The sequence below is a fragment of the Pseudomonas sp. FW305-96 genome, from assembly GCF_058783825.1.
In genome coordinates this window covers 1-56,315 of sequence record NZ_JBYSYW010000024.1, presented here as the reverse complement: position 1 = coordinate 56,315, position 56,315 = coordinate 1, and the positions used below count along the sequence as shown (strand labels likewise).

The following is a 56,315-nucleotide window of genomic DNA, read 5'->3' as shown; positions in this document are numbered from 1 at the left end:
CTGGTCGAGGAAGAGCTTTTGCTTGCCCTGCCAATCGTGCCTGCTCATCATCCGGAAGAATGCCAGCAGCCGGCGGGACTCGATGAGCCCGAGCCGAGCAAGGACGAGGTATCGCGGTCCAACCCGTTCAGTGTATTGGCGCAGTTAAAGCGTGACCCAAACGTTTAGGAGTTAATCAATTATGGCTGTTCAGCAGAACAAAAAATCCCGCTCTGCCCGTGACATGCGCCGTTCGCACGACGCCCTGTCGGCAGAAGCTCTGTCGGTAGAGAAGAGCACCGGTGAAGTACACCTGCGTCACCACGTTTCGCCAGAAGGCGTATACCGTGGTCGCAAAGTGATCGACAAGGGCGCTGACGAGTAATCCTTGTCCGCTCAGATCATCGCGATCGACGCAATGGGCGGGGACTTCGGTCCCCGCAGCATTGTCCAGGCTAGCATTGCCTGCCTATCGGCTACCCCCTCGCTGCACCTGACCCTCGTCGGTCAACCCTCCCTCCTTGAAGATCTTGTCGGCGGCCTCGCGGCTGCGGATCGCGCACGCCTGCAGATTGTCGCGGCCAGCGAAGTGATCGGCATGGACGAGCGGCCATCGCAGGCGTTGCGGGGCAAGCCGGACTCGTCGATGCGCATCGCCCTCGAACTGGTGCGTGATGGCAAGGCCCAGGCCTGCGTAAGTGCCGGCAATACCGGCGCGCTCATGGCCTTGTCGCGCTTTGTGCTCAAGACCCTGCCCGGAATAGATCGCCCGGCGATGGTGGCGGCGATCCCGACCCAGGCCGGCTACTGCCAGCTGCTTGACCTCGGCGCCAACGTCGATTGCAGCGCGGAAAACCTCTACCAGTTCGCCGTGATGGGCTCGGTGGCCGCCCAGGCTCTGGGCGTGCATCGGCCGCGGGTGGCGCTGCTCAATATCGGTACCGAGGACATCAAGGGCAACCAGCAGGTCAAGCTGGCCGCCAGCCTGTTGCAGAACGCCCGGGGGCTGAACTACATCGGCTTCGTCGAGGGTGACGGGTTGTACCGGGGCGAGGCGGACGTGGTGGTGTGCGATGGTTTCGTCGGCAATATCCTGCTCAAGTCCAGCGAGGGTCTGGCGACCATGATCGGTGCCCGCATCGAGGCGCTGTTCCGTGGCGGGGTGTTGGCGCGAGCCGCAGGTGCCCTGGCCATGCCGCTGCTCAAGCGCCTGCAGGCCGACCTTGCGCCTGCGCGGCACAATGGTGCGAGTTTCCTGGGGTTGCAGGGCATCGTCATCAAGAGCCATGGCTCGGCGGGCGTGCAGGGTTTGCAGAGCGCGATCCAGCGAGCGCTGATCGAGATCCAGGAAAACCTGCCGCAGCGCCTGCACGGGCGTCTTGAAGACTTGTTGCCCTGAGCTGTGCGATGAGGTCATTACTGGAAATGCAAAGCTTTTGGGCATACCGCCCATGAAGTGCTTAAATGTGACCGCTTGGTCCGCCGCTCCATCCAAGCTTTCAGATTGCGCGTCTGGCCCGCGGCCTGGCGCACCCTATCCGACGACAAGATCATAAGGGCTTGTTCAATGTCTGCATCCCTCGCATTCGTCTTTCCTGGTCAAGGTTCCCAGTCGCTGGGCATGCTCAAAGAGCTGGGCGCCGAAAAACCGGTAATCGTCGAGACCTTCAAGGAAGCGTCCGAGGCCCTGGGCTACGACCTGTGGAAACTGGTCCAGGAAGGCCCGGAAGAACAACTCAACCAGACCGACAAGACCCAGCCGGCCATTCTGACCGCCTCCATCGCCTTGTGGCGCCTGTGGCTGGATGAGGGCGGTGCGCAGCCGGCCTTCGTCGCCGGGCACAGCCTGGGTGAATACAGCGCCCTGGTCGCCGCTGGCAGCCTGTCGCTGAAAGATGCCGTGCGCCTGGTCGAGCGCCGTGGCCAACTGATGCAGGAGGCCGTACCTGCCGGCCATGGTGCCATGGCCGCCATCCTTGGCCTGGACGACGCCGTGGTGGTCGAGATTTGCGCCGAAGCCGCCGAAGACGAAGTGGTCAGCGCGGTGAACTTCAACTCGCCGGGCCAGGTGGTCATCGCCGGCAACAAGGCTGCGGTCGATCGTGCCATCGAGCTGTGCAAGGCCAAGGGCGCCAAGCGTGCCCTGCCATTGGCGGTCAGCGTGCCATCGCACTGCGCCCTGATGAAGCCGGCCGCCGAGCGTTTCGCCGAGGCCGTCAACGCCATCGAATGGAAAGCGCCGCAGATCCCGGTGGTGCAGAACGTCACCGCAGCCATCGCCGCCGACCTCGATGCCCTCAAACAGGACCTGCTGGCGCAGCTGTACCAGCCGGTACGCTGGGTCGAGTGCGTGCAGGCGCTGGCCGAGCGCGGTGCGGTGAACCTGGTCGAATGCGGCCCGGGCAAGGTCCTGGCTGGCCTGAACAAGCGTTGCGCCGACGGCGTGACCACCTACAACCTCAATACCCCAGACGCCGTCGCCGCCACCCGTGCGGCGCTGGCCTGAATTCGGAGAAGCTTGCATGAGCCTGCAAGGTAAAGTTGCACTGGTCACCGGCGCCAGCCGTGGTATCGGCCAGGCCATCGCCCTCGAGCTGGGCCGCCAGGGCGCAACCGTGATCGGTACCGCCACCACCGCTTCCGGTGCCGAGCGTATCGCCGCCACCCTGAAGGAGCACGGCATCAACGGCACCGGCCTTGAGCTGAACGTCACCAGCGCCGAGTCCGTGGACGCAGTGCTGGGCGCCATCGGCGAGCAGTTCGGCGCGCCGGCCATCCTGGTCAACAACGCCGGTATCACCCGCGACAACCTCATGCTGCGCATGAAGGATGATGAGTGGTTCGATGTGATCGACACCAACCTCAACAGCCTCTACCGTCTGTCCAAGGGCGTGCTGCGCGGCATGACCAAGGCGCGTTGGGGTCGTATCATCAGCATCGGTTCGGTGGTGGGTGCCATGGGCAACGCCGGCCAGGCCAACTACGCCGCCGCCAAGGCCGGCCTGGAAGGCTTCAGCCGGGCCCTGGCTCGTGAAGTGGGCTCGCGTGGCATCACCGTCAACTCGGTGACCCCGGGCTTCATCGACACCGACATGACCCGTGAGCTGCCAGAAGCGCAGCGCGAGGCCCTGCAGAAGGAAATTCCGCTGGGCCGCCTGGGCCAGGCCGAGGAGATCGCGAAAGTGGTTTCCTTCCTGGCTTCCGACGGCGCAGCCTATGTCACCGGCGCCACCGTGCCGGTGAACGGCGGGATGTACATGTAAAACCGCAACTCAATGTGACGGATTGCTTCAAAAAAGAGTCATACTCCGAGCCTAAAATCCGTTATAAAGCTGCAACCAGATTCCGGGCAGAGGGCCCGGTGACTTGGTGGAAGGCGCGTTACGCTTGAAAAGCAGGCATCTTCCTATAAACTTGGTCACCGGCCAGCTGCCTGACATATGTCCATTAGGAGTGAAAACTAGGTATGAGCACCATCGAAGAACGCGTCAAGAAAATCGTCGCCGAGCAACTGGGCGTCAAGGCTGAGGAAGTCAAGAACGAATCTTCCTTCGTTGAGGACCTGGGTGCCGATTCGCTTGACACTGTTGAGCTGGTGATGGCTCTGGAAGAGGAATTCGAGACCGAAATCCCTGACGAAGAAGCCGAGAAGATCACTACCGTTCAAGCTGCTATCGACTACGTCAACGCCCACCAGGCCTAAGACGCTGTAGTCGACGCTTCTTGTCGGGAAAAACCGCACTGCCTTTGCCGGCGTGCGGTTTTTTCTTTGCGAGAGCCGGGGTTTGCTGCCATTCCATTCGCCATGGCAAGTGCACTGGCAAGAGACTCTGTTATTTGGAAATGAGGAGAGTACTGTGTCGCGTAGACGCGTCGTGGTCACTGGTATGGGTATGCTGTCGCCACTGGGTACCGATGTACCGAGCACCTGGCAGGGCATTCTGGCTGGCCGCAGTGGCATTGGTCCGATCGAGCATACGGATCTGTCTGCCTACTCCACCCGTTTTGGCGGCTCGGTGAAGGGCTTCGAAGTCGAGCAGTACCTGTCGGCCAAAGAGGCCCGCAAGCTCGACCTGTTCATTCAGTACGGCCTGGCGGCCGGCTTCCAGGCGGTGCGCAATGCCGGGCTGGAAGTCACCGATGCCAACCGTGAGCGCATCGGCGTGGCCATGGGTTCGGGGATCGGCGGGCTGACCAACATCGAGGAAACCAGCCGTACCCTGCATGAGCAGGGGCCGCGGCGGATTTCGCCGTTCTTCGTGCCGGGCTCGATCATCAACATGATCTCCGGCTTCCTGTCGATCCACCTGGGTCTGCAGGGGCCGAACTATGCAATCGCCACGGCCTGCACCACGGGCACCCACTGCATCGGCATGGCCGCGCGCAACATCGCCTACGGCGAAGCCGACGTGATGATCGCCGGTGGCGCCGAGATGGCCGCCTGCGGCCTGGGCATGGGCGGCTTCGGTGCTTCCCGTGCGCTGTCCACCCGCAACGACGAGCCGGCCCGTGCCAGCCGTCCCTGGGACAAGGGGCGTGACGGCTTTGTGCTGTCCGATGGTGCCGGCGCCCTGGTGCTCGAAGAGCTGGAGCATGCCAAGGCTCGTGGCGCGACCATCTACGCCGAGCTGGTCGGTTTCGGCATGAGCGGTGACGCCTACCACATGACCTCGCCGCCCGATTCCGGCGAAGGCGCCGCTCGCTGCATGGCCAACGCCCTGCGTGATGCTGGCATCCAGCCTGAGGACGTCAGCTACATCAACGCCCACGGCACCTCGACGCCGGCTGGCGACGTGGCCGAAGTGGCCGCGATCAAGCGGGTGTTCGGCGAGCATGCCTACAAGCTGGCAGTGAGTTCGACCAAGTCGATGACTGGCCACCTGCTCGGCGCTGCCGGTGCGGTGGAGGCGATCTTCAGCGTCCTGGCGATCAACAGCCAGATGGCGCCGCCGACCATCAACCTGGACGAACCGGACGAAGGTTGCGACCTGGACTTCGTGCCGCACCAGGCGCGCAGCATGCCGATCGATGTGGTGCTGTCCAACTCCTTCGGCTTTGGCGGGACCAACGGTTCGCTGGTGTTCCGCCGGTTCGCCGGCTGATGCTCAGCTGGGTCGATGGCCAGGACGCGACTGCGGTCAATCTGCAGAACCGTGGCCTGGCCTACGGTGATGGTCTGTTCGAGACCATCGCCGTGCGCGGCGGCAGGCCCAGTCTGCTCGCGCAGCATGTCGACCGCCTGGCGCTGGGTTGCCAGCGCCTGGCGATCGAGGCCGACCTGACGCTGGTTCGCAATGAACTGTTGCAATTCGCCCGGCAACTGAGCGAAGGCGTCGCCAAGCTGATCCTGACCCGCGGCGACAGCCAGCGCGGCTATGCCCCGCTGGCTGGTGCGCAGGCGCGGCGTATCCTGCAAGGCGGCCCCTTGCCGGCCTATCCGACGCAGCATGCCGAGTTCGGCGTGCGGCTGTTCCCCTGTGAGACGCGCCTTGCGGAACAACCGCTGCTGGCCGGGCTCAAACACCTCAACCGCCTCGAGCAGGTGCTGGCCCGTGCCGAATGGCAGGACAGCGCGTTTGCCGAAGGCTTGATGCGTGACGCCCAAGGGCGGGTGATCGAAGGGGTGTACAGCAACCTGTTCCTGGTGCGTGATGGCGTACTGTTCACCGCCGACCTGAGCCGTTGTGGCGTGGCCGGGGTGATGCGTGCGGCATTGCTGGAACAGGCCGCGCTGCTGGGGATTCCCACGCAGGTGCGCGACCTTCCGTTCGAGGCGCTGCAGCAGGCTGACGAAGTATTCCTCTGCAACAGTGTCTATGGCGTCTGGCCCGTGCGTGAATTCGCCGCGCTGAACTGGCCGGCAGGGCCGCTCACCCGTAAACTGCAGGCCGTTGCCCGTACGTTACTGGATACCTGATTCGTGAGACGCAAATTCCTGCTGCTGCTGGAAATGAGCTTGATCCTCGCCGGCCTGGCACTTGGCTGGGCTGCCTGGAAGGTCAACTCGGTCCTGGAGCAGCCGCTGCAAGTGGCACAGGAGCGCATGCTCGATGTGCCCAATGGCACGACGCCAAACCGTATGTTCTACCGGATGCAGGGCGAAGGCCTGCTCGACGATCCGTTGTGGCTGCGCCTGTACTGGCGTTTCAACATGGCCGGCACGGCGTTGCACACCGGTGAATACCGCCTGACCCCGGGCATGACCGTGGGACAGTTGTTCGATGCCTGGAAGCGTGGCGATGTGGTGCAGTACAACCTCACCCTGGTCGAGGGCTGGACGTTCCGCCAGGTGCGCGCCGCGGTGGCGAAGCATGAAAAGCTCAAGCACACTCTTGAAGGCCTGTCCGATACCGAGGTGATGGACAAGCTTGGCCATACCGGCGTGTTCCCCGAGGGCCGTTTCTTCCCCGACACCTATCGCTTCGTGCGCGGCATGAGCGATGTCGAGTTGTTGCAGCAGGCCTACATGCGCCTGGACGAAGTGCTGGCCAAGGAGTGGGCCGAGCGCAGCACCGACCTGCCGTATCGCGACCCGTACCAGGCGCTGATCATGGCCTCGCTGGTGGAGAAGGAAACCGGCATTCCCCAGGAGCGTGGGCAGATCGCCGGCGTGTTCGTGCGGCGCATGCGTCTGGGCATGATGCTGCAGACCGACCCCACCGTGATCTACGGCATGGGCGAGCGCTACAACGGCAAGATCACCCGCGCCGACCTGCGTGAGCCGACGCCCTACAACACCTACACCATGACCGGCCTGCCGCCGACGCCGATCGCCATGGTCGGGCGCGAGGCAATCCACGCCGCGCTGAACCCAAGCGATGGCTCGAGCTTGTACTTCGTCGCCCGTGGCGACGGCAGCCATGTGTTCTCCGATGACCTGGACGATCACAACAGCGCGGTGCGCGAGTTCCAGATCAAGCGGCGGGCGGATTATCGTTCGAGCCCCGCGCCTGCGCTCAAGGAGTCCACGGACGAACCATCATCCGTGCCACCTCCGGTCAATTCCGAGGAGGTGCCGGAAGTGCCAGTGGAACCTGCGCAGCAGGAGGCTCAGCCGAGGGACCAGTCTGTGCCCCAATGAGTCGTTGGGCAGAGGCCGCCGTCAGGTAGGCGGTGGGGGCGGGAGAGGTTTCTGGTTGCCCGGCCCCAGTGTTCTTTGCCTCGGCAATCGAGGCCAGTAGCATTTCCGCTTTGGCCAGGGCAGGGACGCCATTCTTCTGGGACGCAACTTGGCGAAAAAGTGCAAGCAGTTCATTCGCTAGCTGCTCAGCAATGTCAAATGCCAGAACAAGTGCCTGCTTCGCACTGTCAGCGCTGAGCATGTTCAGCTCTACCGTAGTGGCCATGTGCATGACGGCCGTCTTGAGGTCATTCGTTTGCCTGGCCCGTATGAGCGCGCGAGCCGAGTACCGTTGAGTGAGGCTTTCCACCTGATCGAGCTTGCAGGTTCGGATGACGGCGTCACCTTCATCGGTCCGTTTGCTGTACAGCCATTTGTCGCTCAGTTCGATGTGGTCTGAGTAGCGTTCGCTATAGGGGTAGAACCATAACAGGTCGGCTTGGCTGGGGTAGCTGCCGGAGGTCCAGCCGCTTGAACGGTTGCGTAGCGGGTCAAAGTTTTTCTTGTAGGAATTGCATATCTTGCAGGTCACGATGAGGTTGTAAGGCTCGTAGGTGAACTGGGGGTAACCGAACGTGTGTTGGCGGTCCTCGAACACGTTACTGCTGCCTTTTGGCTGCTCGCATTTCTTCGATGGAGACTTCGGCAGGATATGGTCTAGTTCACGATGGCCGACCATGTCCTGCTCGATGACGTTCTGGCAGTAGGCGCAACGGTAGTTCTGCAGTTCCAGAAGCCGTGCCCTGTAGTCTCTTACTGCTTCGGTAATTTTCCAGTCGTTTCCTTGATGCAGCCTGATCGGAGCGAGTAAGGCGTTGTCATTGACGGTGAAAATGATGGTGTCGAACCACGTCATTGCCGTTCGCCTCGCAATTTCAACTCGTCGGTGATATCAAGCAGAACATTTCGCAGCGGATCATGTATGGGCAGCGTGCCGACATCCTTGAACAGGTCATTGGCGATTATCTTGCATGCATTGTCGTCGAGGCTTTGATTGGAGCGAATAAGCGATAGTGCGTACTCGGCAGTCTTGGTGAATGCCGGTGCCCGAGCCGAGTCGAGTTGGAATACCTCTTGATAGACGTCGGATGCCGTCCAGCCAAAGGTTGAAGCTATTGGTCGAGTGCTGAGTCGGTGAGTGCCATTCTTGTCCGCCTCGGTGTATTCCAGAGTCTGTACGTTCCCCCATTCAGGCGCTACGCCAGAAGCGATCAAGGGCGAGTGCGTTGCGATCACCGCCTGGGTTCCCTGAAATTCTCTCAGAATGCTGTTCAGCATGGGGATGTATTGCAGTTGCCAGGCTGGGTGCAGGCTGTTCTCGGGTTCATCTACGAGCACAAGGCTATGCGGCTTCACGGTGGCACAAAGGCCAGCAAAGCCACAGAGCCAGCTCCATTGTCCAGAGCTCAGGTCTTCGCCCTCCAGGCATTCTTCGGATAGGGTCCGAGGATCGTCAGTTTTTGAGGAGCGGGTGAAAAACGTTTTATCGATTTCGAGAAAGCCCGCATGGAGCAGAAGTTCGAGTTCGGCTGTACCCCACTCCTGCGACGGTCCATTTTCCATTTGAAAGGTGCCGTGCTCAAATTTCAGCGAGGCAGGTGATTTCGACGTGTCGAATCGGTTTGCCAGCTTGAACACACTGAAATGTTCATTGCTGTCGAGCTTCTCAAAAGCTGCGTGCAGGCGAGTATGAAGGTGTGTGAGCCTAGTAGTGCCCAAATATTGCGTTTTGAGTTTCTTCGCGACCTCTTCGAGGATGTCAGAAGCGAAATAGGTAGCCGTATGGTAGCTCTTGACCGCTTTGGCGAATTCTTTTGACAGCTTTAGCTGAATGATGATTTGCGGTTTCAACCCAAGGTGCGAGAAGACACCTTCAAGCAAGTGTTGGCGTTCTGGCAGCAGATCGGCATTTTCCAGCAGTGCGGTGATCAGTGCTCTTTCGCTTTGCCCGGTGCCAGCCATGCCATTGGATGCACGTTGTCCCAGGTACCAGAATTGCCGGGGGGTGTGAGCGCCGAGCAGCGGGCTGCCGACACGAGAGAAGCGGTCGAGTGGTGTTCCGGATATGCAGATAGTGCCACCTGACGGCTTGTCTTGTGGCCACCCTGTGGTCTCGGTCACCACCTTGCGTCTTTTCAGATCTGTGTAAGAGCGCTTGCCCAGCGAGGACTCCATTAGCTGCCTGAGTACGTAGCTCTTTCGGCTGCCGTTCTGACCAATCAACACGGAAATCCAGGCGCGTTGTTCCAAGCGTTGTTCATCACCAAGCGAAATGGAGGCGTGGAGTTTGGAGGACTTGATTTGGAAGTTTGTCAGCATTGTGTGCGATCCATCGTCACTGGGTGTAGGTGAGCAAGCAGTGGCCCATCAAGTGTCTTGAGCTGGCAGGACACCTTATCCGCTCTGCTGAGTAGTCCAGGCCTTGGCCACCTTGCGTTCAAGGTCTGCGATCGTTCCATCATTGATGATCAGGGTATCTTGCTCGTTCAGTTCTATGCCTGACTCGGAGCTATGCGCGTTGACTCGCAGGGCGTCAGGTCGCCGAACATGCCAAATGACACCGTTGTGACTACGCAGGAAACGGGCTTCGTTTTCGAAACGAATGTCCTTGATTATGATGGTATTGATCTGCGCTGGCAGGAAAGGCAGCGGCTTTGGTCGAGTCACTGGCCGCAGCGCCCGCTTGAACAGATAATCCTGGTCCAGTTCAACCGCCTTTTGCGCGATGAACGCAAACGTATCCTGGGGCGCGACTTGCCAGAATGGGTCGATTTGCCTTGAGCAATGCGGGTCCCATGTCTGTTGATCGGTAAAACCAAAAAATGCCTGGGCGGCAAGCCTGATTGGGGCATCCGCCTCGGAAAGCACCGCCAGGGGCGATGGTTGCGCAGATTGTGGTTGTGGCTCGATTGCCCGTTCAGCTCGCATCAGCCAGTGGTCCGAGTTGAAGGCTCGCATCCATTCGGTGCCTACCTGCTGGAAAAACTCGCGTGGGGAGCGTGCCCAGTCATCGAGTTTCTGTTCCTTGAGCGCGTCGGCCCAGGCTTCTTCGTCGGTCAGGCCAAACAATGCCTGGCAGCCCATCTTCAAGGGGTCGGCGAGTGCGTAGGCAGCAACGCCGGGGTATGCGAGCAGCATCGCGGCGACGGTGTCCTTTCCCGATCTGGCAGGGGCGGCCAGGCCGATAATTTTCCTCACGTAGGCTCCGGTGTCTTCAGTGTGATTGCGCAGGTACAATAGAAGGCTTCGGCCCGATTTTAATTTGTCATAGACGATGTTTGCAAAGATCCAGCGCGGCACATTCATATGTGCAAAACATTTCAGGCGTACCGACCATGAGTAAGCAGTACCCCTGGCAGCAAGCGCTCTGGCAGCAACTGGCCGGGCGTGCCCGGCACGCCCACGCCTACCTGCTGCACGGCCCCCAGGGCATCGGCAAGCGGGCCCTGGCCGAACGCCTGATGGCGCGGCTGTTGTGCCAGCAGCCACAGGGCCTGGATGCCTGCGGCCAGTGCAAGTCGTGCCTGTTGCTCAAGGCCGGCAGCCACCCGGACAACTTCGTGCTGGAGCCGGAGGAGGCCGACAAGCCGATCAAGATCGACCAGGTGCGTGAACTGGTGTCGTTCGTGGTGCAGACCGCCCAGCAGGGCGGGCGCAAGGTGGTGCTGATCGAGCCGGTGGAGGCAATGAACATCAATGCCTCCAACGCCTTGCTCAAAAGCCTGGAGGAGCCCTCCGGCGACACCGTGCTGTTGCTGGTCAGCCATCAGCCCAGCCGCCTGCTGCCAACCATCAAGAGTCGCTGCCAGCAGGTCGCCTGCCCGCAGCCAAGCCTGGAACAGAGCCGTGCCTGGCTGGCCGGCGCGCTCGAAGGCAGCGACGAACAGGAGCGCGAAGAGCTGCTGACCTTGGCCGCGGGTTCGCCGCTGATGGCGGTCAGCCTGCAGGCCCAGGGCGTGCGTGAGCAACGGGCGCTGGTTACCGAGGGGGTGAAGAAGCTGCTCAAGCAGCAGCAGTCGCCTACCCAACTGGCCGAAGCCTGGAACGCGGTGCCCCTGTTGCTGCTGTTCGACTGGTTCTGCGACTGGTCGCACTTGATCCTGCGTTATCAGTTGACCCAGGACGAAGAGGGTTTAGGCTTGCCCGACATGCGCAAGGTGTTGCAATACCTGGCGCAGAAGAGCCGGCAGGCCAAGGTGCTGGAGGTCCAGGCGTGGATTCTCGAACAGCGCCAGAAGGTGCTGGGCAAGGCCAACCTCAATCGTGTACTGCTGCTCGAAGCGTTGCTCGCCCACTGGGTGCAGCTGCCGGGCATGCGTTGATTTCCACCGCTTCCCTAATGTGTGTCGTGTTCCCATGCTCGTAGATTCCCATTGCCACCTCGACCGTCTCGATCTCAGTGCCCACCAGGGTTCCCTCGACGCCGCCCTGCAGGCGGCCCGCGAGCGTGGGGTGGGGCATTTCCTGTGCATTGGCGTCAGTGCCGAGAATGCCGGTGCGGTCAAGGCGTTGAGCGAGCGTTACGCCGATGTCGACTGCTCGGTGGGCGTGCACCCGCTCGACCTGGCGCCCGGTGAGACGCCGGCCCTGGAGTGGCTGTTGCGTGAACTGGCCCACCCGCACGTGGTGGCCATTGGCGAAACGGGCCTGGACTACCACTACGAGCCGGAAGCCGCCGAATTGCAGCAGGCTTCGTTCCGCCTGCACCTGGAAGCCTCCCGGCAGACTGGCAAGCCGGTCATCGTGCACACCCGTGCGGCGCGTGAGGACACCCTGGCGCTGCTGCGCGAGGCCAGCCTGCCCCAGGCCGGCGTGCTGCACTGCTTCACCGAGGACTGGCCGATGGCCAAGGCCGCGCTGGACCTGGGCTATTACATCTCGTTGTCCGGCATCGTCACCTTCCGCAATGCCGATGCCCTGCGCGAGGTGGCCCGGCAGGTGCCGGTGGACCGCCTGCTGGTGGAGACCGACTCGCCGTACCTGGCGCCGATCCCGCACCGCGGCAAACCGAACCTGCCGCAGTACGTGCGGGAAGTGGCCGAGTACGTGGCGTCGTTGCGCGGTGTGAGCTACGAGCAATTGGCCGCGCAGACCACGGGGAATTTCAAGCGCTTGTTCCCGCTGGCGCGGGTAGCCTGAGGCTTCTGCGCAGCGCCCCCAAGCTTGAGGCCCGGACAAAAAAAACCCGGGTTCTGGGGGGGGAATCCGGGTTAAGACCATTAGGAGTAAAACAAAGGTACACGGTCCCTGGGCACCTTTATCGGCGCGCCACTTGGGGGGGATGTGCCGCGCCAACACTTCAAGTATTGGCCAGGATTGGCGTGCTGCCAGCGGCTGCTGATCGTTTTTTAAACAGATTTGGAATACGTAGGCAGCGCCTTGCGCGATCAATGCATTGCCAATTGGCGGATCTGGCGCAGTACTTCGTCGATCAGGCGCTGGTCAGTGTAGAAATGTGGGGAAAATCGCACGCCAGGGCCTCGCAGGGCGCACATTACCCCGTTATTGCTCAGGGCTCGATAAATGTCGACGTTGGCCTGGCCGTCAATGCTGAAGTTGACTATCCCTGCCCGTCGTGAAGGATCAGCAGGGCTGTGCACCTGCACGCCGGGGATCGCCAGTAAACCTTGATGCAGTTGCTCGACCCGCAGCTCCAACTGTTCGGCGACCAGCGCCATGCCCACGTCTTCCAGCAGTGACAGGCTCGCTTCCAGCGCGCAGGCGCCGAGCATGTTCGGGCTGCCGCATTCGAAGCGCCGCGCGCTGCGTGCCGGTTGCCACTCGCGGCGCTCGAAGTCGCCGAGGTGTTCCAGCATGTGCCAGCCATAGGCGTGCAGTTTCAACTGCCTGCGCAGTTCGCTACGGCAATAGAACACGCCCAGCCCCTCTGGGCCGAGCATCCACTTGTGGCCGTCGGCCATGGCGAAGTCGCACTGATAACGCTGTACATCGAAGGGCAGGGCGCCCACCTGCTGGATCGCGTCTATGCACAACAGCACGCCGCGCTGACGGCAGGCGACGCCGAGGCGCGCCAGGTCCAGGCGCAGGCCGCTGGCAAACTGCACGGCGCTGACCGAGAGCAGCCGCGCCCGTGGACCGCAGGCGGCGAGCAACGCCGCTTCCGGATCGGCGCCGGCCAGACTCGCCTCAACGACCTCGACGCCATGGTTGGCCAGCGCTTGCCAGACCACGCGGTTGGAGGGGAACTCCTCGTCGCTGATGACGACCTGGTCGCCGGGCTGCCAGTCCAGGCCGAAGGCCACCAGCGACAGTGCCTGGGAGGTATTGCCCACCAGGGCGATATCGCCGGTGGTGGGGGCATTGAGCAGGCGTGCCAGGCGTTCGCGCAGGCGTCGTTCGGTGGCCAGCCAGGCCGGATAAGCGCTGGCACCCAGGCGTACATTGTCACGGGCGAAGCTTGCCACGGCCTCGGCGGCCCGGCGTGGCCAGGGGCCGATTGCCGCGTGGTTCAGGTAACACAGGCCCGGGGCCTGCTCGAACTCATCAAGAAACACAGACATGGTTGGAAGATCCGTGCATTTTGCCGCCAGTTAGGCATAATAATCCGCTTCGATTGTCATCCCAGTCCTTCTTATGCAGAAAGAACCTCGCAAGGTCCGTGAGTTTCGCCGTCGCGAACAAGAGATCCTCGACACGGCGCTCAAGCTGTTTCTCGAACAAGGTGAAGACAGCGTCACCGTCGAGATGATCGCCGACGCCGTGGGCATCGGCAAAGGCACGATCTACAAGCACTTCAAGTCCAAGGCGGAGATCTACCTGCGCCTGATGCTCGACTACGAGCGCGACCTGAACGCGCTGCTGCACTCGGCTGACGTCGACCGCGACAAGGAAGCCCTGTCGCGCGCCTACTTCGAGTTCCGCATGCGCGACCCGCAGCGTTACCGGCTGTTCGACCGCCTGGAAGAAAAGGTGGTCAAGGGCAACCAGGTGCCGGAAATGGTCGAGCAGTTGCACAGCATCCGTGCCTCCAACTTCGACCGCCTCACGCAATTGATCAAGGGGCGCATCAGCGAGGGCAAGCTCGAGGACGTACCGCCTTACTTCCATTATTGCGCGGCCTGGGCCTTGGTCCATGGCGCCGTGGCGCTGTATCACTCGCCGTTCTGGAGCAATGTGCTCGAGGACCAGGAAGGCTTCTTCCAGTTCCTCATGGACATCGGCGTGCGCATGGGCAACAAGCGCAAGCGCGATCCGGAAGGCGCGAACTAAAGCCGTTCCCCCGATGCCTGCCGACCTTCGCCAGGCATCCTCGCTTCAAGGCTTCGACAGGAAGGCTTGCAAAAACCTGATTTTTGAGTCAGGTTTTGCCGGCCCGATTCATCCATGCCGGAGTCATCCATGATCGTCGATCGTCAAGGCAGGCGCTTTCGCAACCTGCGCGTCAGCCTGACTGCTGCCTGCAACTATGCCTGCACCTACTGCGTGCCTGACGGCAAGCGCCTGGTGGCGGCGCAGGACGAGCTCACGGCGGATGCCCTGGCCCGGGGCGTGGCGTACCTGGTCGAGGCGGCCGGGGTGGAGCGGCTGCGCATCACCGGTGGCGAGCCGCTGGTGAGCCCACGTCTGGAGGCCTTCCTCGGCGCGGTGGCCGGGCTGGGCCTCGAGGACATCAGCCTGACCACCAACGGCCAGTTGCTCGCCCGCAAGCTGCCGCTGCTGCGCGACGCAGGTATCCGCCGGCTCAACGTCTCGCTCGACACCCTCGATGCCACGGCCTTTCGCCGTATCGCCCGCGGCGGCGACCTGGCCAGCGTGCTGACGGGCATGGCCCAGGCCAGTGACGCGGGGATGGCGATCAAGGTCAACATGGTGCCCATGCGCGGGCAGAACCTCGACCAGGTGCTGCCGCTGCTCGACTATTGCCTTGAGCGCGGCTACGAGCTGCGTTTCATCGAGCTGATGCGCATGGGCCACCTGGCACGTGATGGCAACGCCTTCCTGCAGCAGTTCGTAGGCCTGGAACAACTGCTGGCGCTGATCGGACAGTCCCATGCCTATGAACAGGCGCCACGCCCGTTGGATGCCACGGCCTTGCGCTATCGCATTCCCGGCAAAGGTCATTTCGGGGTGATCGCCAACGAGAGCGTGCCATTCTGCCGCAGTTGTTCGCGCCTGCGCCTGTCGTCCACCGGCTGGCTGCATGGTTGCCTGTCGTCGAGTAACCGTCATTTTCTCGGGGACCTGCTCGACAAGCCCCGTCATCAAGCGCTTCCGGCATTGCAGCGGTTATTGGTAAAGGCCCTGGCGGACAAGCAGGATGTGGCATTTTCCGGCGATGTGATGGTGATGAAGGTGATCGGCGGCTGACTCTGGCGCAAAAGCTGCATCCTGCGGCTATTCGCCGGTTTTTCGTCACCGGTTTCTGGAGGAAAGATGCGTAGCCTGGTCTTGCTGCTGGCGCTGATGGCGTTGGGCGGCTGCATGAATGTCAGCGATATGGGCGAGGGCGTCCGTTACCACATGAGTGATGCGGGCCTGCTGGATCACAGCGACACCACCCGTACCCTGTCGATCCGCCTGCAGCCGGACTCGTTCATCTTCATCGGCCAGGGCGCCTTCGTGCCACCGGGCAAGGGGCCGGTGCCACGGCAGAACGCAGTGGCCGAGGAGGCCTTCAAGAGTTTCGTCGAATACTTCCCGCTGGTGCGCCGTGCCCAAGGCCCGCTGGGGCTGGAGGACGCGATCGCCGAGGCCCGTTCGGTCGGCGCCGATTACGTGCTGTACACCCGTTTCGCGCGCACCGACGACCGTATCGGCAACGGTGACGAATGGTATGACGAGCAGGCCGTCGATCGCCTGGGCTGGGACCGTGGCGTGGTACAGATGATGTTGATCGAGACCAGTACCCGTTACCTGATCGATACGGCGCGGATCAAGAGCCGCGGCGGTTTGTTGACGTTCCACGACAACACGCCACAGGATTTGCTTGCCGCGCCAATGCGCGAGTACGCTCGTAGCCTCCTGGGCATGAGCAATTGAGCGAGCACGTCATGAGCGATTCCGGCAAGGCCAGCGATCTGCTGGCGCAGATCCCCGCGCACAAGGGGCTGCCCCCGGTGCACCTGTGGAACCCGGATTTCTGCGGCGACATCGACATGCGCATCGCGCGTGACGGCACCTGGTACTACCTGGGCACGCCGATTGGCCGCAAGCCGATGGTGCGGCTGTTCTCCACCATCATTCGCCGCGATGGCGACGACTACTTCCTGGTCACGCCGGTGGAGAAGGTCGGTATCACGGTGGATGACGCGCCGTTCGTGGCTGTGTTGCTCGACGTGCAGGGCAGTGGCGAGCAGCAGGTATTGCGCTTCACCAGCAACGTCGAGGATCAGGTCGAGGCCGGGCCGGACCATCCGCTGCGGGTCGAGCTCGATCCGGTCACCCAAGTGCCTTCGCCCTATGTGCTGATGCGCGGCAATCTCGAGGCGTTGGTCCATCGCAACGTGTTCTACCAGTTGGTGGAGCTGGCGGTGCCGCGCGAGATCGACGGGGAGGAGTGGCTTGGGGTTTGGAGCCGGGGCACGTTCTATCCGATTGGGCGTGCTGCCTGACGATGGCGTTTTCGGGGCCGCCCAGCCCCATCGATGCGTGTTCTTGCTCTTGACCGGCCGGACCCTATACTCCAAGTCCCCAAGAACAACAGCAAGGAGCCCGGGCCATGTCACTGGAAAAGCAAGGCAGTTGCCTGTGCGGCAAAACCCGACTGCGTATCACGCTCGAGAATAACCATGTCAGCGCTTGCCATTGCAGCATGTGCCGTAAATGGACCGGCGGCCCGCTGCTGGCAGTGCAATGCGCCAAGCCCCCGGCCATCGAAGGCCCGGCCCCCATCGCCTATGACTCCTCTCCCTGGGCCCAGCGCGGCTTCTGCGGCCAGTGCGGCACGCATCTGTTCTACCGCCTGAAAGAGAGCGACATGTACGTCGTGCCGGTCGGCCTGCTTGATGGCGAGGGTGACTGGAACTTCACCGAGCAGATATTCGTCGACGAACAGCCCGCCTGGTATTGCTTCAAGAACGAGACCCGGCACCTCACCGGTCAACAGGTGTTCGATCAGTTCGCCCCAACCTGACACGGCTCGTCTTGCCAAACCTGCGCATTCCTGAGAAAACGGCGGCCACGAAAAACCGCTTCGAGGAACCTGCCATGAGCAGTGAGCTGCACGTCATCGATCTACAGGAAGGCGACGGCAAGGCCGTGGTCAAGGGGGCGCTGATCACCACCCAGTACCGTGGCACCCTGGCTGACGGCCGTGAATTCGATTCTTCCTGGGCACGCGGCAAGCCGTTCCAGTGCGTCATCGGTACCGGCCGGGTGATCAAGGGCTGGGACCAGGGCCTGATGGGCATGCGCGTGGGTGGCAAGCGCAAGCTGCAGGTACCGGCGCACCTGGGCTATGGTGAACGCTCGGTCGGTGCGATTCCGCCGAATTCGGACCTTACGTTCGAGATCGAATTGCTGGAAGTGCTGACCCGCGACGACTGAACCGCCTGTAATACTTCAGCAACACCGATGCGCTAAGGTGCTGATTGTCCAAGGAAGGTATGTGCAGTCATGGAGGAACCAAACGGGCCGCAGGCACTCTGAGCCTCACTCGCTGCCAAGGATGGCGATCACGACAGGGACATGTGGCGGGGCAACCCGATATCCAGTGCCACATAGAGCCCGCCCTGTATGAAGCTGCCAGCCTTCCTTCGCCGTCGCCGCCACCTGCTGTTGAGCCTGACGCTCGTCGCCGCCGCCGTGCCGCTGGCCCTGGATGTGGTCGAAAGCCGGGCGCAACCGGTCGACGGGACCCAGACCCTGGTGTTCCTGCGTCACGCCGAGAAACCCGGCGAGGGTCTCGGGCAGTTGAACTGCCAGGGCTTGAACCGGGCCCTGGACCTGGCCACCCTGTTGCCCGAGCGTTTCGGTGATGCCGACTACGTCTTCGCCGCCAACCCTTCACGAGGTGTCGAGGAGGGCAGCCAGGATGAGCGCTACAGTTATATCCGCCCGCTGATGACCATCAGCCCCGCCGCCATCCGCCTCGGTTTGCCGGTCAACATCGACTACGGCGCCAATGACACAGCCGCGCTGGCCGATGAACTGCTCAGTGACAAGTACCGCAATGCGACGGTCTACACGGCCTGGTCACGGGGGTATCTGCCGGAGCTGATCAACACCGTGGCCGGCAAGGCCCTGGGTGAAGACCGGGTGCTCACCGAGGACTGGCACCGCGACGATTTCGACTCCCTGTACGTGCTCACGCTGACCTGGCGCGATGGCAAGGCGACCCTGCTCAGCCGTAACGTGCGCCAGGGCCTGGATAACGGCGAGTCTGGCTGCCCGACCTGAGCTGCTGTTACTGTCTGGCTTTCTGGGCCGGGCAGGGATGTGCCGATGGAGCGGGTAACGGTGATCGGTGGCGGCGTGGTCGGGCTGGCCACGGCCTATGCACTGGTGCGCGAAGGCTGGCAGGTCGACCTGGTCGAAGCTCGCGATAGCTTGGCCAGCGCGACCAGCTTCGCCAATGGTGGGCAGTTGTCATATCGCTACGTGGCGCCGCTGGCTGATGCCGGGGTGCCATGGCAAGCGCTGGGCTGGCTGTTGCGCGGCGATTCGCCGCTACGTCTGCGACTACGTCTGGACACCGCGCAGTGGCGCTGGCTGGCGGCCTTCGTCATGGCCTGTCGTACCCGGGTCAATCGGCGCAATGCCGCCCAGTTGCTGGATCTGGCCTTGCAAAGCCAGGCCGTTCTCGCCCGCTGGCGTGAAGAGGACGGCCTCGATGGCTTCGCCTGGCGCCGCAATGGCAAGCTGGTCGCGTTTCGAACACAGCGTGCATTCGAGCACGGCCGCCAACACTTGCTGGATCCCGACACGCAACGGGTTTTGAATGCCGCCGATCTGCGCGGGCTCGACCCGGCACTCACCGAAGCCCCTTTCGTGGGCGGTGTGTTCACACCGGACGAAGAGGTCGCCGACTGTCACCGCTTCTGCCTGCGCCTGGCTGAACACCTGCAGGCCTCAGGGCAGTGCCGGTTGCTGCTGGGGCGGCCGGTGACCCGGCTGATAGCGCGCGACGAGCGTGTGGTCGCGCTGGAGCTGGGCGGTGAAAGGCTGGAGGTGCAGCGCCTGGTGCTCAGCGCCGGGCACCGTAGCGTCGGCCTGGCCTTGCCAGGCTTGCACCTGCCGGTCTACCCATTGAAGGGCTACAGCCTGACCGCGCCGGTCGGTGCCACGCACCGGGCGCCCGAGGTGAGCATCACCGACTATGAACGCAAGATTGTCTATGCCCGGCTGGAGGATCAACTGCGGGTGGCGGCGATGGTGGACATCGTCGGTTATGACGAGGCGGTGGACGCCGGCAGGCTCGCGAGCATGCGCCGGCTGGCGCGCGAGACACTGCCGAAGGCCGCTGATTACGGGCAAGCGGTGGAGTGGGCGGGCATGCGGCCGGCGACGCCGACCGGGGTGCCGATCATCGAGGCCACACGGTATCGCAACCTGTGGCTGAACCTGGGACATGGCGCGCTGGGGTTCACCTTGGCGTGTGGCAGTGGCGAGCGGCTGGCTAGGCTGTTGCGCTGACGAAACTGACCCTATCGCCGGCAAGCCGGCTCCCACAGGAACTGAATGCCCTTGTGGGAGCCGGCTTGCCGGCGATAGGGCCTGAGCAGGCGCCGAGTCTTTCAGCGCCCGAAGCGCATCGGCCAGCCCACCACCTTCTTCACCCTCGGCGTGGCATAGGTACGCACCTTGGAGGTGCTCAGCCCCATCCGCACCAGCGATTCAGCGATGGTCACCGCCGCGCTCACGCCGTCCACCACCGGCACCCCGGTGCGCTGGCGAATCTGCTCGTCGAGCCCAGCCATGCCGCCGCAACCCAGGCAGATCACCTCGGCCTTGTCCTCGCGGACGGCGCGCTCGGCCTGCTCGACGATGGCTTCCACCGCACGCCGTGGATCGGCTTCCAGCTCCAGCACCGCGAGGCCACTGGCGCGCACCGAGGCGCAGCGCTCGTATAGCCCGGACAGTTTCAGGCGGTCCTCGATCAACGGCACGGTGCGGTCTAGGGTGGTCACTACCGAGTAGGCGTGGCCCAGGTACATGGCAGTGCTGGCGGCGGCATCGGTGATGTCCACCACCGGCACCTCCAGCAGTTCCTGCAGGCCTTCGCGGCCATGCTCGCCATAGCCGGCCTGGATCACTGCATCGAAGGGCTGGTCATAGGCCAGCACCCGATCCATCACCCCGATGGCGGCCAGGTAACTCTCGAAATTGCCCTCCACCGACTCGGCGCCGAACCACGGGGTCAGGCCGACGATCTCGGTGCCGGGCGCGGCCACGCTGCGCGCCTGTTCGGCAATGGCTTCGGTGATGGCGGCGGTGGTGTTGACGTTGGCGATCAGAATACGCATGACGGATCTCCCTGAATTCAGTGGCTGCTGTGGTCGACGGCGATGCATTCACCGCTGACGTCGTGGTACTGGACGTGGCGCGGCGCGATCAGCAGGTACACGGCGGCGGCGATGCCGGCACCGATCAGCCACGAGAACGGCGCGACGCTTTGGAAGTTGGGCACCAGGGCCAGGACGATGGCCAGCAGCGCGGCGGGGATGAATGCCGCCACGGCGCGCAGGTTGATGCCCTTGGTGTAGTGATAGGCGCCGGCGGGGTTCTCGCTGTACAGCTCGGGCACATTGATGCGGCCCCTGCGCAGCAGCCAGTAGTCGGCCATGATCACTCCGTACAGCGGGCCGAGCAGGGCGCCGAGGCCGGAGAGGAAGTACACGATCACCAGCGGGCTGTTGTACAGGTTCCACGGCAGGATCAGCACCGCCAGGGTGGCGCTGATCAGCCCGGCGCGGCGGAAGTTCAGATGCCGCGGCGCCAGGTTGCTGAGCACGAAGGCCGGGGCGACGAAGTTGGCCATGATGTTCACCGCCACGGTGACGATCAGGAAGGCCAGGCAACCGAGCACCAGGAACGCGGTGTTGGGGATGCTGGCGACGATCTGCGTCGGGCTGTCGATGATCTGGCCGTTGATCTGGAACTGCGCGCCGCACAGCACCACGGTGATCGCCGCGAACACCAGAATGTTCACCGGCAGGCCCCAGAAGTTGCCGACACGGATGGTCTTGCGGCATGGCGAGCTGCGGGCGAAGTCGCAGAAGTTGAGCACCAGGGTGCCGTAGATCGCCAGCCACAGCGCGCCGCCGGCGAAGATGTTGCGCCACATCTCGTAGCCGCTCAGGGGCTCGGCCACCGACCAGGCAATACGCGCATCGGCCTTGAAGTACATGAACACGGCGAGGCTGGCCACGGTGAGCAGGATTACCGGCCCGGCGAACGCCTCGTAGCGGCGCACCATTTCCATGCCGTAGGCGAGGATTACCAGCTGCACCAGCCAGATCGCCACGAAGCACACCCAGCCCAGGCTCGACAGGCCGAGGATGCTGTCGTGATCGAAGGCCGCCACCTGCGGCCACACCGCGGTCAGCAGCACGCGCAGCACCACCGAGGCCAGGTAGGTCTGGATGCCGAACCAGGCGATGGCGATCACCGCGCGGATCAGCGCCGGGATCTGCGCGCCGTGGATGCCGAAGGCGATACGGCTGATTACCGGGAACGGCACGCCGGTCTTCTGCCCCATGTAGCCGGACAGGTTCATGAAGAAGTACACCAGCGCCGCGCCGATCGCCAGCGACAGGAGGATCTGCCAGCCGCCCAGGCCCAGGGCGAACAGCCCCATGGCGAACGAGTAGTTGGCGATATTGTGCACATCGTTGGTCCACAGCGCGAAGATGCTGTAGCCGCCCCAGCGGCGGCCCGCAAGTTTGGTCGGGGCGAGGTCGCGGTTGTGCAGGCGTGGGCTCAGTTCGAGGTCGGCGGGGTGGCCTTCGAGGCTGGTGGTCGAGGGATGGGTGCTGGCAACGGAAAGTTCAGGGGCAAGGGGGAGGCTGCTACTCATTCCGGCGGCTCCTGATGCGCGTGACTGCGATGAGCGGGCGCTGGCGCACGGGCTCGCCATCTCGTCGGTGCAGGCGTTGGCATCACTGGGTTCTGGGCGCAACGGCCGCCGATGGGGCGGCGCTGCGAGTTCTTGTGTATTTATGTTTTGTTGAATTTGTATACAAAACACGGACACACAAAAGCCAGTTCCATGCCAGCGATCAACTCGCTTTCAAGTTGCCATTATTTTGAATCTATCTATTTGAAAGATAAGTTAATGAAATAAAGGAAATATAAACTGACCAAGTGAACAGGTTATATTTTTGTCGGGTCTGTTAGTTGATCGAATGGTCAGATCTAGTTGATTCAAGTGTGTAACCTAATGGGGCGTTACCTGTGAGAAGTGCACACAAAAATGGCACCTACGGTGACATTTTTGTGTACATGTTTTCTCGCGGCCCTTGGCCTTATGGCTGGTAATCCCGTCGCGTGGGAGCGGGCTTGCCCCGCGATAGGGCCTGCTCACGCCATCGGCGGCAAGCGCCGCTTCACTGGCGTCTTCTTGATGATCGCGGTATTGGTCTCGGCCAGCACATTCAGTCGGTCGAGCAGCGTGTCCAACTGCTCCATCGAGCGCACATGCAGGCGGGCGATGAAGCAGTCCTCGCCGGTCACCTTGTCGCACTCGGTGAACTCGGGGATGGCGACGATCTGCCGTTCCACTTCCTGCAACTGCCCCGGCAGCGGGCGGATGCGCACGATGGCCTGCAACTGGTAGCCGAAACAGCGCGGGTCCACCTCTACCGTGTAGCCGCGCAGCACGCCGCGCTCCTCCAGGCGGCGCAGGCGCTCGCTGACGCTGGGCGCCGACAGGCCGCTGATCTGCGCCAGGGCCTTGAGCGAGCGGCGCGAGTCCTCCATCAGGGCGTTTATCAGTAACTGGTCGATGGCATCGGTCATGGCGGCCTCGTTAGGCAATTTTCAAGATATGCCTTGATAGTAAAGGCGCAAGCCCGGATATGCCTTGGTTATCCGCTGGAAGGTCACCTTCGACCCTCCGCATACTGTGCCCATCGTCGACAGGAGGTGTGAGATGGACAATGCGTTGCGCCGTGGTTCGCTGGAAATGATCGCTGCCATGCTGATCTCCGGGACCATCGGCTGGTTCGTGCTGGTGTCCGGGCAACCGGTGCTGGAGGTGGTGTTCTGGCGCTGTGTGTTCGGTGCCGGCACCTTGCTACTGATCTGCGCGGCCATGGGCTTTCTCAAGCCGGGGGTGCTGACCCGCGCCACCTTCTTGCTGGCGGTGGTCAGCGGGGTGGCGATCGTCGGCAACTGGGTACTGCTGTTCGCCTCCTACTCGCGGGCATCGATCGCCATCGGCACTGCGGTGTACAACGTCCAGCCGTTCATGCTGGTGGGGCTGGCGGCGCTGTTCCTGGGCGAGAAGATCACCTTGGCCAAGCTGACCTGGCTGAGCGTGGCGTTCCTCGGCATGCTCGCCATCGTCAGCGCTCATGGCGCGGGGCAGGCCAATGGCGAGGAGTACCTGCTGGGTATCCTTCTGGCGCTGGGCGCGGCGTTCCTGTATGCCGTGGCGGCGCTGATCATCAAGCGCCTGACCGGCACGCCGCCGCACCTGATCGCGCTGATCCAGGTAAGTACCGGCGTATTGCTGCTGGCGCCCTGGGTAACGCTTGGCGGGCTGCCGGGTGAGCTGCCGGCGCTTGGCAGCCTGGTGACGCTGGGGATCGTGCATACCGGGTTGATGTACGTGCTGCTGTACAGCGCCATCCAGCGCCTGCCCACGGCGTTGACCGGAGCGTTGTCGTTCATCTACCCGATCGCCGCGATCCTGGTCGACTGGGTGGCGTTCGACCATCGTCTGGCGCCGTTGCAATGGCTTGGGGTGGGGCTGATCCTGCTGGCGGCGGCGGGCATGCAGCAGGGGTGGTGGTTCCGGCCTGCCGGCAAGCCTGCGCGCCAACAGTAAAGCAATGAACGGAGGCTTGCTGGCATAAAGGAATCATCCGGCGATACCAGGAGAAAGATGGCTTATTGATGGCATTGCTGTCCTCTAGTACCCTGCGCGGCAATTTCGCAGTGATGCAGTCGGCTTTAAGTGACGGACCACGCCCCATGCCCCTTTCTACCCGCTTCCTGACCGCAGGCCTGGCACTTTTGCCTTTGCTCGCCGGTGCCGCACCGTTCCAGACACCCGGCGATCGTGACCTGATCCGCGATCGCCAGGAGAACCTGCTGCAGGAGCAGCGCAAGCGCCTCGAGGAACTCCAGCAACTGCCGGGCAGGCAGGCACCGCAGGCGCCTGCCCAGCCCGCCGAGCAAGGGCGCTGCTTCCAGATCCAGCGCATCGACCTGCAAGGCGCCAGCCTGCTCGACGAGCCACAGCGCAAGGCGCTGCTCGAAGGTTACGAAGGCAAGTGCCTGCAGGTCGGCCAGCTCAACGAGCTGCTCAAGCGCATCACCGACCATTACCTGAACCGTGGCTACCTGACCACCCGGGCCTACCTGCCCCAGCAGGACCTGGGCTCCGGCGTGCTGCAGATCATCATTGTCGAAGGCCGCCTGGAAGGGCTGGACGGCTCCGCCCTGGCCAGCCCCCGGGAAATGGCCATGGCCTTCCCCGGCAAGGCTGGCGAGGTACTCAACCTGCGCGACATGGAGCAGATGGTCGACCAGCTCGGTCGTTTGCCCTCGCGCCAGGTCGAGGTGGAGCTGGTGCCCGGCCAGGCGGTCGGCGGCAGTCGCGTGCAGCTCAAGGGCCAGCGTGACAAGCCCTGGCGGGTCTCGGCCAGCCGTCACAACAACGGCGACGCCAGCAGCGGCGAGCAGCAGATGAACCTTGGCCTGGAGTGGGACAGCCCACTGGGCCTGGCCGATCAGTTGAGCCTGCGTGGCGGGCGCGATGTGGTCAGCGACCACTGGCGCCACTCCGACAGCCATGGCCTGAACTACAGCCTGCCGTGGGGCTGGTGGACCTTCAACTACAGCTACAACCACAACTACTACCGCACCCGCGACACCTCCAGCGGTTTCCCCTTCAAGCTCGACGGCGACAACAGCGTGCACCAGTTCCAGGCCGAACGGGTGATCCACCGCGACAGCCTGAGCAAGACCGCGGTCAATGTCGGCGTCAGCCACCTGCGCACGCGCAACTACCTGGACGACACCCTGATCGGCGTTTCCAGCCCCCGTATCACCGAGCGCCAGCTGGGCGTCAACCACGGCCGTCGCATCGGCAATGCCTTCGTCAACCTCGATGCCGGCTGGCAGCAGGGTATCGGCGCGCTCGACGCCCAAGGCGCGGGCGACCCTCACGGTAGCGAATCCGTGGCGCGCTACAACAAGTACACCCTCACCCTGAGCTACCTGCAGCCGTTCCAGCTGTGGGGCGAGCAGTTCACTTTCGACAGCCTGGCCACCGGCCAGCGCAGCGAGGATGCGCTCTACAGCGGCCAGCGCATCAGCGTCGGCGGGCTGACCTCGGTGCGCGGTTTCAAGGAGCAGACCCTCACCGGCGACAGCGGCGGCTACTGGCGCAACCAGTTGCGCTGGCGCCGGCCGGTCACCTGGGCGCCGCTGCAGCCCTGGCTGCGCGAATACGGCATGGCGTTCGCCTACGACGCGGGGGTGATCAAGGGCCAGCACGGTAACGGCCAGGACCATGGCCGCCTGAGCGGCAATGCCCTGGAGTTCAACGTGCGCGGCCAGTATTTCGCCGCCAGCGCGACCTTCGCCCGCTCGCTGGAGCGCCCCGACGTCATCACCCGCCGCGAACACCCGATCTATTTCCGTGTCGACGCGTTCTTCTGAGCCCCGATCCACCTTTTGCCCGTGACACCGCCGCCCGCGCCTGGAGTTTGTTCGACATGGATATCCGCACCCCACTGAACCAATGCATTGCCCTGATCGTCGCGGGGGTGCTGTTCCTCAACCCCATCGTCGCCACGGCCGCGCAGTTGACCGTCGATGCGGCGGCCAACGCCAATACCAGCCTCAAGCAGGCGGGCAACGGGGTGCCGATCGTCAATATCGCCACGCCCAACGGCAGCGGCCTGTCGACCAACACCTTCCGCGACTACAACGTCGGCAGCAACGGGCTGATCCTCAACAACGCCACCAGCAAGACCCAGTCGACCCAGCTGGGCGGCATCATCGTCGGCAACCCCAACCTCAGGGGCCAGGCGGCCCAGGTGATTCTCAACCAGGTCACCGGCGGCAACCGCAGTACCCTGCAGGGCTACACCGAGGTGGCGGGGCAGGCGGCCCGGGTCATCGTCGCCAACCCCCATGGCATCACCTGCAAGGGCTGCGGCTTCATCAACACGCCGCGGGCGACCCTCACCACCGGCAAGCCGATCATGGACGGCGAGCGTCTCGACCGCTTCCAGGTGGACGGCGGCGACATCGCCATCGAAGGCGATGCGCTCAATGCCACCAACCTCGACCAGTTCGACCTGATCACCCGCAGCGCCAAGCTCAACACCGAACTGCACGCCAAGCAGCTGAACATCGTCACCGGGCGCAACGACGTCAAGGCTGACACCCTGCAGGCCACGCCGCGTGCCGACGAGGGCGGCGACAAGCCGCTGCTGGCCATCGACAGCTCGGCGCTGGGTGGCATGTATGCAAACACCATTCGCCTGGTCGGCACCGAGCAGGGCGTGGGCGTCAAGCTGGCCGGCAACATGGCCGCCACCACCGGCGACATCCAGGTGGACGCCAACGGCAAGGTGACCCTGGCGCAGACGTCCAGTGCCGGCAACCTGACGGTCGCCGCGCAGAGCGCCGAGCTGACCGGCAAGACCTACGCCGCCGGCAGTGCCACTGTGCGCGTGCGTGACGAGGTAACGGTCGGCCAGAGCCTCGCCGCCAAGGACAGCATCACCGTGACCGGCGCGCGGATCGACAACCAGGGCATCATCGAAGCCGGCGTGGAACCGGACAACACCCGCAATGCCCACGGCGACGTGACCCTCACCGGCCAGACCCTGCGCAACCGTGGCAGCGTGGTGGCCAACCGCACCCTGGAGGCCACCGGCAGCACCACCCTCGATAACCAGGGCGGCACCTTCAAGGGCCAGGTCACCACCCTGACGGCTGGCCAGCTGGACAACCGCAAAGGCCAGGCACTGGCCGACGACATCCTGACGGTCAATGCCAACGCGATCGACAACCGTGACCAGGGCCTGCTGCAAGGCAAGGGCAAGGCCGTGGTGGACGTCGGCACCACCCTCGACAACCGTGGCGGCCGCCTGGTGGGCCAGGGCGACCTGCAGGTCACCGCCACCCGGTTGGACAACCGTGACAAAGGCCTGGTCGGCAGCGACCGGCAGGCCAGGCTGACCACCCACGCGCTGCTGGACAACCAGGGCGGCGGCAAGCTCAGTGCCGACCGCCTGGACATAACCACCGCCGGCCTGCTCAACGGTGGCGGCCAGTTGCTCGGCGGCGATGTGCTGATAAACGCCAGCGCCGACATCGACAACCGTCTCGGCGTGGTTTCGGCCAAGCGCCTGCTCGACCTCAAGGCCGTGGGCCTGGACAACAGCGGCAAGGGCAACCTGCGCAGCGACGGCACACTGGGCGTCAAGGTGGCGACCCTGGACAACCGTGACAACGGCCTGCTGTCGAGCCTCGGCGACCTGACCTTGGATGGAAAGCGCCTCGACAACCGCGGCGGCCTGGTCCTCGCCGACCGCTCGCTGACCGTCACCGGCGGGCATTTCGACAACCGTGACAAGGGCGCGGCGACTACCAAGGGCAAGGCCCTTATCGACGTCGAGAGCCTGGCCAACAGCGATGCCGGCCACCTGCAGAGCGATGGTCGCCTCGACCTGATCGCCGGCACGGTCGACAACGAGCGCCTGGGCAACATCACCGCCAAGGGCGACCTCGAGGCCCATCTGGGCACCTTGAACCATCAAGGCGGCAGGTTGACCAGCCTGGGCAGCCTGCTGCTCACCGCCGACACGATCGACAACCAGCAGGGCGGCAAGATTGGCGCGACCAGCGTGGCCGACATCAGCGCGGCGCGCATCCTCAACCAGCAGGGCGAGATTTCCAGCGCCGGCAAGGTCATCCTCAATGCCAGCGAATTGCTGGACAACCAGGGTGGCAAGGTCATCGGCGACCGTGGCCTGGCCCTCACCGTGCAGCGCCTGCTCAACCAGAACAAGGGCCTGCTCAGTGGCCATGACCGCCTGAGCCTGCACGGCACCGAGCTGCTCAACAACGGCGGCAAGCTGAGCAGCCACCAGCACATCGACGTGACCCTGGACGGCAAGCTGGACAACAGCGACGCGGGCCTGATCGTCAGTGACGCCAGCGTCACCCTGAATACCGGCACGCTGCTCAATCGCCAGGGCGGCAAGGTCTCGGCCATCGCGGCCCTGGACCTGACCAGCCAGGAGCTGCTGGACAACCAGGGCGGCACCCTGGTGACCAATACCGGGCTGCTGCTCAAGGCCGGTCGCCTGGACAACAGCCACCTCGGCATCATCAGCGCCCAGGAGCACGCAGAGCTGCGCAGCGGCGCCATGGACAACAGCGCCAAGGGCAATATCGGTGCCGGCAGCCTGCTGCTGGTCGGTACCCAGCTCGACAACTACGACTATGGCCGCATCAGCGCCGCCGGCCAGATCGACGCCACGCTGACCGGCCTCGACCAGCATGACCACGGGCAACTGGTCAGCGAGACCGGCATCGACCTCGACCTGCAGCATGGCCAGTTGATGAACCGTGACCACGGCCTGCTGCGCTCGCCGGGCAGCCTGTTGTTGCGCCAGATCGGCGTGGTCGATAACCGCGACGCTGGGGAGATTTCCAGCAGCCGTGGTTTCAGCCTGGTCGCCAGCCGCCTCGACAACCGGGGTGGGCGAGTGGTCAGCAGCCAGGACCTGACCCTGCGCATCGCCGGCGTCCTCGACAACAGCCTGAAGGGGGTGTTGTCGGCCAGCCACGACCTCGAGGTCGCGGCCGTCAGCCTCGACAACTTCAGCGGTGGCAGCCTGGCCAGCGGCCAGGCCCTCAAGGCCACGATCGACGGCCAGCTCGACAACCATGACGAGGGCATCCTGTCCGCCGTTGGCGGGCTGACCGTGACCAGCGCCGGCTTGCTCAACGGCGAGCGCGGCCTGTTGTCGGGCAACACCGGCGTGACCGTCACTACCGGCCAGTTGGATAACCATCAAGGCGGCCAGCTCACCAGCCAGGCGGCGATGACCGTCGACAGCAGTGAACTCGACAACCGTGGCGGTACCCTGAGCAGCAAGCAGGCGATGAAGCTGACCACCGGCGAGCTGCGCAACGACGCCGATGCCCTGCAGCGCGGCGGCCGGATCCACAGCGATGACGCATTGACGCTGGTGGCCGGGCAGGTCGATTCCAGCCAGGGCGGCGAAATCTCCGCCAAGGGCGACCTGCTGCTGCGCGTCAGCACGTTGATCCAGCGCCAGGGGCGGCTGATCGGCGAACAGAAGCTCGACCTCGACCTCAACGGCGGCGACCTGTTGAACCAGGGCGGCCTGATCAGCGCCAACGGCCCACTGAACATCCAGAACCTGCGCAAGCTCGACAACAGCGCCGGCGAAATCACCAGCCAGCAATCCTACAACCTGCTCGCCAAACGCATCGACAACCAGCAGGGACGCATCCTCAGCGATGGCCGGCTGACCGTGGAGGCGCCACAGCTGGACAACAGCGCCAAGGGCCTGATTTCTGGCGCGCAGGGCCTGCTGGCCAAAGGGACCGACCTGAACAACAGCGGCGAAGGTACCCTGTCCAGCAAGGACGGCGACCTCACCGTGACCCTGGGCGGTACCCTCGACAACCGTGACCTCGGCGCCCTGGTCAGCAAGGGTAGCCAGCAGATTACCGCGGCCAACTTGCACAACCGCAAGGGCATCATTTCTTCCGAACAGGCCATCACCCTCAGTGTCGCTGAGCGGCTCGACAACAGCGGCGGCGGCCTCGTTTCCGCCACCGGCGACCTGGCGTTCGACCAGGACGACACCGTCATCGACAACCAGGGCGGGCAGATCAACGGCCAGGTGATCACCGTCACTGGCAAGCGCCTGGAAAACGCCAAGGGCCAGCTGACCAGCCGCGCGCTGCTTGACCTGACCTTGGCCGAGGCGCTGCTCAACACCGACGGCGCGCGCCTGGTCAGTGGCGCCGACCTGTTGCTCAAGACCGGCAGTGTCGCCAACAACGGCGGCAAGCTGATCAGCCACGGCCTGTTGCGCGTCGACGCAACGACGCTGGACAACAGCCGCGGCGGCAACCTGGCCAGCCAGCAGAACCTGGTACTGCGCCTGAGTGGCGACCTGCTCAACGGCCAGGATGGCCTGCTTTTCAGCGAACACGGCAAGCTCGACATCCACGCCAATGCCCTGGACAACCAGGCCGGTACGCTGAAGAGCCAGGGCGCCATCGAAGTGCACCTGGACAAGGCTCTGAACAACCACGGCGGGCGCCTGGAGAGCCAGGACGGCGGCCTCGAGCTGCACGCAGCGAGCCTCGACAACGGCGGCAGCGGCATGCTCAGCGCGGCCAAAGGCCTGTTCAAGGGCGTCTTCAGCGGCCTGTTCGACAACGGCGGCGGCACCACCCAGGCGCAGTCGGTGGACATCAAGGCCGACACCCGGATGAACAACCAGGGCGGCTACCTCTCGGCCCTGGGTGGCGACAATCAGCTCGTCACCGCCGAGTTCGACAACCAGGGCGGCGGCCTGTACGCCGCCGGGCTGCTGCACCTGCAGGGCCAGCAACTGCTCAACCAGGGCGGCAAGATCGGCGCCGGACGCATCGACTTCGGCTTGAGCGGTGCGTTGTACAACGGCCTCGGCCAGCTGGAAAGCGAGAGCGACCTGCAGCTGAGCGCCAGCGAGCTCGACAACCGCACGGGCAACCTGCGCGCCCTCGGCAAGACAGGCACCAGCCGCTTCATCGTCACGGGCAACCTGCTCAACGACAACGGCGTGCTGGCCACCGCCAACCACGACCTCGACCTGCAGATCGGCGGCCTGAGCAATAGCGGCGGGCAACTGCTGCACACCGGCCTTGGCACCTTCGGCCTGGCCTCCGACAAGGTCACCCAGGCCGGCGGTGTACTGCACACCGATGGCCTGCTGAGCATCGGCGCCGCCAGCTGGACCAACAGCAGCGTGCTGCAGGCCCGGCGCCTGGAGCTGGACATCGGACGCTTCGTGCAGACGGCCAGCGGCAAGCTGCTGGCGGTCGAGAGCTTCAAGGGCCGCGGTGGCGACTGGACCAACCATGGCCTGCTGGCCAGCGATGGCAGCTTGCAACTCGACCTCACCGGCAACTATGACGGCAACGGCCGCCTGAGCAGCCTCGGCAGCCTGGGGCTGAGCGCCACCGATATCCGCCTGTCCAGTGCCGCCAGCCTGGCCGGCGGCGCGGGCAGCGTGGTGACCGCCCGCAACCTGCTGAGCAACGACGGCCGCCTGACCGCCCTCGGTGGCCTTACGGTCAACGCCGCCAGCCTGGAAAACCGCGGCACCCTTGGCGGCGCCGCAGCGGTGACACTTGCCGCCAATACCCTGAGTAACCAGCGCGGCCTGGTGTTCAGCGGCAACGACATGACCCTGCGCGTGGGCAGCCTGAGCAACTACTACGGCGACATCTACAGCCTCGGTGGCCTGGACCTGGCCGGCAACGGCAGCGCCCGCGCCGCGTTGCTGGACAATATCTCCGCCAGCATGGAAAGCGCCGGCAGCATGACCCTGGCGGTGGACACCTTGCTCAACCGCAAGGAACACCTGACTTCGAAGCAGAAGCTGGTCGCCGGCTACGTCAACGTGTATTCCGACGACCGCTGCAAGGGCAAGGGCTGCGAGCTGTACTTCTCGGCCACCGAGAGCTGGCAGGATGTCATCGACCAGGACAGCCCCACGGCCTTCATCACCAGCGGCGGCAAGTTGACCTTTGCCGGTGACGCGTTCCGCAACCACTACAGCAGTGTCTCGGCGGGCGGCGATATCGCCATCAATACGGCCGTGTTCGAGAACAAGGGCGCCGGTGGCGGCGAGCAGCGCAACCTCACCGCCAGCATGTACACCCGTGATCGCGGCCAGTACAACGCGTTCATCAACGCCAAGAACCAGTTCAACCAGAACCCGGGTTCGCTGACCCTGGACCAGGTGATGGCCGCGTCTGGCTATCCGTATGCCAGCATCTATGACGTCATCGACAACAAGACGCCGATTGCCGGCGCCGTGGTCGCCCCGGCGGTTGTGCAGTCGGCCGGCGCGGTGACCATCAACGCCACCCAGCGTATCGACAACAGCGTGGTACGCGTCAACCAGGCCGGTGCCGGCACCATCAACGCCCGTGGCGATGCCACGGCCGATGCGCGCCAGGCGCAGACCCAGGTGCGCGCGCTCAACCCGCAGTTGCCGCCGGACCTGGCCCAGCGCCAGGTCAACCCGGTGACCCTCCCCAGCTTCAGCCTGCCCCAGGGCAACAACGGCCTGTTCCGCATCAGCAGCCAGGCCGGCCAGGCCGCCATCAGCGGCGACGCCCTGGGCGCAACCGCTGACCGCACCCAAGCCGGCAGCGGCACCTTCATCGCACCGCTGGCCACTGCGACCAGCGCCGACAGCCGCGCGGCGTCGGCGCTCGGTGCCGACAGCGCGGCGTCTGCCCAAGGCGCCGTGGCCGGCTCCGGCGTGGCGCTGGGCGGCTTGGCCGCTGGCGTCAAGCTGGTCCAGGGCGTACCTGAGCGCAGCGTGCCGAGCGTCTCGCACAAGTACCTGGTAGAGACCAACCCGGTCCTGACCGACCTCAAGCAGTTCCTCAGCTCCGACTACATGCTCGGCCAGCTCAATATCAAGCCGGACCAGGCGATCAAGCGCCTGGGCGACGGCCTCTACGAGCAACGCCTGATCCGCGAGGCGGTGGTGGCCCGTACCGGGCAGCGCTACATCGACGGCATGACCAGCGACGAGACGCTGTTCCGCTACCTGATGGACAACGCCATCGCCAGCAAGGACAAGCTGTCGCTGAGCGTGGGCGTGTCCCTCAGCGCCGAGCAGGTGGCGGCGCTGACCCACGACATCGTGTGGATGGAAAACATTGAGGTCAACGGCGAGACGGTGCTCGCCCCGGTGCTGTACCTGGCCCACGCCGACGGCCGCGTGGCCCCCAACGGCGCGTTGATCCAGGGCCGCGACGTCAACCTGATCAGCGGCGGCGAACTGGTCAACGTCGGCACCTTGCGCGCCACCAACAACCTCGCCGTCAGCGCCACCAACATCGGCAACGCCGGGTTGATGGAAGCGGGCGGGCGCCTGGACATGCTGGCCACCGAGTCGATCCGCAACGCCCAGGGCGGGATTATCGCCGGGCGTGAAGTGAGCCTTACCGCGTTGACCGGCGACGTGATCAACGAGCGCAGCGTCACCCGCCTGGAAGGCCGTGCGGGCGGTGAGCACGTGACCAAGGACCTGGTCGACACCGCCGCGCGCATCGAGGCGGCGAACAACCTGACCATCACGGCGGGGCAGGACATTGGCATTGTCGGCGGCGCAGTGCAGGCCGGCGGCAACATCGACCTCGATGCCGGGCGTGACCTGATCATCGCCAGCCAGGAAGGTGTCGACAGCCACGAGTACCAGCGCCGCCGCGTCAGTGGCCACGACACCAGCATCACCCAGTACGGCAGCGAGGTGAAGGCCGGCGGCAACCTCACCGCCACGGCCGGCCAGGACCTGAGCATCGTCGCCAGCGAAATCGAGGCCCGCCGCGACCTGGCCCTGCAGGCCGGCCGTGACGTAACCCTGGCTGCTGCGGCGAACGAGGAGCACAGCTACGCCAAGGGCAAGAAAGGCAAGACCAAGTACGAGCGCCAGGAAGACGACGTCGAGCAGCAGTCGGCTGATGTGAAGGCCGGCGGCGACCTGACCATCGACGCCGGGCGCGACCTGCGCATGGTGGCGAGCAAGGCCAGCGCCGGCGACGAAGCCTACCTGGTGGCCGGCGACAAGCTCGAGCTGCTGGCCGCCAACGACAGCCAGTACTCGCTGTATGACATGAACAAGAAGGGTGGTTGGGGGAGCAAGAAGACCCAGCGTGATGAAGTGACCGACGTCAAGGCGGTGGGGAGTGAGATCACCAGTGGTGGCGACCTGACCCTCGAGAGCGGCGGTGACCAGCTGTACCAGGGCGCGAAACTCGCCTCCGGTGCTGACCTGACCATTGATAGCGGCGGTTCGGTGACCTTCGAAGCGGTCAAGGACATGCATCAGGAGAGTCACGAGAAGAGCAAGTCAAATGCTGGCTGGTTCAGCATGAAGGGTGAAGGGCGCACTGATGAAACCGTGCGCCAGAGTGAGCTGGTGGCCAAAGGCGATCTGGTGATCAACGCCGTAGGCAAGATTCATGTGGATGTACGCCAGGTCAACCAGCAGACGGTGAGCGAATCCATCGATGCCATGGTCAAGGCCGATCCGAAGCTGGCCTGGCTCAAGCAGGTCGAAGCACAAGGTGGTGTGGACTGGCGTCAGGTCAAAGAGATCCACGATTCGTTCAAGTACAGCAATTCTGGATTGGGGCCTGCTGCCCAACTGGCGATCGCAATCGTGATGGCAGCAGTTGTAGGGCCGGCCGCAGCGGCTTGGGCGAATGGTGGGATCACAGGCGCTGTAGTGGGGGCGGTCGCAACAGGGGCATCTACCAATGCCTCGGTGAGCGTCATCAACAACCGGGGCAACCTTGGGGCGGTAGTCAAGGACGTGACGTCGTCCGATGCGATGAAAGGTTATGTCATCTCAGGCGTGACAGCCGGACTGACAGCAGCCTATTTCGACGGTTGGACTGGAACGAAAACCGACATCGCCACAGGCAAAGTCATTGGTCCGAAACTCTACACCCTGAAAGGCGTAGGCCAGTTCGCGGCCAACCAAACGCTGCAGAACGGCACATCCATGTTGTTGAGCAAGGCGCTCGGACAGGGAGGGAGTGCCAGTGAAGCGCTCAAGGGGGCGCTGTTCAATACGCTGGCCGCTGCCAGTTTCAACGCAGTTGGTGATTACACCCATAAATGGGGTATCGAGAACGGCAGCCTGCCCAAGATTGCCATTCACGCAATGGTCGGTGGCCTGCTGTCGAAAGCGACGGGTGGGGACTTCAAGACTGGCGCCTTGGCGGCCGGCGCAAACGAGGCGCTGGTGGTAGAGCTCGACAAGCTGGCGGGTGGCAACGAGAGCTTGCTGACCATGAGCTCGCAGATCGTTGGCGTGTTGGCAGCGGCGAGCCAGGAAGATGCCAATGCCGCCTCGCTGAACAAAGCGGCATGGGTTGCGAAGAATGGCACTCAGTACAACTTCCTGGGCGACCATTCGGCGAAACAGCGGGACGAGGCGCGAGATAGTTTCCGCAAGGACGGTGGGCTGAAAGCAGCGCGTGAGTTGGTCAAGCTGGAAGGCGCGGATCAGCGAAGCGACAAACTGTTGGAAGCCTACAAGCGTGACCCATCGTCGCTTACGCAGGATGACATGGCTGAGCTTACGGCATACCTGCAAGTTTATGCCTTCGAGAGATTGGATGCCGTCAGGAAGCAGGATGTCAGCAAAGGCTTGGATGCCAACCATAGCCTGGCGGTCACCCGGGCAAGCGTTGCCAGCTTGCTTGGTGGTGAGCAGACCTTGGGATATGGCTACCCTTATGCAGGTACCAGCCAAGACAAGATTGCTTGGGCAGATGCTCAGCGCGGTCAAATGGGATTGCTTGAAAGTCTGGCCTGGACTCGCGACCGCAGTGCCAACGAACAGACCTATCTGGATGCCAAGGGAAAGCTGCGCATAGGGGACGAACAGCAAGGGTTGGCCAATCTCGGCGATCCGGCTATCTACTTCCTGACGGGGTCTATCGGCAGCACGATCAGGGCTGTTGCTGCGACCAACGGGGCTTTGCAGTTTACTCAGGGAGCCAAGCAGGCCGTTGAGGGGGATGGGTGGAATGCCGCTGGTAATATTGTTTTGGGTGCGCTTGGGGTTGGTGCTTTAGGCGCTTCAGGGAAAATCGGTGCCACTTCAGCCCTGTCTGGCGATCTTCGTGCGGGTAGCGATCTGGCTGGTACTATACGTAACGTCAATCCAGGCTTTCCTACTACGGGTCGTACACATAATTGTGTCAATTGTGCAATAGCCACTGATGCGACGCTTTCTGGGTTCCCTGCTTCCGCATTGCCTGTAAACCATACTCGGGGTGTACCGCTATCTGTGTTGGAGAAGCATTTTGATGCGAAGTTTACTGGAGTGATGAAACCACAAGCAGTTGAACTGGAGATGATCAGGGCAGGGAACGGTGCTCAAGGCATACTATTCGGAACATATGCTGGCGAGCCGGTTGGGCACGTGTTTAACGTGGTTAATCAGAAGGGTGTTGTTAGGTATCTGGATGGACAAACTGGGAAGCCGGCAAGGCTTGAGGATTTTAGTTCGCTTCGGATTTTGAGGACGAAGTAATTGATTGATTATGATATGGCCTTGGCGCGGGCGTTGAAGTATTTGTCTGAGTTTGAGGTGCCTGTAGAAATAATTTCTCAGGGTGAGTTTTCTGAAGGGTGGTATTTTTGCTACCAATCTGTAGAGTTTTTAAAAACTGGTGAGTTTTCAGATCAGCTAGTTGGAAATGGTCCTGTGGTCGTAGATAGGTTCTCTGGTAAGCTTCATGTGATGGGAACTCATAAGCCGCTTCGATTGCAACTGGAGGATTACGTTGCGACTAAGGGGCGCTATAGCTAAAAAGGAGAGAAAAGGGGACAGATTTGTGTGGAAAAGGGGACAGATTTGAATGGCACTTACTTAACATGCTTCGGATGCCCATACTTTCTGATCTCAGCCCTTGCTGATCGACGCGGCTTGGTCAGCAAGGGGTAGGCCTGAGGCCTTCGTTTTATGGCCCGAGGCTCGACACGACCAGGCCGGTTGCCCACACGCCTTTGAGCAATCAACATCAGCAAATCTGCCAACCGATCCTCTCCATCAGGGAAAAGGGCAGGAAAAGGGGACAGATTTATTTTTCCTACTCTAATTTCGATTCCTGGCGGCGAACGGATCTAGCCTTCATGTAGGTAGGGCGAGATTAGAGCAGGGAAAATAAATCTGTCCCCTTTTTTTGCTGGTATGTGTTCTGGGTGCACGGTTACAAGTAAAAGTTTTGCGGAGAATAATTCATCTTTCAATGTTAAGTTCTTTGAGGGCAGTTCTGGAGTGAATCCATGAATAATAAAGATTTCTTAGCCGATTTGTTCAGAGATGAGCAGAGTGCTGTCAATTGTGTTGGTTATAGTGAGCGCGAGCTGGATAAGATTTCTCGTTTGTACGATATTCGCATAGAGGGGCAACTTAAGTTGTTCTTGAGCGGGATGGGAAAATGCGACGGGGGGTTAATCGGAGACTCTCAGGTTCAGTTGTATCGCACCTCTTGGATGGTGGGGAGCATTTGCTTTTTCAGGTTGACTTCTTCTCGCAAATGCAGGAGGCAGGTCACTACGGTTTCTTGAAAAAGCCTTTTGTTTTTTCGCTTGTATCCGAGACGCAGTACTACTTTCTCCAGACCTCGTTAAGTGATGCTGTCTATCACTATGATTCGAATACTGATGTTGTGACAGAGGCAGGTGTTGATCTGTTAGATTTTTTGAAACTTTTGGCTGCTGAGAGCAAAGGTGCTCTTAAGGTTTTAGTTTGTGGTGATTTGTTGAGAATTATGTGAGTAGAGTGAAGGCGGAAATGAGTATGGGAAGGGAAAAGGAGGCGGTCTTTTTTTCTTGAGAAAAAGGGAGCGAGAAAAACAGAAAAAGCAGAGTAGAAAAAGGGGGCAGATCTATTTTTCCTATTCTAATATCGGCGCTTGTGGGGTCGAAGGGGTCGAGCAGTCATGTCATTCTCCTGATACATCAGTCGTCAAAGGAAAAGAAGGAAAAGGGGACAGATTTATTTTCCCTACCGCTGACACCTCAGGTTAAAGGAATGATTGAAAACCTTGTCAGCAATGGAAAGAGATTTGATGTCCAGAACGGTATTCCTGGGCTGCATGCCGAGGTCAGAGCGGTGAATAGCGCGCTTACTCGGTACCCCAAGGTATCAATTGATGATGTGAAAGTGGCCACCTACAAGCTGGCACCGAAGCAGGGTCAAGGGGATAAATTCGAGGCGTGCTCGAACTGTAGCGGTGTACTGAAGGATGCCGATGTGATTAGCGGAAGGAAGCACTGATGATTATCAAAAGAAATGCGATAAGCAACCAGGGCGGATTGTGGACTTTTCGGGGCGTGCCCTACACCGGGGGCGCGTTGGAACTCTCGAATGGTCATGTGGTTGGGGGAGGTATGTATGACGATGGCCGCTATGTTGATGTCTACCGTAGCGAGTTTATTGTTGGGGAGGTGCGTAATAGTATCGAAATGGAGCGAGACTATACGGGGGAGCAGTTTTATTGGGGAGATAGTGTCTACAATGGATTTTCCTATGAGTTCAGTGGAGATGTATGTGTCAGCGAGCGCTTGTATGAATATGGCTGGGTGATAGAGGAAGTAACATATTTCCCAGATGGGCAGTTGCGTACTGTCGAGATCGGGGAGGATGTTCCGCAGAGTTATGAGTGGTTCGAAGGCGGTGGACTGGAAGCGATGACGGTTCACCAGAATAATATTTTCATGTTTTCCTTGAAATTTTCTTTGGAAGGTCTGAAGCGGTTGACTCTGTTGGGTGACTACTTTTCTAAGCTACCGCAAGTGATCGGGTGCATAAGGTTTCCTGTGTTGCGTGATAAAGCGGAGCTCTCCTCTCTTAAGTGTGCGGCCCGGGTTTCACTCATTGGAGATGGTATTGACAAGGCTGTGGTTGATTACATTTTTATGGGCGACAATGAGCGCTGTATCAGAGAGTTAGAGCTGGATGGTGTCAATGGGACATCGGAAATTCTGCAGTGTTTGAAAAATTATCAGCAGTTGAGTGTATTGAAAGTTGTGGCTGCTAAGGATTGCGTTGACTGGTGGCGTGAAGGGTGCGTCCAGTTTCAGGTGCTTCGTCCCGAATGTGACGTATATTTAAATAATCGGAAGGTTAGTTTGGAGGGGTAATGGGGTGTTTGTTCTGTTCGTAGAATTGCCTTCCATATCGGTCTGCAAATCGGGTCGTTTCTGGTAGTCGATAGTTGCGTGTTGCATTCAATACCCAGTGACAGGCAGTTTCAAGGGAGATTCGGTGGCCGATTGAAACGAACACAGGTTTTACATGTTTTTGAGTCCTGAGCGCGGCTCCGATTAGTTCGTCGCCGTCGAACAGGCCTGATTGGCATCCCCTTTCATCAAGGGGAGGTGCGTATTCACCGATGAAGCGACTTTTGCCGCATCCAATAGTGGGTATGTCATAAAGTACCCCCAAGTGCGATGCCAAGCCAAACCGACGAGGGTGAGCTATACCTTGCCCGTCGCAGATGATCAGGTCAGGTCGGTGGGTTATAGTTGATAAGAGCTTCACGATTGAAGGCAGCTCTCTAAACGAAAAAAGACCAGGAATATAGGGAAACGAAGTCGTACCCGACCATGCATGCTCTTCGATGATTTCCAGGCTTTCTGCGTCAACCACAACAATGGAGGCGATCAGTGTATCGTTCTCTTTGTGGTAGGCGACATCAATGCCTGCGATACTAGAGATCGACCCAAGATGATCTTGCTTGACCACTAGTTTAGATAGTCGTATCTGTAGATCTATGGCTTCGCTTGGGGTTATATCCCAAGGGTGTTGTATGACTGGCTGCATGTGGACTGTTCTCGCTAAATCAAGCTGGTGAGATTGTTGTCAACGAACCGTCAGATTATGCCATTTAAGAGCCAAATGACTAGCTGATTTTACTATCGATCTGGGGCATGGAAAGCATGAAAGGGACTGAAAAATGGACAGATCTAGTTTGCCTGCTGTGAGCGGAAAAGGGGACAGATTTATTTTTACTACTCTAATTTCGGTTCCTGGCGGCGAACGGACCTAGCCTTCATGTAGATAGGGCGAGATTAGAGCAGGGAAAATAAACCTGTCCCCTTTTTGGAGTGGGTATAAAAAGATTATTTCTAAGGATGGTACGGTTACGGTGTTGACAAATGGTAGTAAGACGTATCGTTTTTACCCATCTGCGACTTCTACCGGTCAATCTTCGGCTTCCTTGACGGTTGAGGGTGGGAAGAAGCTGATCACTAAAAATACGGTTTAGTGGAGAGTGATGATGAATGTTTCGGCTGTGGCGTCGGACAAATTAAAAAATATGATTAATAACGTAGCAGATTATTTGAATTTTGAACTTGATCTTCCGTCTAATGTTTTTTTAGGTGAAGACTGGGGGGTTTGGTTTTTTGAACGGCCTTTGCTCAGTTTTGTTGATCTGTTCTCAGGTGTTGTAAAAAATAGCGTTTATAGCTTTTCCTCTGATGTGTTTATCAAGTTTTCAGGGGTGGAGGTTGTTGAGGGGTCATGCTATTTAATTTGTCAAGATGCCTGTGGTGCTGCGCTGTCGTCGAGCCGCCAGTCTGAGGATATTTTACAGAATAGCTTAGGTTATCCGATCTATTTTTTTAATTCGAAATTCGATTGGATAGCTGTTGAAAGTGCATATGAAGAATACGGTGTTATTGGTTTGAGAGGTTCGGATGTTAAAGGCTGCTTTGTTAATTTTCTGAGAGAGAATTTTATTTCGCAATCAGAGATGGCTTTGATTGCGGCCGGAAAATCGGCTGGTAGTAAGTCGGCTCGAAGTTTTATTTCCGCGTATGAAACTAAATAGGAAAAGGGGGCAGATTTATTTTTCCTACTCTAATTTCGGTTCCTGGCGGCGAACGGACCTAGCCTTCATGTAGGTAGGGCGAGATTAGAGCAGGGAAAATAAATCTGTCCCCTTTTTGGTCGTCCCCTTTTTGGTCAAGACTAAAGTGGCGCTGGAACAGAAAAGAAGGTTGCCAAAATGAATGAGTTTTCGAGCATTGATCGCCTCAGAGGGTTATTTGCTGAGATTGCTAAAGATAAAATTGAATGTCTTGAAGCGGATGGATTGCGGATAGATCATGGCGAAGACCTTTTTCTGCAAGTCGCAAAATACGGATCTCTATTGAGAGACTCTATTAGAAGACTTGAGGAAAGTGGTGTGGATGAGTTGGCGGTACAGTCTGCGTTGATTCATGTTCGGTTACATGCTATGAGCTTGTGTAGCTTTTTTGACGATATTGCTGAAGACGCAGAGCGGCTGTTGATTGAGGCCAAATGGCCAGATATACCAGAAGATTATATCACTCCGTTATGATCGGGCAAAAAGTGGAAAAGGGGACAGATTTATTTTTACTACTCTAATTTCGGATCTTGGAGGCGAACGGACCTTGCCATCATGTAGCTAGGGCGAGATTAGAGTAGTACTTTACTCAGGATGTTTTCTCTGAATTCGTGGAAGTATATTCCTGTTTGCAGGCTGAAGGATTTTCTCAATTGAATGAAGATGGGGTGATGATGTTGGTAGATGCCAGAGAGGTCATAGACTGCTTGGATGAGTTTGGATTGGTTAGCTTGGCGCAATAAAAATGCATGTGCTGTTCGGGAAGGACCGTTTTTCCATTTTGATTCCGGTGTCGATGAGGACGAAGGGGCGAGCAGTAATTAATGGCAGGTAGAATTAGTGGCGGAAAAGGGCGGAAAAGGGGACAGATCTATTTTTCCTACTCTAATTTCGGCCCTTGTGGGGTCGAAGGAGTCGAGCAGTCATGTCATTCTCCTGATTCATCAGTCGTCAAGGTGATCCAAGGAGGATGCCGTCATGCCTAGAGGTGGACGAGTACTGCTACCACACTGCCCGCATCATATTGTCCATCGGGGTCACAATCGACAGGTTGTGTTTGCGCAAGACACGGACTTTCAACGCTACTTAGCCGATCTCCGAGAGTTGAAGGATGCCTTTGGAGTGAAAGTCTATGCGTACTGCTTGATGACCAACCATGTGCATATATTGTTGGTTCCTGATGATGCTTGCGCAGGCCTTAGCCAGCTGATGAAGACGCTGGCGGCGCGAGCGACGCGCTATCGTAATCGACTAGAGGGTCGTTCCGGTACATTGTGGGAAAGTCGTTTTAAGTCCAGCATTGTGCAGTCTGACACCTACCTGTTGGCTTGTTGCCGCTACATCGAATTGAATCCAATCCGGGCGCGGATGGCAGTTGAGGCTGGTGATTATCCTTGGTCGAGTTATTCGATCAGGATGGGGGCTGCGAAACGACAGAATTGGCTTGATGATAATCCATTGTTTGAAGCATTGGGCGAAACTGAAGAACTCCGGCGCAAGCGCTACGCCGAGTTTGTGAGGCAGGCGATATCGGACGAAGAGCTTAGCCTGATTCGAGACGCTATTCAGCGAGGACAATTGACGGGTAGTAGCCGGTTCGTGGACGAGATCGCGCAGATCACTGGAAAACGTATTGAGCGAAGGAAGCAGGGCAGGCCAAAATTAGAGTAGAGAAAATAAATCTGTCCCCTTTTTTCTATGTCCCCTTTTTTCTAGTCCCCTTTTTTCTATGCGGAATATAGGTAGTTTATAGGCTGCTGGCAGTGGAGGGGAAAGAGCGTAGACATGGGCCTGTTTCATTTTTAACCGCACTTTTTCACATTGGCGCACGAACATGAAAATAATCAAATCCTTCGCGAAATTGACAGGGCTTAAAAGGTTTGCGGCTTGGCGAGCCGGCTGGCAGGAACCAGCGTCTGTTGACCTGTTTTCCTATATTGAAGATGTCGTCAGCCCAGAGGACAGTTTGATTTTTTGCAAATGGCTGTTCCCGGATTTCGTCGTGTTCGAGGATTCGGTGATACTGGAAATGAAATTTGACGAGCCCGCATTTCGTGTGTGGCTTGATCATTTTTCAGGCGATAAAGCCGGTGTCGAGAGGATGCTGAATCACACCCATCTGTACGATGTGTTTTCAGGGTGTGGATCTGCGGTGGACGAGGTGGTTTTCGAGCAACTGTCCAATGTGCTGGCTATGTCCTGGCGAATGGTGTTGAAGGCGCAATTTCCTGATAGGAGCTTCCACGTGGAGGCTATTAACTCTGATCAGGAGTATGGCCCGGTGGTCACGTTCCATGAAGTGCGTGCGACCGTCTCCATGTCGATGACCTCTGGATAGTGCCCCTGCCACGAATACGATCTTTGCTCCACGTCCTGAGACTGCAGATTGACGTCAAGATGATGTCAAATTAATATCGCCTCGCTCTGCCCACCCACCGTAAATGACTACCCTTTTCGTACGCAAGGAAGCCCCCTGTGATCAAGACCCTGTTCAAAGCTGCCGCCGTTCTCTCAGTCGCCCTGTTGTACGGCTGCGCCTCCACCCCTTCGGCAGACAAGATGCAGGCGGAAGTCGCCAACTACGCGCTGCCCAAGGCTGCGGTGGCCGACAAGGCTTTGGTCTATGTGGTCCGCCCCAGCAATGCCGGGATGATGGTGCGTTTCAACGTCTTCCTCGATGACAAGGAAGCCGATTCGGAAATGGGCTACAACCGCGGCAACCAGTACATCTATTTCTACGTGACACCGGGCACTCACGTGATCAGTTCCAAAGCCGAGAACTGGGCCGACATGACCGTGAATGCGAAGGCCGGCGAGGTCATCTACCTCAAGCAGGAAGTCGAGATCGGCGTGGTCATGGCGCGTAACAGCCTCAAGGTGCTGAGCGACCTCGAAGGCCGCTACCTGGTCAAGGACGCGGCGCTGGGCACCATCGCCAAAGAGAGCAAGTAAGCGCTGCCGATCCGTGTGGTGATCGGCATGAACAACAAGGGCGACCCTCGGGTCGCCCTTGTTGTTCATGCCGTGGAAAAAGGTAGAAGAAGGAGCGCGCTCCCAGCAACGCCAACTGCTCAGTTCAACCAGCTCAACGCCGGCCCCTGCGGCACGATCCGGGTCGGGTTGATGTGGTTGTGCGAGTAGTAGTAATGCAGCTTGATATGCGCCATGTCGATGGTGCGGTAGATCGCCGGGATCTGCGTCAGGCGCACCAGGTACTGGTACAGCGCCGGGTACTCGGCCAGGGTCTTGTGGTTGGCCTTGAAGTGCACGTAGTACACCGCCTCGTAGCGGATCAGCGTGGGCAGCAGGAACAGGTCCGACAGGCTCAGCTTGCCGCCCACCAGGTACGGCTGCTTGCGCAGCCGGTGCTCGAGGGTGTCCATGGCCGCGAAGAACTGTTTGTAGGCCTCGTCGTAGCTCGCCTGGTCCGGGGCGAAGCCCATGTGGTAGACCATGCGGTTGATGTTGGTGTGCAGCCACTGGTTGAGCTCGACGATGTCACAGCTGGAGCGGTCGGGCACCAGGTCGATCGGGGTCTTGGCCAGGGGCAGCAGGCGGGTGGCCATCTGCAGTGCCAGCTCGGCCGAATCGTTGTGCACGATGCGGTTCTGCTGGCGGTCCCAGAGCACCGGCACCGACTGGTTGCCGGCAAAGCCGGGGCGCGAACGCTCGTACAGGCTCGACAGCAGGGTGACGTCCTTGTGCAGCGGGTCCTGGTCGTGCTCGTCGAACTCCCAGCCCTGGTCGTGGGGGGGGGGGGCCCCCCCACCGAGGTGACGTCCAGTGCATCTTCCAGGCCCAGCAGGCTCTGCACCAGGTGCACCCGGTGCGAGAACGGGCAGGCGTGGGAGATGTACAGGTGGTAGCGGTTGGGCTCGGCCACCAGTTCGCTGAGGAACAGCTCCTGGACCGACGGGTTGTCTTGGCTGCGGGTCATCTTACCTCCCTACTGCGGTGGCCAGGCTTGGGCATGGGCGCTCGCCGAGGGCGGCGATGCTGTGCTGGATCTTCAGGTTGGCGGCGGCCAGGCCCGCGGCCAGGCTCTCTTCGCCCATACCCAGGCCTTCGGCGTAGATGAACTCGACGCTGTTCAGGCCGACGAAGCCCAGGGTCTGCGACAGCCAGCCGGCCAGGGTGTCGGTGCCCTGGCTGTAGACGCCGCCGCTGGCGTTGAGCACGTGCACCGGCTTGTCGTCGAGCAGCCCGACCGGGGCGCCGTCGACATAGGTGAAGGTGACGCCGCCGCGCACGATGTAGTCGACCCAGGTGTGCAGGATGGATGGTGCGCCGAAGTTGTAGCGCGGCAGGCCGATCACCACGCGGTCGGCTTCCTGGATTTCTTCGATCAGCTCGTTGGACAGCTTCAGCGCCGCAGCCGCCTCGATGCTGCTGGCGTCGCCGCCGAACAGGGCGTCCATGGTCACCGCATTGAGGTGCGGGATGGGCTGGGTGTGCAGGTCGCGCACCGCCACCGAAGCTTCGGGGTTGACCTCTTTGAGCTGCTTGAGGAAGTTGTCCACCAGTTGGCCGGAGAAGCCGCCGTCGGACTTGATCGAGGAGCGGATGACCAGGACCTTGTGATTCATTGCGCGAATCCTTTCTGTGATGTGTGTGATAGCCAGTCTTGAGCAATCGGGCGGGAGTGAAAAGCGCAGATAATCAGGGTATTACCCTTAAGGTTGTCATGTATCGCCAGGGGCTCTGGGCTGGAACGAGCGCGGGGGAAGCCTGCTCCCACAAATCGCGTGGGAGCGGGCTTGCCCCGCGATGAACGTGATGGGTGATTACGCCCTTACCACTCGCGCTTGAGCCTGAACTTGCTCAACTGCGCGCTGGCGATGCGGGTCTGGCTGCCGTCGGCGTTGACCCGCCAGGCCTCGGCCTGGGTGAACATCAGATTGCGACCGTCGCGGATCACCTTGGCATGGAACAACACCTCGGTATCGCGCGGCGTGGCCGACAGCAGCAGGGTGTTGAAACTGTTGGTCAGGGCGTACTCGTCCGGCCCCAGCAGGGGCAGGGTGGCGAGCATGCTGGTGACGTCGAGCATCGAGTAGATCACCCCGCCGTGCAGGGTCTGGCTCAGGTTGTCGATGGCATCGGTAACGGTCAGCCGGCAGGTGCACTGGCCGGGGGACTGTTCCAGCATTTTCAGCCCGCAGTAGCGCTGGTAGGCGTGTTCGAGCAGCGCGCGCGAGTGCGCGGCGGCGTGGTCGCTGATGGTGCTCATGGTGTGATCCTTCACAGGTGCCGGGCAATGATTTCCAGCATGATTTCGTGGGTGCCGCCGCCGATGGCCAGCAGGCGGGCGTCGCGGTGGATGCGTTCGACCAGCGAGGGCTCGACGCAGCCGTGGGCGCCATGCAGCTGCACGGCGTCGCGGGCCAGGGTTTCCAAAGTCTGCACGGCGCTGTTCTTGGCGATGGCGACCTGGTGCGCGTCCAGGGTGCCTTCGGCCTGGCGGGCCACGCAGGTGTCGACGAACTGGCGGCTGACCGTCAGCTGCGCGTAGTGCTCGGCCAGGCGCTGGCGGATCACCGACTTGTCGAACAGCGGCTTGCCGCCGACCTGGCGGCTCTTGCACCAGTCGATGGCGGCCTGCAGGGCCATGTCGGCGCTGGTGATGGCCATCACCGCCAGGTTCAGCCGCTCCTGCTGCAGGCTGGCTTGCAGCAGGCGGCCGACGCCGCCCTTGCCGGTCAGGCGCAGCGCTGGCACGTCCACAAGCTCCAGGTCGGCCAGCGGCAGGCAGCGCCAGCCCAGGGCCTGGCGCGGGGTGTGACGGATGCCGGCGGCGGAGCCTTCGACCAGGAACAGCGCCAGGCCGTCCTCGCAGTGGCCGACCATCAGCAGCCAATCGGCACGGGTGGCGTTGCAGATGAACGCCTTGTGCCCGTTCAACCGGTAGCCGTCGGCCTGGCGTGTGGCGCGGCACTCCAGGGCACGCAGGTCGGAGCCGGCCTGGCGCTCGGTGATCGCCAGGGCGATGCTCTGGCGGCCGTCGAGCACCGCCGGCACCAGGTCGTGGACGATCGGGTGGCCGGTGGCCTGCACTGCCTTGAGGCTGACGAAGTGCGAGCCCAGGCCCATGGTGATGCCCTGGGCGCCGCTGCGGGTCAGCTCCTCGATAAGCACCGCCACGGCCCGCGGGTCGTCCGGCAACTGGCGGTGGTCGTGGCCCAGGCCGAGCAGGCCGGCGGCGCCGGCCTCGCGGTTGAGCGTGGCCGGGTAGGCGCCGAGCTGCTCCCAGGCCGCCACGTTCGGCGTGATGCGCTCGCTGACGAAGGCCTGCAGGTGCTGGCGGTATGCGTCGGTCATGGCGATCTCCTCAGAACACCGTGGTCAGGGCCAGGTCGTGGAAGCGCTCGACGATCGGCCGGATCCGCGACGAGGTCATGGCACTGTCTTCCTCGAAGTAGTACAGGTCGGTCATGTCGCGCATCACTTCCAGCATCACCCGCGAACGCTCGGCGGCGCGGATCTCGTAGCGCTGCAGGGCACTGTCGAGGCGCTCGTCGCAGCAGCCGACCAGGGCCTGGGCGAGCATGAAGGCGTTCTCCAGGCCCAGGGTCAGGCCGTAGCCGAGGGTCGGCAGCATGGCGTGGATGCTGTCGCCGAGCATCACCACGCGGCCGTTCTGCCAGCAGCCGGCGCCGGTCAGGGCCATCATCTTGTGGGTGAGGATCTGCTCGTGCTCGGTGGCTTCCATCATCCGCACCACATCCGGCGGCAGGTCGGCGAACAGCCGCACCAGGCCGTCGCGGTCGAGCAGCGGCTGGTTGCGGTGCTGGTAGGCGGCGAACCAGTAGCGGTACGGGCGGTCGGCCGCCAGCGGGTAGGTGACCACCCGCGAGAACTCCGAGGCGAAGATCTGGCAACGGTCGGGCAGCAGCAGCGGCGAGTCGAACTCGACCATGCCGCGGCTGGCCACCAGGCCCGTGTCATAGGGCGTCAGCCCCGGCTCCAGGCACTGGCGCACGGTGGAGCCGACGCCGTCGCTGCCGATCACCAGGTCGAAGTCTTCCTGCTCGCCGTTGCTGAAGGTGACCCGCGCCTGTTCGCCGACCTTCTCCACCTTCTCGCAACCCATCTGGTAGCGGATCTGCCCCGGCGCCAGGCGTTCGCGCAGCAGGCCGAACAGCTCGGGGCGTGGGAACATCACCGCCGGCGCCGGGATCCCCAGGCCGTCCGGGCGTACCGGCTGGCTGTGGATCAGGCGACCGTCGCGGCCATGGGTGTCGAGGAACTCGATGGCCTTGCCGCGGCCGATGAAGCTGGTGTCGTTGAACAGGAAGCGCAGCACCTGCACGCCCTGGGGCCAGACGTAGATGCCGGTGCCCGAGTCGCGCGGGCCATGGGCCCGCTCGTACACCGTGGCCTCGAGGCCGAAGCGCTTGAGAATCAGGGCGCAGGCCAGGCCATTGAGGCCGGCGCCGATGATCGCGATCTTCATGCGGCCACCTCGCTCAAGGTGTTCCAGCTCTGGCCGCTCATGCGGTAGCGGCGCTGCAGCAGGCACAGGCTGGTCAGCTCCATCAGCATCGGGTCGAGCAGGCCTTGTTCCTGGGCGCTGAGGGTCGGCAGTTGCTTGAGCAGGCTGCGTACCTTGGCCGCGTCGAAGAACGGCAGCGCGTCCAGGTCACGGCTGTGCAGGGTGTCCTGCACCAGTTGCCACAGGCGGCCTTGCTGCTGCAGGGTGGCCGGCGGCGCGCGGAAGTAGTGCTTCTTGCGCTCGTACAGGGCCTTGGGCAGGTAAGGGCGCATGGCTTCGCGGAACACGTACTTCTCGGTGGCGCCGCGCACCTTCATCCACACCGGCAGCTGGCAGGCCAGTTCGACCACGTGGTGGTCGAGCAGCGGCACGCGGCCTTCGATGCTGTTGGCCATTTCCATGCGATCGCCCAGGGTGGTGAGGACGAAGTTCGGCAGGTACGACTTGGCCCACAGGTACATGGAGTTGTGCACCGGGTCGCGGTCGGCGAGCTTGCCGTGGTCGAGGCGGTCGAAGAACTGGCGGTACGGGTCGACGCCGGTGAAGTGGTCGCGGAAGTCGCCGCGGTACAGGCTCTCCAGGGCCTTGAACCAGCCGGCCTGGTTGTCCAGCCACGACACGCCGTGCTTGAGCTGGTCGACCATCCAGTGGATGTCGTGGGGCATGTGCGCGTTGGTGTAGCCCTGCTCGTTGGCCTGGATGCGCTGGCGCAGCAGGTCGATGACTTTCGGGTCTTGTTGTTCGTTGTTGTACAGCAGCATGTCGCGGCGGAAGTGCGGGTAGCCGGCGAACACTTCGTCGGCGCCTTCGCCGGTCAGCACCACCTTCAGGCCGGCCTTGCGCACTTCCTTGCTGAGGATGTACTTGGCCACGCCGTGGGCGTTGAAGAACGGCGTCTCGTTGTGCCATACCGCCTGCTCGAAGTTATCCGCCAGGTCGTCCTGGGTGATCTCGATGGTGTGGAAGCGCGCGCCGTTGTGCTCGGCGGCCATGCGCGCAAAACGGTTCTCGTCGTAGTCGTCCATGTCGGTGAACGACAGGTTGAAGGCATCCAGCGGCTCGCCCTTGAGGGCGGTGGCCATGCCCAGCATCGCCGAGGAGTCGATGCCACCGCTCAGGTACACGCCCATCGGCACGTCGGCGCGCAGGCGCAGGCGCACGGCTTCTTCGATGGAGGCACGCACGGCCTCGATCATGCCGGCCTCGTCGCTCGGCGCCGGGGTGTCGCGGCGGGCGAACTCCATGTCCCAGTAACGGCCGCTGTGCAGGCCGCCGTGGTCGACCATCACCCAGCAGCCCGGCTGCACGCTGCGCACGCCTTCGAACAGGGTGTGGTCGCGCAGGTAGAAGGCGCGGCTGGCATAGGCGTTCTCGTCCCAGGTCGGGTTGACGCCGGCGGCCAGCAGGGCCTTGATCTCGGAGGCGAAGTACCAGTTGCCTTCGTGCTGGGTGTAGAACAGCGGCTTGATGCCCAGGCGGTCGCGCACCGCTAGCATCAGGCGGCGACGACGGTCGAACAGGACCATGGCGAACTCGCCGCGCAACTCCTTGAGCCCGGCCATGCCGGAGCGGCGGTACAGGTGCAGGGCGATCTCGCTGTCCGAGGCGGTCTTGAAGATCGCGCCTTCGGCCTGCAGCTCGGCGCGGATGCGCTCGTGGTCGTAGAACTCGCCGTTGACGATCACCGCCAGGTCGCCTTCGTCGGCGACGATCGGCTGCATGCCGTTGTCCAGGCCGATGATGCTCAGGCGGGTATGGCCAAGCACGGCGCGCTCGCCCGGGTCACGCCACAGGCTGTGCTCGTCCGGGCCGCGGTGGTTGATGGCGGCCAGGGCGTCGAGGATCGACTGGTCGCTGATGCTGTTGCGTTTGGACTGGTAGACACCGATGAAACCACACATGGCAAAATCCTTTTCTCATAGGTCGGGCGTCGTCGGCGACGCCGGAACGGCGCGGGCTTCGTGGTCCGCGCACCCAGGGTTCATTGCGCCCAGTCGGGGCGGCTGCGTTCGAAGAAGGCGGCAAGACCGTGCTGGCCCTCGCTGGAGGTGCGCAGGCGGGCGATCAGCTGCAGGTTGCAACCCTGCTCGTCGAGCAGGTGGTCGCGGCCTGCCAGGCGCGCCAGCATCTGCTTGATCTCGCGACTGGCCTGGGGGCCGGTCTGCAGCAGGGTGGCCAGCCAGCGGTCGCGGGCCTGCTCCAGCTCGGCGGCGGGCACCAGGCGGTGGACCAGCTGCAGGCGCAGCGCGTCCTCGGTGCCGAACACCTCGGCCGAGAGCATGTAGCGCCGTGCCTGGCGCACGCCCATGGCGCGCACCACGTAGGGGCTGATCAAGGCCGGGGCCAGGCCCAGGCGCGCCTCGCTGAAGCAGAACCGCGCATCCTCGGCGGCCAGCACATGGTCGGCGCAGCACAAGAGGCCCAAGGCCCCGCCGAACACCGCGCCGCGGGCCAGCATCAGCACCGGCACCGGGAAGTCGTCCAGGCGCTGCAGGACGTTGGCCAGCAGGCTGGCGTCCTCCAGGTTGCGCGCATGGTCGAACTCGCGGCTGCGGCGCATCCACTCCAGGTCCGCTCCGGTGCACAGGTGCTCGCCGGCGCCGTCGAGCACCAGGGCGCGCAGCCCGGGGTGCTCGACGAGGGCCTGCAACTGCTCGTGCAAGGCCCCGAGCAGGGCCTCGTCGAGGGCGTTGCCGGCATGCGGACGGTTCAGGGTCAGGCAGGCGACCGCAGGTTGCGGCCAGCTCAGCAGCACGTCGCTCATGGTCGTCAGCTCGCCATCTTCAGGGACAGGGCGGTGCTCTCGTACTGACGGCGGTAGCCCTCGCAACCGCCGTAGCGGAACGCGCCGCCGGTGACATATGGCGTGCTGTAGTCGGCCACGGCCGGGTGGTTGTCGCCGTAGAACCAGGCGCTGTACTGCTCATGGCCCAGGCGGGTGCGGCTGGCCAGCATGCGCGCATGCGCCTTGCGCCGCGAATGGGCCTGGTAGCCCGGCACCACGGTGGCGCTGAAGAACTCGCCGACGCTGCCCGAACCGTAGCTGAACAGGCCGATGTTGCGCCCGGTCAGGTCCTCGTCGCTATTGTCCAGCAGCGACAGCAGGGCGATGTACAGCGAGGCGGTGTAGCAGTTGCCGATGGCCTTGCCGTACAGCTGGCTGGTGGCGTAGGCCTTCTCGCCCAGGGCCTTGGCTGCTTCAGGCTCGATCGCCTCGAACACCGAGAAGGCCTTCTTCGCCATCTTGGTGAACGGCTGGTGGAAGCACAGGAAGCTCATGTCCTCCAGGCCCAGGCCGCCGTCGGCGCGGTAGCTCTGCCAGGCGTTGCGCAGCGACTCCAGGTAGACCTCGATCGACAGCTTGCCGTCGACCAGCGCGGTGCTGCGCAGGTTCGGCCGCCAGAAGTCCGAGACGTCCAGGCTGTAGCGGCCCTGGTGCGGGTGCAGTTCCAGCAGGCGCGGGTTCTCGGCCACGATCATGGCCACGGCGCCGGCGCCCTGGGTGCATTCGCCCTCGGAGTTCTGCTCGTAGCGGGCGATGTCGGTGGCGATCACCAGCACCTTTTCGTGAGGACGCTGGGCGACCAGCGCACGGGCCATCTGCAAGCCGGCGGTGGCGCCGTAGCAGGCCTGCTTGAACTCCACCACGCGGCAGTCGGCGCGCAGGCCGAGCAGGCTGTGGACGAACAGGCCGGCGGCCTTGGACTGGTCGATGCCGCTCTCGGTGGCGAGGATCACCGTGGCGATCGAGGCGCGGGTGGCGTCATCGAGCAGCGGCAGGGCGGCGTTGGCCGCCAGGGTCACGATGTCTTCGTCCGGGGCCGGCACGGCCATGAACTCCTGGCCGATGCCGACCAGGTACTTCTGCGGGTCGATACCGTGCCGTTCGGCAAGTTCTTCCAGTGCGAAAAAGTGTTGCGGTACAGACAGCCCAATATCATCAATGCCGATTTTCATGTGTATGCCCAATTATTTTTCACTGTTGAAAAAATCCCAAAATACACAACCGGTCTTGTTGTTCCGGTGCCAGTCCCTGCTGGCCATTTAATTATTGCGGCTGAAGCTTTTGCCAAAAAAAGCGAATAATTCAGATGGGATTGATGACGCCTGTTCATGGTTTTCCGGGTGCGGAAAGTTTGCATTTTATTTATCGCGCGCAGGCGTGCGCCCCGTGATTCCACGCGGCTTATGCAAAGGGGTGATGAACAGATTGTCGAACAATAGGGCAATTAAAATTTTCAATTGTTTTAATATGAAAATTTTATGGCGGTGTTGTCGCCTGATTGACCTGTTGTTTCGGCTATATATTTATGCCGTATCGCTTGTGCATATCTGCATGGTCGGGACTTCCTTGTCCATTATTCATCCATTAGTGCCAGGCACTGTGCGGGACGTTGTTGTCGCACGAAGCGTGCCTGGGCGAATAGTGACAAAAAGTGCGCGCATCGCGGCACGGTCTTCATGTGTTGGCGGCAGCTGTGGTACAACGCCGCAGGACAAAGGATTCGTCGCCCGGTTTCCGGGCACACAAGGAGGTAGTGGTGTTTTCCAAGATCAGTCTCGATCAGTGGCGCGCGTTCGTCTGCACGGTCGAGTGCGGCGGTTTCCAGCAGGCCGGCGAGCACATGTACAAGTCGCAGTCGGCGATCAGCCATTCGGTCAACCGCATGGAAATGCTCCTGGGCCAGGAGCTATTCATCATCGAAGGGCGCAAGGCCGTGCTCACCTCGCTGGGCAAGGCGCTGTTGCCTCAGGCCAAGCACCTGCTGGGCGCGGCGCAGAAACTCGAGCACCTGGCCAACCAGTACCAGCCCGGGTTGTTCACCGAACAGGCGCTGGCGGTGGATGTGCTGTTCCCCATCGAATTGCTGCAGCAGGCATTGCAGGAGTTTGCCCTTGAGTACAAGGATCACCGTATCCGCCTGTACGAGACGGCGTTGTCCGGGGCTCGCGAGTTGCTCGAGGACGGCAAGGTCGAGCTGGGCATCGCCAGCAGCCTGCCCTCGGGGTATCTGCAGGAGTTCTTGCTGAATGTCTCGTTGATCTGTGTGGTGGGGGCCAGCCACCCGCTCAGCGAGGCGCAGGGCGAGTTGAGCCTGGACGACATGAAGAACCACCGGCAGGTGGTGATCCGCGATTCCGGCACGCGCAATTCGCAGAACAGTGGTTGGCTAGGGACCTCGCAGCGTTGGACGGTGAGCAGCCTGGCGGCGGCCGAGAGCTTCGTCGAGCGGGGGATGGGCTTTGCCTGGCTGCCGGAGCATCGGGTGCAGCAGGGGTTGGCGCAAGGGCGGTTGGTGCGGGTCAACCTGCAGCATCAGCGGGAGCGGGAGGTGCCGATGTACATGGGGTATCCCGAGGAGTACCGGCACAGTCCCGAGGTGCGGTTGCTGGCGCAGATACTGCGGGAGCGGTGCCGGGAGTATCGGCCGGGGTGATGGGGCTTGGGCCAGGTGCTTGGCGTCATTGTCGTAGCGCCTGAGTAATCGAGCGCCGCTGACGCGGCGCATCGCCGGCAAGCCGGCTCCCACCCCGACCGCGCCGCCCTCAAGCCAAGCGCCGTTCCTGTGGGAGCTGGCTTGCCAGCGAAAGGGCTGCGCAGCAGCCCCGGCGATCTGTCGGATCTTTCCGAACCTGAAACCAAATGCTTCAGCCAGCAAAGCTTGGGAACTATCCTACGCGCTTGCCGGAAGCTGCTGCGTTGTCGGGGAAATACCCCACGGATAACTTCACTGGGTCGCCACACCAGGTGACCGGGTGTGAGAACCCGAGGCGTAAATTATCGGCAATCCAGTTATGGCAGCCGTGCCCGGGCAGACTTCGGTCTGGCCGAGTTTCTCTTGCGCCTCGGTTTCTCACCCCGTGCACGGCTGCCACCCTTTGTCCCGTGAGAAAGGCGCCGGAGGGCAGCATTCTTGAACCGCGCAGGAGTGTTGACTATGAAAAAGATCGTCCCAGACCCACCGCGTCTAGCCCCCTTCATCGCTATCCGCCCGACCCTCACCCGCGAAGAAGCCATGACCGCCGCCGTCGAAGTGGCCACGGCTATTTCTGATGTCCTCGATATCTACTTCAAGACCGAACCTGGCGAAACCCAGAACCGCCTGTTCACCGCCAGCGACTACCTTGGCCAGCTTGCCTGTGCCTTGCTCGAACACAAGCCGCAGGTGCAGCCATGACCAACGCACGTACCGCAGGCCGGACCCGTTGCATGGACCTGTTCAAGGTCGAGCCGGGCATTCCCTTCGCGGATGCCTTCAGCGAGTTGTCGGTGCTGCTTGGCTGCATTCGCCACCTCACCTGCGAGGCCGAGATGGAAGGCGACCTGATGGCGGGCAGCGCAGCGCGCATGTTGAGCGCCATGGCCAAGGCGTTGATTGATGATATGGAGTTGGGGATGAATAACAGGACTCGATAAAACGTTGGGGCCGCTGCGCGGCCCCGACGATCCCAATGCTTCACCCGCGCAGATCACTCGGCAGGAAATCCCGCTCCGGCTCGTAATCCAGCTTCAGGTACCCCGCCAATTCGCGCAGGTCCTCCGGGCTCAGGCTGCCAGCCTGCTGCTTGAGCCGCAGGCTGTCGACGATGTACGCATAGCGCGAGACGTTGTAGTCGCGCACCGCGTTGTACAGGTCGCGCTGGGCATCGAGGATATCGACGATGTTGCGGCTGCCCACCTCATAACCCGCCTCGGTCGCCCGCAACGAGCCCTGGCTGGAGATGATGCTCTGGCGCCGCGCGCGCACCTGCTCGACATCGCTGACCACCGCGCGGAAGGCATTGCGCGACCCTTCCAGCACCTCGCGTTCGAGGCTGGTGCGGCCGTACTCGGTGCGTGCCAGCTCATGGGTAGCCTGGCGCACCCGCGCGCTGGTGCCGCCGCCGCTGAACAGCGGCAGCTTCATCTGCACCATCACCGAGCTGTCGCGCTGGTTGCCGGGGCGCTGGCCGAAGTGCGCACTGGAGTCCATCAGGTCGCTGTCACCCTCGGCGTAGCCCATGGCCAGGTTGAAGGTCGGCAGGTGATCGGCCTTGCTGCTGCGCAGGGTCTGGCCGGCCTGGCTGACGGCGGCCTGGCTGGCGCGCAGGCGCAGGTTCTGCGCCATGGCCTGTTCGACCCAGGCCTCGGCGCGCTCGGGCACCGGCGCCTGCACCGGCAGGCTGTGACGGATCCCGGCCAATGCCGGCTGGGCCTGGCCGGTCAGGCGCATCAGTGCCTGGTAGGCGTCCTCGCTGCGGCGCTGGCTGTCGATCAGGTTGGCGCTGGCGCGGTCGAAGCTGGCCTGGGCCGAGAGCATGTCGTTCTGGTCGGACAGGCCGGCGTCGTAGCTCAGCCGGGTCTGTTGCAGCTGGCGGTCGAAGGCGCGCAGCTCGGCCTTGGCGGTGGCCAGGTTGTCCTCGGCCAGCAGGGTGTCGAAGTAGCTGCTGGCGGTGTCGAGGATCAGCTGCTGCTGGAATGCCGAGAAGTCCAGTTCGGCCTGTTCGTTCTCGGACTGCGCGGCCTTGTAGTCGAACCAGCGGCTGAGGTCGAACAACGGCTGGTCGAGGCTCAGGCGGTACAGGCTGCCGCTGCGTTGCTCGACCTGGCGGCGGTCGCTGCGCACGTCGCCGGCCTCGGCATCCAGGGCCACCTGCGGCAGCAGGCGGGCGCGGGCCAGGGGCACGGCCTCGCGGCGGGCCAGGTAGTTCTCGCGGGCGGCGGCCATGTCGCTGTTGTGCTCGACCACCTGGGCGTACACCGACATCAGCGTCGCACGCTCGGCGGCAACGGCCTGGGCCAGGGGCGCCAGCAGCAGCAGGGGCAGAAGGGTCTTACGTAGCATGTCGTTTCTCTTTATTCGGGCCGGCCGCTCCCAGGGGCAGCCGGTCATGGCTGCCACAGGGGAGGGCGGGCTAAGG

Annotated in this window: 51 protein-coding genes and 1 pseudogene (1 of these 52 running past the window's edge); 34 read left to right on the top strand and 18 right to left on the bottom strand. The window is 62.1% G+C overall.

The annotated features are described in order from the left end of the window. From AC3WL2_RS17905 to mltG, 9 genes are all read left to right on the top strand, one after another. Nucleotides 1–168: the final stretch of a YceD family protein gene (locus AC3WL2_RS17905; protein WP_023630499.1), read on the top strand. The gene continues 360 nt to the left of window position 1, outside the view; the window shows 168 of its 528 coding nt (coding positions 361–528); the start codon falls outside the window, past its left edge; its stop codon occupies nucleotides 166–168. 13 nt (nucleotides 169–181) lie between these two features. Next, entirely contained in the window at nucleotides 182–364 is a 183-nt protein-coding gene (gene rpmF / locus AC3WL2_RS17900; RefSeq protein ID WP_028690987.1) for a 50S ribosomal protein L32, read from the top strand. A 3-nt stretch (nucleotides 365–367) separates the two neighbouring features. Then, on the top strand, nucleotides 368–1,378 hold the full coding sequence (plsX, locus tag AC3WL2_RS17895; protein ID WP_102683589.1) for a phosphate acyltransferase PlsX: 1,011 nt from the start codon (nucleotides 368–370) through the stop codon (nucleotides 1,376–1,378). Nucleotides 1,379–1,546: 168 nt separating this feature from the next. Further along, nucleotides 1,547–2,485, top strand: a complete 939-nt coding sequence (fabD, locus tag AC3WL2_RS17890; protein WP_102683588.1) for an ACP S-malonyltransferase — start codon at nucleotides 1,547–1,549, stop codon at nucleotides 2,483–2,485. A gap of 16 nt (nucleotides 2,486–2,501) precedes the next feature. Beyond that, on the top strand, nucleotides 2,502–3,242 hold the full coding sequence (gene fabG / locus AC3WL2_RS17885) for a 3-oxoacyl-ACP reductase FabG (protein WP_023630496.1): 741 nt from the start codon (nucleotides 2,502–2,504) through the stop codon (nucleotides 3,240–3,242). A gap of 203 nt (nucleotides 3,243–3,445) precedes the next feature. Beyond that, complete coding sequence (gene acpP / locus AC3WL2_RS17880) at nucleotides 3,446–3,682, top strand: acyl carrier protein (protein ID WP_046856533.1); 237 nt, start codon at nucleotides 3,446–3,448, stop codon at nucleotides 3,680–3,682. 154 nt (nucleotides 3,683–3,836) lie between these two features. Further along, nucleotides 3,837–5,081, top strand: coding sequence for a beta-ketoacyl-ACP synthase II (gene fabF, locus AC3WL2_RS17875; RefSeq protein WP_102683587.1), 1,245 nt, complete (start codon nucleotides 3,837–3,839; stop codon nucleotides 5,079–5,081). Beyond that, nucleotides 5,081–5,896, top strand: coding sequence for an aminodeoxychorismate lyase (gene pabC, locus AC3WL2_RS17870; protein ID WP_102683586.1), 816 nt, complete (start codon nucleotides 5,081–5,083; stop codon nucleotides 5,894–5,896). Before fabF ends, pabC begins: the two co-directional genes overlap by 1 nt. Nucleotides 5,897–5,899: 3 nt before the next feature. Next, nucleotides 5,900–7,060: an endolytic transglycosylase MltG gene (mltG, locus tag AC3WL2_RS17865; RefSeq protein WP_102683585.1), complete on the top strand. Its 1,161-nt coding sequence runs from the start codon at nucleotides 5,900–5,902 to the stop codon at nucleotides 7,058–7,060. Here the strand turns inward: mltG and AC3WL2_RS17860 are convergent. The 3 genes from AC3WL2_RS17860 to AC3WL2_RS17850 all read right to left on the bottom strand — a co-directional run bounded on the left by AC3WL2_RS17860 (nucleotide 6,978) and on the right by AC3WL2_RS17850 (nucleotide 10,405). Further along, a complete protein-coding gene (locus AC3WL2_RS17860; protein ID WP_102683584.1) occupies nucleotides 6,978–7,955 on the bottom strand; it encodes an HNH endonuclease in 978 nt (325 codons plus the stop codon). The genes mltG and AC3WL2_RS17860 overlap by 83 nt on opposite strands. Next, nucleotides 7,952–9,418 carry an AAA family ATPase gene (locus AC3WL2_RS17855; RefSeq protein WP_102683583.1) on the bottom strand — a complete coding sequence of 489 codons (1,467 nt, stop codon included), beginning with the start codon at nucleotides 9,416–9,418 and terminating at the stop codon, nucleotides 7,952–7,954. Before AC3WL2_RS17855 ends, AC3WL2_RS17860 begins: the two co-directional genes overlap by 4 nt. Nucleotides 9,419–9,493: 75 nt before the next feature. Next, nucleotides 9,494–10,405, bottom strand: coding sequence for a deoxynucleotide monophosphate kinase family protein (locus tag AC3WL2_RS17850; RefSeq protein WP_256582683.1), 912 nt, complete (start codon nucleotides 10,403–10,405; stop codon nucleotides 9,494–9,496). Nucleotides 10,406–10,434: 29 nt separating this feature from the next. Here AC3WL2_RS17850 and AC3WL2_RS17845 point away from each other — a divergent pair, with 29 nt between their 5' ends. Together AC3WL2_RS17845 and AC3WL2_RS17840 are read left to right on the top strand one after the other, a co-directional pair. Continuing rightward, a complete protein-coding gene (locus AC3WL2_RS17845) occupies nucleotides 10,435–11,421 on the top strand; it encodes a DNA polymerase III subunit delta' (RefSeq protein ID WP_102683582.1) in 987 nt (328 codons plus the stop codon). A gap of 34 nt (nucleotides 11,422–11,455) precedes the next feature. Further along, on the top strand, nucleotides 11,456–12,238 hold the full coding sequence (locus AC3WL2_RS17840; RefSeq protein WP_102683581.1) for a TatD family hydrolase: 783 nt from the start codon (nucleotides 11,456–11,458) through the stop codon (nucleotides 12,236–12,238). Nucleotides 12,239–12,486: 248 nt separating this feature from the next. On the opposite strand, the gene AC3WL2_RS17835 is transcribed toward AC3WL2_RS17840, so the two are convergent. Then, nucleotides 12,487–13,620 (bottom strand): aminotransferase class V-fold PLP-dependent enzyme, encoded by a 1,134-nt coding sequence (locus AC3WL2_RS17835; RefSeq protein WP_102683580.1) that lies wholly within the window; start codon nucleotides 13,618–13,620, stop codon nucleotides 12,487–12,489. Nucleotides 13,621–13,693: 73 nt separating this feature from the next. Between AC3WL2_RS17835 and AC3WL2_RS17830 the strand changes: the two genes are divergently transcribed. From AC3WL2_RS17830 to AC3WL2_RS17795, 8 genes are all read left to right on the top strand, one after another. Further along, a complete protein-coding gene (locus AC3WL2_RS17830) occupies nucleotides 13,694–14,329 on the top strand; it encodes a TetR/AcrR family transcriptional regulator (RefSeq protein ID WP_023630645.1) in 636 nt (211 codons plus the stop codon). Nucleotides 14,330–14,458: 129 nt separating this feature from the next. After that, complete coding sequence (locus AC3WL2_RS17825; RefSeq protein WP_102683579.1) at nucleotides 14,459–15,427, top strand: GTP 3',8-cyclase MoaA; 969 nt, start codon at nucleotides 14,459–14,461, stop codon at nucleotides 15,425–15,427. Between the two features lie 66 nt (nucleotides 15,428–15,493). Further along, entirely contained in the window at nucleotides 15,494–16,099 is a 606-nt protein-coding gene (locus AC3WL2_RS17820) for a DUF4823 domain-containing protein (RefSeq protein ID WP_023629097.1), read from the top strand. 11 nt (nucleotides 16,100–16,110) lie between these two features. Beyond that, a complete protein-coding gene (locus AC3WL2_RS17815) occupies nucleotides 16,111–16,671 on the top strand; it encodes a DUF1285 domain-containing protein (RefSeq protein WP_102683578.1) in 561 nt (186 codons plus the stop codon). 107 nt (nucleotides 16,672–16,778) lie between these two features. Further along, nucleotides 16,779–17,192, top strand: a complete 414-nt coding sequence (locus tag AC3WL2_RS17810; protein ID WP_102683577.1) for a GFA family protein — start codon at nucleotides 16,779–16,781, stop codon at nucleotides 17,190–17,192. A gap of 74 nt (nucleotides 17,193–17,266) precedes the next feature. Beyond that, the gene (locus AC3WL2_RS17805; protein WP_102683576.1) at nucleotides 17,267–17,605 is read left to right on the top strand and encodes an FKBP-type peptidyl-prolyl cis-trans isomerase; all 339 of its coding nucleotides are present in this window, start codon (nucleotides 17,267–17,269) and stop codon (nucleotides 17,603–17,605) included. A gap of 189 nt (nucleotides 17,606–17,794) precedes the next feature. After that, on the top strand, nucleotides 17,795–18,457 hold the full coding sequence (locus AC3WL2_RS17800; RefSeq protein WP_102683575.1) for a histidine phosphatase family protein: 663 nt from the start codon (nucleotides 17,795–17,797) through the stop codon (nucleotides 18,455–18,457). A gap of 45 nt (nucleotides 18,458–18,502) precedes the next feature. Continuing rightward, the gene (locus tag AC3WL2_RS17795; protein ID WP_102683574.1) at nucleotides 18,503–19,693 is read left to right on the top strand and encodes a D-amino acid dehydrogenase; all 1,191 of its coding nucleotides are present in this window, start codon (nucleotides 18,503–18,505) and stop codon (nucleotides 19,691–19,693) included. 101 nt (nucleotides 19,694–19,794) lie between these two features. Here the strand turns inward: AC3WL2_RS17795 and AC3WL2_RS17790 are convergent, their stop codons facing one another. The 3 genes from AC3WL2_RS17790 to AC3WL2_RS17780 form a co-directional block, all read right to left on the bottom strand. Continuing rightward, a complete protein-coding gene (locus tag AC3WL2_RS17790) occupies nucleotides 19,795–20,523 on the bottom strand; it encodes an aspartate/glutamate racemase family protein (RefSeq protein ID WP_102683573.1) in 729 nt (242 codons plus the stop codon). 17 nt (nucleotides 20,524–20,540) lie between these two features. Then, entirely contained in the window at nucleotides 20,541–22,076 is a 1,536-nt protein-coding gene (locus AC3WL2_RS17785; RefSeq protein WP_102683572.1) for an NCS1 family nucleobase:cation symporter-1, read from the bottom strand. Nucleotides 22,077–22,579: 503 nt separating this feature from the next. Continuing rightward, nucleotides 22,580–23,017: an Lrp/AsnC family transcriptional regulator gene (locus tag AC3WL2_RS17780; protein WP_028692812.1), complete on the bottom strand. Its 438-nt coding sequence runs from the start codon at nucleotides 23,015–23,017 to the stop codon at nucleotides 22,580–22,582. Nucleotides 23,018–23,150: 133 nt separating this feature from the next. Here AC3WL2_RS17780 and AC3WL2_RS17775 point away from each other — a divergent pair, with 133 nt between their 5' ends. From AC3WL2_RS17775 to AC3WL2_RS17760, 4 genes are all read left to right on the top strand, one after another. Next, entirely contained in the window at nucleotides 23,151–24,050 is a 900-nt protein-coding gene (locus AC3WL2_RS17775) for a DMT family transporter (RefSeq protein ID WP_102683571.1), read from the top strand. Nucleotides 24,051–24,196: 146 nt separating this feature from the next. After that, a complete protein-coding gene (locus AC3WL2_RS17770) occupies nucleotides 24,197–25,891 on the top strand; it encodes a ShlB/FhaC/HecB family hemolysin secretion/activation protein (RefSeq protein WP_102683570.1) in 1,695 nt (564 codons plus the stop codon). Nucleotides 25,892–25,947: 56 nt separating this feature from the next. After that, nucleotides 25,948–36,570 (top strand): two-partner secretion domain-containing protein, encoded by a 10,623-nt coding sequence (locus tag AC3WL2_RS17765; RefSeq protein WP_102683569.1) that lies wholly within the window; start codon nucleotides 25,948–25,950, stop codon nucleotides 36,568–36,570. Continuing rightward, nucleotides 36,571–36,849 (top strand): YrhB domain-containing protein, encoded by a 279-nt coding sequence (locus tag AC3WL2_RS17760; RefSeq protein ID WP_102683568.1) that lies wholly within the window; start codon nucleotides 36,571–36,573, stop codon nucleotides 36,847–36,849. A 56-nt stretch (nucleotides 36,850–36,905) separates the two neighbouring features. Here the strand turns inward: AC3WL2_RS17760 and AC3WL2_RS17755 are convergent. Then, nucleotides 36,906–37,097 (bottom strand): annotated as a pseudogene (locus AC3WL2_RS17755) (IS4 family transposase); the annotation flags it as partial. Between the two features lie 383 nt (nucleotides 37,098–37,480). Between AC3WL2_RS17755 and AC3WL2_RS17750 the strand changes: the two are divergent. The 3 genes from AC3WL2_RS17750 to AC3WL2_RS17740 all read left to right on the top strand — a co-directional run bounded on the left by AC3WL2_RS17750 (nucleotide 37,481) and on the right by AC3WL2_RS17740 (nucleotide 39,188). After that, nucleotides 37,481–37,819: an SMI1/KNR4 family protein gene (locus AC3WL2_RS17750; RefSeq protein WP_207238373.1), complete on the top strand. Its 339-nt coding sequence runs from the start codon at nucleotides 37,481–37,483 to the stop codon at nucleotides 37,817–37,819. A 140-nt stretch (nucleotides 37,820–37,959) separates the two neighbouring features. Continuing rightward, entirely contained in the window at nucleotides 37,960–38,322 is a 363-nt protein-coding gene (locus tag AC3WL2_RS17745) for a YwqJ-related putative deaminase (RefSeq protein WP_256582583.1), read from the top strand. After that, complete coding sequence (locus AC3WL2_RS17740; RefSeq protein ID WP_102683566.1) at nucleotides 38,322–39,188, top strand: hypothetical protein; 867 nt, start codon at nucleotides 38,322–38,324, stop codon at nucleotides 39,186–39,188. Before AC3WL2_RS17745 ends, AC3WL2_RS17740 begins: the two co-directional genes overlap by 1 nt. On the opposite strand, the gene nfi is transcribed toward AC3WL2_RS17740, so the two are convergent. Continuing rightward, complete coding sequence (gene nfi, locus AC3WL2_RS17735) at nucleotides 39,172–39,870, bottom strand: deoxyribonuclease V (RefSeq protein ID WP_102683565.1); 699 nt, start codon at nucleotides 39,868–39,870, stop codon at nucleotides 39,172–39,174. The two genes, AC3WL2_RS17740 and nfi, sit on opposite strands and share 17 nt — an antisense overlap. Nucleotides 39,871–40,324: 454 nt before the next feature. Between nfi and AC3WL2_RS17730 the strand changes: the two genes are divergently transcribed. The 5 genes from AC3WL2_RS17730 to AC3WL2_RS17710 all read left to right on the top strand — a co-directional run bounded on the left by AC3WL2_RS17730 (nucleotide 40,325) and on the right by AC3WL2_RS17710 (nucleotide 43,873). Next, nucleotides 40,325–40,882 (top strand): hypothetical protein, encoded by a 558-nt coding sequence (locus AC3WL2_RS17730; RefSeq protein ID WP_146022598.1) that lies wholly within the window; start codon nucleotides 40,325–40,327, stop codon nucleotides 40,880–40,882. 177 nt (nucleotides 40,883–41,059) lie between these two features. Further along, on the top strand, nucleotides 41,060–41,395 hold the full coding sequence (locus tag AC3WL2_RS17725) for a hypothetical protein (RefSeq protein WP_146022599.1): 336 nt from the start codon (nucleotides 41,060–41,062) through the stop codon (nucleotides 41,393–41,395). A gap of 504 nt (nucleotides 41,396–41,899) precedes the next feature. Next, a complete protein-coding gene (locus AC3WL2_RS17720; RefSeq protein ID WP_102683564.1) occupies nucleotides 41,900–42,592 on the top strand; it encodes a transposase in 693 nt (230 codons plus the stop codon). Nucleotides 42,593–42,755: 163 nt separating this feature from the next. Then, nucleotides 42,756–43,259, top strand: a complete 504-nt coding sequence (locus AC3WL2_RS17715; protein WP_102683563.1) for a hypothetical protein — start codon at nucleotides 42,756–42,758, stop codon at nucleotides 43,257–43,259. A gap of 221 nt (nucleotides 43,260–43,480) precedes the next feature. Further along, the gene (locus AC3WL2_RS17710) at nucleotides 43,481–43,873 is read left to right on the top strand and encodes a DUF2846 domain-containing protein (RefSeq protein WP_031314530.1); all 393 of its coding nucleotides are present in this window, start codon (nucleotides 43,481–43,483) and stop codon (nucleotides 43,871–43,873) included. A gap of 119 nt (nucleotides 43,874–43,992) precedes the next feature. On the opposite strand, the gene AC3WL2_RS17705 is transcribed toward AC3WL2_RS17710, so the two are convergent. From AC3WL2_RS17705 to AC3WL2_RS17670, 8 genes are all read right to left on the bottom strand, one after another. After that, nucleotides 43,993–44,556, bottom strand: a complete 564-nt coding sequence (locus AC3WL2_RS17705; protein ID WP_102703526.1) for a glutathione S-transferase C-terminal domain-containing protein — start codon at nucleotides 44,554–44,556, stop codon at nucleotides 43,993–43,995. A gap of 303 nt (nucleotides 44,557–44,859) precedes the next feature. Beyond that, the gene (locus tag AC3WL2_RS17700) at nucleotides 44,860–45,507 is read right to left on the bottom strand and encodes an FMN-dependent NADH-azoreductase (protein ID WP_102683561.1); all 648 of its coding nucleotides are present in this window, start codon (nucleotides 45,505–45,507) and stop codon (nucleotides 44,860–44,862) included. A 206-nt stretch (nucleotides 45,508–45,713) separates the two neighbouring features. Further along, nucleotides 45,714–46,151: a PaaI family thioesterase gene (locus tag AC3WL2_RS17695; RefSeq protein ID WP_102683560.1), complete on the bottom strand. Its 438-nt coding sequence runs from the start codon at nucleotides 46,149–46,151 to the stop codon at nucleotides 45,714–45,716. Nucleotides 46,152–46,162: 11 nt separating this feature from the next. Further along, on the bottom strand, nucleotides 46,163–47,239 hold the full coding sequence (locus AC3WL2_RS17690) for an acyl-CoA dehydrogenase family protein (RefSeq protein ID WP_102683559.1): 1,077 nt from the start codon (nucleotides 47,237–47,239) through the stop codon (nucleotides 46,163–46,165). A 10-nt stretch (nucleotides 47,240–47,249) separates the two neighbouring features. After that, nucleotides 47,250–48,374 (bottom strand): FAD-dependent oxidoreductase, encoded by a 1,125-nt coding sequence (locus AC3WL2_RS17685; protein WP_102683558.1) that lies wholly within the window; start codon nucleotides 48,372–48,374, stop codon nucleotides 47,250–47,252. After that, nucleotides 48,371–50,314, bottom strand: coding sequence for an asparagine synthase (glutamine-hydrolyzing) (asnB, locus tag AC3WL2_RS17680; protein ID WP_102683557.1), 1,944 nt, complete (start codon nucleotides 50,312–50,314; stop codon nucleotides 48,371–48,373). Before asnB ends, AC3WL2_RS17685 begins: the two co-directional genes overlap by 4 nt. Before the next feature lie 80 nt (nucleotides 50,315–50,394). Further along, a complete protein-coding gene (locus AC3WL2_RS17675; protein WP_102683556.1) occupies nucleotides 50,395–51,177 on the bottom strand; it encodes an enoyl-CoA hydratase-related protein in 783 nt (260 codons plus the stop codon). A 5-nt stretch (nucleotides 51,178–51,182) separates the two neighbouring features. Further along, the gene (locus AC3WL2_RS17670; protein WP_102683555.1) at nucleotides 51,183–52,370 is read right to left on the bottom strand and encodes a hydroxymethylglutaryl-CoA synthase; all 1,188 of its coding nucleotides are present in this window, start codon (nucleotides 52,368–52,370) and stop codon (nucleotides 51,183–51,185) included. A gap of 584 nt (nucleotides 52,371–52,954) precedes the next feature. Between AC3WL2_RS17670 and AC3WL2_RS17665 the strand changes: the two genes are divergently transcribed. From AC3WL2_RS17665 to AC3WL2_RS17655, 3 genes are all read left to right on the top strand, one after another. Then, the gene (locus AC3WL2_RS17665) at nucleotides 52,955–53,851 is read left to right on the top strand and encodes a LysR family transcriptional regulator (RefSeq protein WP_046856506.1); all 897 of its coding nucleotides are present in this window, start codon (nucleotides 52,955–52,957) and stop codon (nucleotides 53,849–53,851) included. Nucleotides 53,852–54,352: 501 nt separating this feature from the next. Next, the gene (locus AC3WL2_RS17660) at nucleotides 54,353–54,592 is read left to right on the top strand and encodes a hypothetical protein (protein WP_102683553.1); all 240 of its coding nucleotides are present in this window, start codon (nucleotides 54,353–54,355) and stop codon (nucleotides 54,590–54,592) included. A 32-nt stretch (nucleotides 54,593–54,624) separates the two neighbouring features. Further along, entirely contained in the window at nucleotides 54,625–54,831 is a 207-nt protein-coding gene (locus tag AC3WL2_RS17655) for a DUF3077 domain-containing protein (RefSeq protein WP_038705692.1), read from the top strand. A gap of 40 nt (nucleotides 54,832–54,871) precedes the next feature. On the opposite strand, the gene AC3WL2_RS17650 is transcribed toward AC3WL2_RS17655, so the two are convergent. Continuing rightward, on the bottom strand, nucleotides 54,872–56,239 hold the full coding sequence (locus AC3WL2_RS17650; RefSeq protein WP_102683552.1) for a TolC family outer membrane protein: 1,368 nt from the start codon (nucleotides 56,237–56,239) through the stop codon (nucleotides 54,872–54,874). Nucleotides 56,240–56,315: the final 76 nt, after the last annotated feature.

What these genes read in the sequence shown, in the direction of transcription:
- AC3WL2_RS17775 (WP_102683571.1), top strand. Translation starts at nt 23,151, where the DNA reads ATGGACAATGCGTTGCGCCGTGGTTCGCTGGAAATGATCGCTGCCATG.
- AC3WL2_RS17780 (WP_028692812.1), bottom strand. Translation starts at nt 23,017, where the DNA reads ATGACCGATGCCATCGACCAGTTACTGATAAACGCCCTGATGGAGGAC.
- acpP (WP_046856533.1), top strand. Translation starts at nt 3,446, where the DNA reads ATGAGCACCATCGAAGAACGCGTCAAGAAAATCGTCGCCGAGCAACTG.
- AC3WL2_RS17675 (WP_102683556.1), bottom strand. Translation starts at nt 51,177, where the DNA reads ATGAGCGACGTGCTGCTGAGCTGGCCGCAACCTGCGGTCGCCTGCCTG.
- pabC (WP_102683586.1), top strand. Translation starts at nt 5,081, where the DNA reads ATGCTCAGCTGGGTCGATGGCCAGGACGCGACTGCGGTCAATCTGCAG.
- AC3WL2_RS17670 (WP_102683555.1), bottom strand. Translation starts at nt 52,370, where the DNA reads ATGAAAATCGGCATTGATGATATTGGGCTGTCTGTACCGCAACACTTT.
- AC3WL2_RS17845 (WP_102683582.1), top strand. Translation starts at nt 10,435, where the DNA reads ATGAGTAAGCAGTACCCCTGGCAGCAAGCGCTCTGGCAGCAACTGGCC.
- AC3WL2_RS17810 (WP_102683577.1), top strand. Translation starts at nt 16,779, where the DNA reads ATGTCACTGGAAAAGCAAGGCAGTTGCCTGTGCGGCAAAACCCGACTG.
- AC3WL2_RS17725 (WP_146022599.1), top strand. Translation starts at nt 41,060, where the DNA reads ATGAATGAGTTTTCGAGCATTGATCGCCTCAGAGGGTTATTTGCTGAG.
- AC3WL2_RS17795 (WP_102683574.1), top strand. Translation starts at nt 18,503, where the DNA reads ATGGAGCGGGTAACGGTGATCGGTGGCGGCGTGGTCGGGCTGGCCACG.
- AC3WL2_RS17715 (WP_102683563.1), top strand. Translation starts at nt 42,756, where the DNA reads ATGAAAATAATCAAATCCTTCGCGAAATTGACAGGGCTTAAAAGGTTT.
- asnB (WP_102683557.1), bottom strand. Translation starts at nt 50,314, where the DNA reads ATGTGTGGTTTCATCGGTGTCTACCAGTCCAAACGCAACAGCATCAGC.
- AC3WL2_RS17730 (WP_146022598.1), top strand. Translation starts at nt 40,325, where the DNA reads ATGATGAATGTTTCGGCTGTGGCGTCGGACAAATTAAAAAATATGATT.
- AC3WL2_RS17650 (WP_102683552.1), bottom strand. Translation starts at nt 56,239, where the DNA reads ATGCTACGTAAGACCCTTCTGCCCCTGCTGCTGCTGGCGCCCCTGGCC.
- AC3WL2_RS17830 (WP_023630645.1), top strand. Translation starts at nt 13,694, where the DNA reads ATGCAGAAAGAACCTCGCAAGGTCCGTGAGTTTCGCCGTCGCGAACAA.
- AC3WL2_RS17820 (WP_023629097.1), top strand. Translation starts at nt 15,494, where the DNA reads ATGCGTAGCCTGGTCTTGCTGCTGGCGCTGATGGCGTTGGGCGGCTGC.
- nfi (WP_102683565.1), bottom strand. Translation starts at nt 39,870, where the DNA reads ATGCAGCCAGTCATACAACACCCTTGGGATATAACCCCAAGCGAAGCC.
- AC3WL2_RS17700 (WP_102683561.1), bottom strand. Translation starts at nt 45,507, where the DNA reads ATGAATCACAAGGTCCTGGTCATCCGCTCCTCGATCAAGTCCGACGGC.
- AC3WL2_RS17660 (WP_102683553.1), top strand. Translation starts at nt 54,353, where the DNA reads ATGAAAAAGATCGTCCCAGACCCACCGCGTCTAGCCCCCTTCATCGCT.
- fabG (WP_023630496.1), top strand. Translation starts at nt 2,502, where the DNA reads ATGAGCCTGCAAGGTAAAGTTGCACTGGTCACCGGCGCCAGCCGTGGT.
- AC3WL2_RS17655 (WP_038705692.1), top strand. Translation starts at nt 54,625, where the DNA reads ATGGACCTGTTCAAGGTCGAGCCGGGCATTCCCTTCGCGGATGCCTTC.
- AC3WL2_RS17855 (WP_102683583.1), bottom strand. Translation starts at nt 9,418, where the DNA reads ATGCTGACAAACTTCCAAATCAAGTCCTCCAAACTCCACGCCTCCATT.
- AC3WL2_RS17840 (WP_102683581.1), top strand. Translation starts at nt 11,456, where the DNA reads ATGCTCGTAGATTCCCATTGCCACCTCGACCGTCTCGATCTCAGTGCC.
- rpmF (WP_028690987.1), top strand. Translation starts at nt 182, where the DNA reads ATGGCTGTTCAGCAGAACAAAAAATCCCGCTCTGCCCGTGACATGCGC.
- AC3WL2_RS17835 (WP_102683580.1), bottom strand. Translation starts at nt 13,620, where the DNA reads ATGTCTGTGTTTCTTGATGAGTTCGAGCAGGCCCCGGGCCTGTGTTAC.
- fabD (WP_102683588.1), top strand. Translation starts at nt 1,547, where the DNA reads ATGTCTGCATCCCTCGCATTCGTCTTTCCTGGTCAAGGTTCCCAGTCG.
- AC3WL2_RS17850 (WP_256582683.1), bottom strand. Translation starts at nt 10,405, where the DNA reads ATGAATGTGCCGCGCTGGATCTTTGCAAACATCGTCTATGACAAATTA.
- AC3WL2_RS17765 (WP_102683569.1), top strand. Translation starts at nt 25,948, where the DNA reads ATGGATATCCGCACCCCACTGAACCAATGCATTGCCCTGATCGTCGCG.
- AC3WL2_RS17750 (WP_207238373.1), top strand. Translation starts at nt 37,481, where the DNA reads ATGCGACGGGGGGTTAATCGGAGACTCTCAGGTTCAGTTGTATCGCAC.
- AC3WL2_RS17695 (WP_102683560.1), bottom strand. Translation starts at nt 46,151, where the DNA reads ATGAGCACCATCAGCGACCACGCCGCCGCGCACTCGCGCGCGCTGCTC.
- AC3WL2_RS17790 (WP_102683573.1), bottom strand. Translation starts at nt 20,523, where the DNA reads ATGCGTATTCTGATCGCCAACGTCAACACCACCGCCGCCATCACCGAA.
- AC3WL2_RS17815 (WP_102683578.1), top strand. Translation starts at nt 16,111, where the DNA reads ATGAGCGATTCCGGCAAGGCCAGCGATCTGCTGGCGCAGATCCCCGCG.
- AC3WL2_RS17720 (WP_102683564.1), top strand. Translation starts at nt 41,900, where the DNA reads ATGCCTAGAGGTGGACGAGTACTGCTACCACACTGCCCGCATCATATT.
- AC3WL2_RS17825 (WP_102683579.1), top strand. Translation starts at nt 14,459, where the DNA reads ATGATCGTCGATCGTCAAGGCAGGCGCTTTCGCAACCTGCGCGTCAGC.
- AC3WL2_RS17710 (WP_031314530.1), top strand. Translation starts at nt 43,481, where the DNA reads ATGCAGGCGGAAGTCGCCAACTACGCGCTGCCCAAGGCTGCGGTGGCC.
- AC3WL2_RS17685 (WP_102683558.1), bottom strand. Translation starts at nt 48,374, where the DNA reads ATGAAGATCGCGATCATCGGCGCCGGCCTCAATGGCCTGGCCTGCGCC.
- AC3WL2_RS17770 (WP_102683570.1), top strand. Translation starts at nt 24,197, where the DNA reads ATGCCCCTTTCTACCCGCTTCCTGACCGCAGGCCTGGCACTTTTGCCT.
- AC3WL2_RS17740 (WP_102683566.1), top strand. Translation starts at nt 38,322, where the DNA reads ATGATTATCAAAAGAAATGCGATAAGCAACCAGGGCGGATTGTGGACT.
- AC3WL2_RS17690 (WP_102683559.1), bottom strand. Translation starts at nt 47,239, where the DNA reads ATGACCGACGCATACCGCCAGCACCTGCAGGCCTTCGTCAGCGAGCGC.
- AC3WL2_RS17860 (WP_102683584.1), bottom strand. Translation starts at nt 7,955, where the DNA reads ATGACGTGGTTCGACACCATCATTTTCACCGTCAATGACAACGCCTTA.
- AC3WL2_RS17800 (WP_102683575.1), top strand. Translation starts at nt 17,795, where the DNA reads ATGAAGCTGCCAGCCTTCCTTCGCCGTCGCCGCCACCTGCTGTTGAGC.
- AC3WL2_RS17785 (WP_102683572.1), bottom strand. Translation starts at nt 22,076, where the DNA reads ATGAGTAGCAGCCTCCCCCTTGCCCCTGAACTTTCCGTTGCCAGCACC.
- AC3WL2_RS17805 (WP_102683576.1), top strand. Translation starts at nt 17,267, where the DNA reads ATGAGCAGTGAGCTGCACGTCATCGATCTACAGGAAGGCGACGGCAAG.